Here is a 57,671-nt window from a genome sequence, read left to right as displayed (position 1 = left end):
CCAATATGCCAAGCGCGACAATAAACGCCGCCGCGTTCCAAAAAAAATCGCTCATTTTGTCACCTTAGTAATCTGCTCATTGGCAGCCATGCGAGCTATTCTATCCAGCTCAAATAAGCAATCCAAGCTTGTTGGCGTGGGAAGCGATGATTGGGTCAATACCTGCTCATTGATGCGAGCAATATCCATAAAGCTGATCTGTCCGGCAAGAAACGCGGCGACAGCTTGCTCATTGGCGGCATTGAGCGTTGTGGTTGCTGCTTGCCCCTGCTCACAGGCTGCGATCGCGAGCGAAAGACAAGGATAACGACACGCATCCGGTGCCATAAAAGTAAATTCGCCAATTTGAGTGAAATCAAGAGGCGCTACCGACGCTTGAACGCGATCAGGATATCCCATTGCATGAGCAATCGGCGTACACATATCGGGCGTACCCAATTGCGCAAGCACCGAGCCATCACACATCTGTACCATGGAGTGGATCACTGACTGCGGGTGGATCACCACTTCCAGTTGATGAGGCTGGGCGTTGAATAACCATCGCGCCTCAATGTATTCCAAACCTTTATTCATCATGGTTGCTGAATCGACCGAGATTTTTGGCCCCATCGACCAATTAGGATGTGCGATGGCCTCTTCAACACTGACGGTCGCTAAGCTTTGTGGGTCACGATAGCGAAATGGTCCCCCCGAGCCTGTTAGCAAAATTTTATTGACGCCGGCCGATTGCAAATCACAGCGTCCAGGCTGTTGCTGCACGGATTGCGGCAAGCATTGAAAGATCGCATTGTGTTCACTGTCGATGGGCAGCAGCTCAGCGCCGTATTGATAAACAGCATCAATAAAAAACTGCCCAGACATTACCAAGGCTTCTTTATTGGCAAGCAGCACCCGTTTGCCCGCTTTAACCGCCGCCATTGTTGAAGACAGCCCGGCCGCGCCAACAACTGCCGCCATCACCATATCCACTTCAGGTAATGCCGCAAGGTGACATAAACTGTCCTCGCCAGCGAGTACTTCGGTGCCGATCCCTCTTTCACGCAACGCATGACGCAACTGTTGCGCTGACGCGCGATTAGCCATCGCGGCGTAAGCAGGTTGCCAATCGACACATAACGCAATCATTTTCTCGACATTGGTATGTGCAGCCAATGCCGTGACTTCAAACTTTTCAGGGTTGGCTGCAACCACTTTTAAGGTACTGGAGCCAATAGAACCTGTGGCGCCTAATACGGTGATTCTTTGCATGTCGAAGACTCGTTTCACTTAATTCGCAAATGCGAAGTACAACACGGTAAACACTGGGAACGCTGCCGTTAAGCTATCAATGCGATCAAGAATGCCCCCATGACCTGGAAGCAAATTACCACTGTCTTTCACCCCAGCGACTCGTTTAAACATACTCTCCGCTAAGTCACCCAACACGGACGCCAAGGCGGTCACCACAGTGACAGCCAAGAACACGCCAACATTGGCGAAATGGATGTTTAACAGATGCGTCCCTAACCAGGTCACTGCCACTGCCGCAGTGAGCCCACCCAATAATCCTTCGAGGGTTTTATTCGGGCTGACCGCAGGGGCCATTTTATGTTTACCGAACTTTTTCCCGGCRAAATAGGCACCACTATCTGCGCACCATACGAGGACAAAAACCAGCAGCACTAACTTGGCGCCATAAAAAGGGGAGAACTGGTAGTCTGTTGCACGCAACAGCAAGACACTCCACATAAACGGTAACAGGGTAACGAGACCAAAGAGTAAGCGTAGTAACTTGCTGTGGGTCCAATACGCCCCTGAGCGAGGGTATGAGAGCACTAACACGGTTGCGAATAGCCACCAAGCCGCGCCGGTTGCCGCCAGTGCGAAAGGTGGCAGTGTGACATGCCCGAGCGCCATGGCACTAAAAGGAACACTAAAGAGCGAAAGCGCCAGCGCTGCAGCAGGGATAATAAAGGTAAAAAGCCGCGAAGACGCCGAGACAAACTGCGTCCATTCCCAAAGTCCAATTAAAGTGACAGCCGCTATCGCTGCAACAAATGCAGGAAACGGTAAGTAAAAGACTCCAGCGACCACTAACGGGACTAACAAGGCCGCGGTTAAAACACGTTGTTTGAGCAAACTGATTCCTCGTGGTTACTTATCCGTTGTTATCATGGCTTTAATTTGCTCGCCGGTGCAGCCAAAACGTCGTTCACGATTGACATACCAAGCCACGGCATCATACAAACTTTGTTCGTTGAAATCAGGCCAATATTGCTCGGTAAAACATAACTCTGCATAGGCAGCTTGCCATAAAATAAAGTTACTGATGCGGCATTCGCCGCTGGTGCGGATCATTAAATCGACATCCGGTAAATCTGCCAACATTAAATGACGCGCAATATCCTGCTCCCCAATATCATTGGGTTGTAAGTGACCGGCGACAACCTGTTCAGCGACACGACGTGTTGCCTGGGTAATATCCCATTGCCCACCGTAATTCGCCGCAATATTGAGTACCAAACGGTCATTATTTGCCGTTAACGCTTGAGCTTCGGCAATTTTCGTTTGCAAAGAAGGGCTGAATCGAGAGGTGTCACCAATAATGCGTAATTGCACACCATGGCTGTCGAGTCGTTTAGCTTCACGCGATAGCACATTGATAAATAGCTCCATCAATACGCTGACTTCGTCTTCTGGACGACGCCAGTTTTCACTACTAAACGCAAATAAAGTTAGCGCTTTCACACCAAGCTCAGACGCCGCCTTGACGGTCTTACGTACCGCTTTGACGCCCGCTTTATGCCCGAACACACGGGCTTTTCCGCGAGCCTTGGCCCAGCGTCCATTGCCATCCATGATAATGGCGATGTGTTGCGGTAAAGCGGCAGATTCGAGCTGCGCATCAAGAGACTGGGAACTCATGTTTCTCCTTGGCAAATAAAAAGCGCTGTACTGCACGCACAGCGCTTTAGCATTGGCGGTAAAGTCTAATTAGATTTAGACTTCCATCAACTCTTTTTCTTTTGCATCAAGAAGTGCATCAACATTCTTAACCGCTTCATCAGTCAACTTTTGAATGTCATCTTGCGCACGGTGCTCGTCGTCTTCTGAAATTTCTTTGTCTTTTAATAGTGCTTTGAGATCACTATTGGCATCACGACGGATGTTACGTACTGCAACACGCGCATTTTCACCTTCGGAACGAACAACTTTCACCATGTCTTTGCGGCGATCTTCGGTCAGTGGTGGCAAAGGCACACGGATCACGGTACCTGCTGAGGCTGGGTTCAAGCCTAGGTCAGAGGTCATGATCGCCTTTTCAACCGCTTGGGTTACTTGCTTGTCATACACGCTAATCGCCAAGGTACGCGAATCTTCAGCAACAATAGACGCAAGTTGGTTTAAAGGCGTTTGCGCGCCGTAATACTCAACGGTAAGACCTTCTAGTAGGCTTGGATGTGCACGTCCAGTGCGCAATTTACCTAACGTGTGCTTAAGCGCTTCTACACTTTTTTCCATACGCGCTTTGGCGTCGTCTTTTATGTCATTAATCACGGGAATATCCTTGCGATTGAATTAATTTGTAAGATTATGCCACCAATATTGGCTTAGCTGTTAGTGATCAAGGTGCCTTCTGCTTCACCCATCACGACACGGCGTAACGCACCTGGCTTGTTCATGTTAAATACACGAAGAGGCATTTTATGGTCGCGTGCAAGTGTAAATGCGGCCAAATCCATCACTTTCAACTCTTTTTCTAACACATCTTGATATGTCAGCGAGTCATAAAGTGTTGCATCTGGGTTTTTGGTTGGATCATCACTGTATACACCGTCGACTTTGGTCGCTTTAATCACCACATCGGATTCAATTTCAATACCGCGTAAACAGGCAGCCGAGTCGGTAGTAAAGAAAGGGTTGCCGGTCCCAGCAGAGAAAATCACCACCCGACCATTACGAAGTTGGCTGATGGCTTCAGCCCAGTTATAGCTGTCACATACACCGTTTAGAGGAATCGCTGACATCACTCGTGCGTTCACATAGGCACGATGAAGTGCGTCACGCATCGCCAAACCGTTCATCACGGTAGCTAACATACCCATGTGATCGCCCACAACACGGTTCATTCCCGCCTCAGCAAGACCCGCACCACGGAATACATTCCCGCCACCGATGACCAATCCTACCTGAACACCCAGCTCGACCAGTTCTTTTATTTCTTGCGCCATACGATCAAGCACGGTGGGATCGATACCGAATCCATCTTTGCCCTGCAGGGCTTCACCGCTCAGTTTAAGTAAAATTCGTTGATATGCAGGCTTAGGATTTGTAGTCATTTCACTACCTTTCTATTAGGCACTAATTAGGGAAGAAGGTTATGGAAGACCGCGGCGAGCACCGCGGTCTGAGTCAGCAAGAATTAGCTTTGTTGTACAGCAGCAACTTCTGCAGCAAAGTCTACTTCTTCTTTCTCGATGCCTTCACCAACTTCAAAACGGATGAAGTTACTCACTTCGGCACCTTTTTCTTTCAGCATTTGACCCACAGTTTGTGCTGGATCCATCACGAATGCTTGACCTGTCAGAGAAATTTCACCAGTGAATTTCTTCATACGGCCAACAACCATTTTCTCTGCGATATCAGCTGGCTTACCTGATTCCATTGCGATATCAACTTGAATCTTCTTCTCTTTTTCAACAACGTCAGCAGGCACATCTTCAGGATTCTTGCTAAGCCTTCAGCCAGTGCTGTTTCTGCCACTTGGTTAGCAAATGCAGCGAAATTCGCGTCTTTAGCAACAAAGTCAGTTTCACAGTTAATTTCAACGATCGCAGCTTTGCCGTCGTTTTCTTTAACTAGGATGACACCTTCAGCAGCAACACGGCCAGCTTTCTTCGCTGCTTTTGCCGCGCCGCTCTTACGCATGTTTTCGATTGCAACTTCGATGTCAGCGTTTGCTTCAACCAGTGCTTTTTTACATTCCATCATGCCAGCGCCAGTGCGCTCGCGCAGTTCTTTAACCAGGGCAGCGGTAACAGTTGCCATTGTTCAATCCTCGATTCGAAACTATTTTGGGTAAAAAACAGGGGCCCGATATCGGCCCCTGCTAACCATACTTAGCTTACAGCATGAAAGATGACACGCTGATGGCTAAGAACGCTCACAAGGAGCTGTCGTCTTACTCAGCGACTTCAACCAGCTCGTCTTCTGCTTGCGTGACGATGTCTTGGCTACGGCCTTCTTTGTAAGCGTCAGACGCTGCGTTCAGGTACAGTTGGATAGCGCGAATTGCGTCATCGTTACCTGGAATTACGTGATCAACGCCGTCAGGGTTAGAGTTAGTATCTACCACTGCAAAGACTGGGATGCCCAGATTATTCGCTTCTTTGATGGCAATGTGCTCGTGATCCGCATCGATAACGAACATTGCATCAGGTAGGCCGTTCATGTTCTTGATACCACCCAGTGATTTGTCGAGTTTTTCCATTTCACGGGTGTACATCAACGCTTCTTTTTTGGTCAGCTTTTCAAACGTACCGTCACTCGCTTGAGTTTCCAGATCTTTTAGACGTTTGATAGATGTGCGAACGGTTTTCCAGTTGGTCAGCATGCCGCCCAACCAACGGTTACTTACATAAAACTGCTCGCAGTTTTCTGCTGCCGTTTTTACCGCTTCGCTTGCTGCGCGCTTAGTACCAACAAACAGAACTTTACCTTTACGCTCACCGATTTTTGACAGTTCAGCCAGTGACTCGTTGAACATTGGTACGGTTTTTTCAAGGTTGATGATGTGCACTTTGTTACGTGAACCAAAAATGAATGGCTTCATTTTTGGGTTCCAGAAACGAGTTTGGTGACCGAAGTGTACACCCGCCTTGAGCATGTCGCGCATTGAAACAGTAGCCATGATAAATTCCTCTCGGGGTTAGGCCTCCACATATCCCATTTACCGACCCGTTAGTGGGCACCCCGGTCAATGTGTCGATATGTGTGTGATTTAAGATTAAAAATGATAATTGAACCCCATCAAACTGAAACCTAGCTCGGCTAGATTGATCATGATGACGGTTTTCGGCGCGCTTTATATCACAAACACACGGGTAAAATCCAGTTAAATTGCGCGCGCAATCCGTCTAAACCTATACGATGACCGCGCGGAATGCTTCTCTTTCTGTTTCTTCCATGGGCATGGCTTGGTACCATATAGTCACTATTAGACAGTTGCTAATCCTGCACCGCTGAAACAAGCGTAGCAGGGCGTCAGTGGCTGTGCTTAATGATACAAAACGTGACTTGAATCATGCTCTCGTTTTAACGTTATCATTGAGCATCCCGAATAAAGAGAGAAAGCAAAATGACAATCCCGATTAAAACAGAAGAAGAAATTGAAAAAATGCGCGTAGCCGGTCGGCTCGCTGCTGACGTGCTCGTGATGCTTGGCGAGCATGTTAAGCCAGGGGTCACCACCCGTGAGCTAGACGACATCGCTCACCAGTATATGACTGACGTACAAGGCACCATTCCTGCCACATTGGACTATCACGGTTTTCCTAAATCCATGTGCACATCAATTAATCATGTCGTTTGTCATGGTATACCTTGTGATGAAGATGTACTCCAAGAAGGCGACATCGTCAATATTGATGTCACCGTGATCAAAGATGGCTACCATGGCGATACCTCAAAGATGTTTTTAGTCGGGGAAGTGTCTCTCGAAGACAAACGTCTTTGCCGTGTCACGCAAGAAAGCCTTTATCACGCGATCAAAAAGGTAAAACCAGGTGCGACTGTTGGTGATTTAGGAACAGCGATCCAAAAGTTCATCAAGAGCAGCAACACGCGCTACTCCATCGTCAAAGAGTACTGTGGGCATGGTATTGGCGCGAGCTTCCATGAAGATCCACAAGTGGTGCACTACAAAAACAACGACCGTACCATTCTTAAACCTGGCATGTGTTTTACTATTGAGCCTATGATTAACGCAGGGAAGCATGGGACCGTACTGGATGAGGACGATGATTGGACGGTCTATACCATCGATGGTAAAAAGTCGGCGCAATGGGAGCACACGCTGCTGGTGACCGACACAGGGGTTGAGGTGTTAACGTTACGAGAGGAAGAAAGTCTCCCACGTTACATCAACCACTAATCTAGAAATAAGAGCCGGTTTCGTTCCGGCTTTTTTTACGCAAAGGATCGCCATGACAGACACGGTAATTACGCCACAACATTTGGGGGATGATCAACTCGACCCCATCACGCTAAAAGCACAGTTCCAACAGCTACTTGAACAGCAAAAGCAAGATTTCCTTGCCAATGTTCCCGTTGCCGAGTTGGTTTATCAGCGTACCGATTATATGGATGCCCTTCTGGCTAGGTTATGGCATCACTTTGGTTTTAATCAAAGCCCTCTTGCGCTGGTCGCGGTGGGCGGCTATGGCCGGCGTGAATTACACCCTCTGTCTGATATTGACCTACTCCTACTTTGCCAAGCACCGCTAAATGCTTATCAGCAGCAAAGCCTCAGTGATCTACTCACCTTGTTGTGGGACTTAAAATTAGAAGTCGGCCACAGTGTCCGGACTGTCGAAGAGTGTATTGACGTTGGTCTGGATGATCTTACCGTCGCGACTAACTTACAAGAGTCGCGCCTTTTATGTGGCGATTCACAATTGTTCGAGGCGCTCGATGCCCGTGTGCACCATGATAGCTTTTGGCCCAGTGAACGCTTTTATCAAGCGAAAGTCGACGAGCAAAAAGCCCGACATCGCCGCTATCATGATACCGCTTATAAACTCGAGCCAGATTTAAAACTCAGCCCTGGCAGCTTACGCGATATTCATACCCTATCTTGGATTGCTCGCCGTCATTTTGGTGCCACTAGCTTAAGAGAAATGAGCGATTTTGGCTTTTTGACTGATGCTGAGTATCGTGAACTTAACGAATGCCAAAACGTGCTGTGGCGGATCCGTTTTGCCCTTCATCTTGAGCTGCGCCGCTACGACAACCGACTGACCTTCGCTCACCAAACCTCAGTGGCTGAACTCCTCGGCTACCGGGGCGACGGTAATCGTGCGGTCGAGACCATGATGAAAGATTTCTTTCGCACCCTCGGACGCGTGGGGGAGCTCAACAAGATGCTACTGCAAATCTTTGATCAGGTGATCATCGATAATGGTCGGTCTGGAGAAGTCGACGTCTTAAGTGATGATTTCCAACGCTGCGGACGGACTATTGAGGCACGCAAACCTGCTTTATTTCAAGCACGCCCTGAGACTATCTTGGATATGATGCTGCATATCGCCGACGACACCTCGATCGAGGCCATCGCCGCCCCCACTTTACGCCAACTGCGTACCGCTCGACGTCGACTTAATCACTTTTTGTGTCAGCAAGACGATGCAAGAGAAAAATTCATGGCACTAATACGTCACCCAAACGCTCTGCATAAAGCGTTTGGGCTAATGCACCGCCACGGAGTCATGTCTGCGTACCTCCCACAGTGGAGTCAAATCGTCGGACAAATGCAGTTTGATTTGTTTCATGTCTATACGGTTGATGAACACACGATTCGTTTGCTCAAACATATGCGTTTGTTTGACGATGAAGCTAATCGTGAGCGCCACCCCATTTGTTGCGATGTATTTCCGCGTCTAGCACGACGCGAGCTGTTGCTGGTGGCGGCTATTTTTCATGATATAGGCAAAGGCCGTGGAGGCGATCACAGTGAAATTGGCGCGATTGAATCCCATGATTTTTGTCTTGACCACGGTTTATCAAAGCCAGAAGCCAACATTGTCAGTTGGCTGGTACGTAACCACTTACTGATGTCTGTCACCGCCCAGCGTCGCGATATTTACGATCCCGATGTCATCACCGACTTTGCCAAAGAGGTCCGCGACGAGGAGCGGCTCGATTTGCTTCTCTGCCTGACCGTGGCAGACATTAATGCCACTAACCCAGACTTGTGGAATAGTTGGAAGCGTACCTTAATTGCTGAGCTTTATTATTCCACTCAAAAAGCCTTACGACGTGGGCTAGAAAACCCACCGGATGTCCGAGAACGGATCCGGCACAACAAACATCTCGCTGCTGCCATGTTACGCAAGCAGGGACACAGTCCACGAGAAATTGAAGTATTATGGCAACGTTTTAAAGCGGATTATTTTCTTCGCCATACCCACAAGCAAATAGCTTGGCATAGTGAACATCTGCTCCACCACGCCGATGATAAGCCGCTGGTGCTCGTCAGTAAAAAAGCGACCCGTGGCGGCACAGAAATATTCGTTTACTGCCAAGACAGGCCGAGCTTGTTCGCACGCGTCGTTGCCGCCCTAGATAAGAAAAACCTCAGTGTCCATGATGCCCAAGTCATGACCAGCAAAGATGGCCACGCACTCGATACCTTTATGGTGCTCGATCAAAACGACGATGCGATTTCTATCGATCGTCATCCTAGAATTATCGACGGGGTTGGGAAAGCACTCGACGAGACCGGCAAGATCACCATTCCCAAGCGTCGCTCACCGCAAAAGTTACAACATTTTTCGGTGAAAACGCAGGTATTGTTTCTCCCCACCAAAAACGGGCGACGTACACTCATGGAATTAGTCGCGCTCGATACACCTGGGCTATTGGCACGCGTCGGTGCGGTTTTTGCTCGGCAACATGTGAGTGTTCACGCGGCTAAAATCACCACCATCGGTGAGCGCGCAGAGGACTTTTTTATCGTCACGGATCTCGACAATCAAGCGCTCACTTCTGAACACCAAGCACAATTGAAAGCGGCGCTCGAGAAAGCCCTCTCGCAAGCCAAATAATACCAGAGAATCGCGCGGGTAAGACGCGCAACCATAACGATGTCTAACCATGAGGTGGCTATGTATCAACAGTTAAAGAATATCGGTGTTGAACACCCTGAAAAAATAGAGCGCTACTCGCTCCGTCAAGAAGCAAGCTACGATACGCTCAAAATCTATTTTAGTAAGCCAAAAGGCGATCTGTTTGCGCGGAGTATGAAATTCAAATATCCGCGGCAGCGTAAAAATGTGGTCGTCGACAGCGGTACAGGTCGCTCAAAAGAAGTAACAGAGATAAACCGGAGCCTCTCTTTGGTCATTGATGAGCTCGACCAGATCGTACAACACGAGCATACCGAGCAAGACGTGAAGCAAAAAGTGCTTACCGACCTACGTCACCTAGAAAAAGTGGTCGCCAGTAAGATTGCAGAAATCGAAGCCGAACTCGAAAAGCTGTAAGGGCGGCATGCGAGTACACCGCCCATAGCAAGGTCTAGTTATCGTATGATGACGCCGGCGCTTCCCAGCCCAACTGTTTAATAACATGCTGCCAGACTGTATCCAAAGGCGCATGAATAAAAACAGTCTTGCCACTGGCAGGGTGCGTTAGCGTCATCTCACTGGCGTGCAATAGCAGCTGATGACAATTAAATTGTTCTCTAAACACACGATTGTGGCGACCGTCTCCATGAGTGGTGTCACCAATGATCGGATGGCTTAAGTGGTGCATATGCCGACGCAATTGATGCTTACGTCCAGTATGAGGTTGCATCGCTACCAAGCTATAACGACTGGTCGCATAGCGTCCGGTTGCGATCGGCAGCTCAACTGTCGCCAATGGCTGATAGTCAGTCACCGCCGCTTTTGCTGTCGCCGGTTGGCTGGCGTATTTATCCGCTATTTTGTCTTGTTCTTCCACCAGCGGGTAATCCAGCTGGCCAGCATGGGAAACCCAGCCTCGAACAATGCCATGGTAAGCTTTTTTGACCTGCCCTTCAGCAAACTGCGGCATCATCTTAGAGGCCACTTCACTGGATAACGCAAACACCAAAACGCCCGACGTCGGCTTGTCCAGTCGGTGCAATGGATAGACATGCTGGCCAATTTGATCTCTCAAGGTTTGCATCACAAATCGGGTTTCCCCTTTGTCTAACCAAGAGCGGTGGACCAGCATCCCTGACGGTTTATTCACCACCACTAAATGCTCGTCACGGTATAAAATGTTCAGCAAAGTATCGGTCATTGATCAGAAAACAAGTTATCAATTCGAACAACGACAGCAACCACGTCACTATGGCCTGCCTGCTCTTTCATTGCTTCTTCCACGTACGGTGAGATTTCAAAGTTACGTGGCAAAGCTTGCTCTGTCTTGATAAGCGATCGCATCTTAGGCACAAAAACCCATTGCAACCATTCGTGGCACGCCAGTGTATCGACAGCAAACGGTTCTGTGCTGGCTAGCCGCTCAGTTGACGGTGGCGTCGCCTGCCATAGCGCATGATTGTTTAGCACTTGCTCTAATTCATCAAGGAGTTGTTCACATTGTTGGCGAAGAGTCATTGACAACCTCATCATTACTCGACCGATAAAGCGCGAAGCATAGCACGAACCGATTCAAGACGATATTAACAAGGCGAGCATTGCAGGGATAAAAACTGATATACTCGCGGCTAATTAAGCGATAACGAAGAGCGGATATCATGCAAACGGTTCACGCCCTCAGCGCCCTATTTGATCAAGCAGGTTGCCAATTCAGTGTCTATGATTTAGGCCGTCGAGTGTGCCGCCTGGAAGAGGCATCTTTTCGTGCCGTCGAGGCCAACCAACAACCTTACCCTCACCCATTACGTCAGCAAGCGCATATGGCCGTGGCTTTTTGGCCACAAGGTGGCACGCCTTGGGTATGGTTTTTAAAAATGCCTTTAGATGAGCGAGGGTTATTAAATCACACCGCAATGGGGGATTTCCTTCAGTATGTCAGCGCGGCGATGGGCGAGAGCCTGACCGCGACGCCAAACAAGGCACAGCGCGAGAAACTGGCCAACAATCCTTATACCTTTACCCCAACTGACGACAAGATGGCGATGTTTCACGCCTCACTGACCTATCAACTGGGTCATCCTGCCAGCCAGTACTATGACCATGCCCAGCATTACCTCAATGGCGAGCTTGGCTGGGATAATTGGCAAGGTGTTGGACTTCAGGGGCTAGCGGATACCTGCGTGCGTATGCAGGAGCAAAATAATGCAACTCGAGTTCGTAAAGCACTGAATAACATACCTAGCACACCACTATATGCGCTGTTAGGTTGTTTGGAGCATTGTGAAATTAACGCGAAATTAGCGGAAAGTTTACGCGAGATGTTTACTCAAATGTGCCAAAACCAAGATGTCGACTTGTTTTTGGTCAGTGCATTACTTCGTGCTCATGCTGGGGCGCCTTCAGACACCGAGCACCAACTGATAGAAGCGGTGCTTGCAAGGCCAGAGCTCCACCACCGAGAAATTTTTGTCGCTATTGCCGGTCGCTGCTGGCGTAGCTTAGCCAATGAATCCGTGCTTGACTGCTTTTTGATTGCCTTGGCAGACCACCAGGATGCAGCATTATTTCAGCAAATCTATACGGATTTGGTCATGTTACCACCGTTACGCGGTGCACTACTGACGCGGCTCCACGGTCATACATCACCCGCCCTGGCGCAGGCCATGGCTCGGATGCAACAGGCCGTGACATAAACATCGCATGATCACTGATCTATTGACCATCTTGCTGGTTGTCGTCATTGCCTTGCTATTTTGGCAACAGCGGCGGCAATCTGAGCAAGCTCACCAGCATATTCGTCAATACTGTCAACGAATGGAGTTACAATTACTCTCGATCGCGCGCGGTCGCCACACCATGGTCAAAACGAAGACTGGTTGGCGATGGGTAACGTACTATTGGTTTGAGTTTTCAGCGACGGGTAATGATCACTACACCGGTCAAGCACAGCTTTATGGACTGAGGCTGAAAGCGATTGATACGCCTGTTCATGCGATGCCGGGTCAATCCGATTGATCGATGAAAAGATCGTCAATGCAAAGGCCCTCCCTAGTATAAAGACCTTAGGGCAAAGACCTGAGTACAGAGACATTGGTGCACAAACATAGTCGCGCATCGTGATAATCTGTACTAGATTATAAATATGATGTGCACGCTGAGGGTGTTTTTGCTAATGCGTGACAGGGAGTCACCGAGTGTTGGCCAAAGCACTCAAAAAGTAAAGGGCGCAGCTTGCGCCGCGCCCTAAAGTTTTACTTGCAGCTATCCTGCTACGAAAAGGTGCTCCCTGCATCATTCCTTGATCAGTCGCCGATTCCTTCAGCGTCGTTCCATGTCTCTCCGTCTTGGAGGTGTCCTTTCGTCATCCTGACAAACCGAAAATCCGATTTTCGATAAGCTCTCCATCCTGGAGGTATCCATGACTTCATCCTGAAGTGATCCTTAAGCCCCCCATCCTGGGTTGTCCTAAGTCTTCCTGACCTACAAGCTTCCCGCTTGCAGCGAACGGCTCCGTCCGTTGTCCTTTTTGCAATCCTTGCCAGCGCTTCTTCCTGAAGTACTGCCTCATCCTGAGGTACCAAGTCCTTGGTGATTCCTGTTCCCTGTGTCAGTTCCCTTCCGACACCCTTAAGGTTACGCGAATAGACGCTTGGTACAAGTCACTGTCACGTGCTTAATCTCTCATTTTTTATTCCGAACTAATTACAACCCAATAAGTCACTGTTTTAAATGAAAATAAAATATTGTCAGGTCGTTTGTCTTGATACGATTCTGCTTTTATCCCACGCGCGTGTAAGAGATATCGCACACAGGAAAGGGATAATTGTCTCGACAAGGTAGGATTGAGTCATCAACGGTGGGGATAGGTCTACGCTTTTTATTCTTGCTATAGTCAATATAGACCCAACTGACAGGACAGGACAGGAGAGACAATGGAAACGTTCCAGCATGATTTGCAACATCTGTTTGAGCAACTCGGGTTAGACAGCGATTACACAGCAATTGAGCACTTCTTATCCAGCCACTGTCTGGTGAACGGACAAACGCTGGTAGAGGCGCCTTTTTGGAACGCGGCGCAGCGGGCATTGATTGAGCAAGCCGTAAAAGAGGATGCCGACTGGGCCGAGCAAGTTGATATGCTTGATGCATTACTGAGAAAGCCCTAATCTTGCCGCTGACTTTAAACCAAGGAGATGAAATGAGCTATCAAGCAGCATTAGAGCGAGCGTTGAAAGCGCTCGCCGCAAAAGGGCAAAGCGCGACAGTGGCAAAGATAAAAGCTCAACTTGATACACAAGTCCCATTGCCGCTGATCATTCAGGCCGTCAAAAGTGCCAAAAAAAATCAGCCCCTGCCTGCCATGTCAGCCCCCGAGATCCCCCTGTCTGATGCTGAGCGGATCGATCAACTTGAGCAACACATTACACAGCTAAGTGAGCGTTTGGCCCGGTTAGAAGCAACGTTGGACAATCAGTAATACAACAATCAAGCAATTACGTTAGTTTAAAGTCCCAAGACAGGTTTGAGACCAAACGGCAAGCCTCACACTTAAATAAGAAAATATCGTGCAGTGGCGTATCTAATCGCCACGCTTCGCCGCATTTCGGACAAGGGCGTGTTAACTCACTGTCCTTGTCTTTGCCACCGACGCGATATTGATAGTAATAAGTCGGGATCCCCGTTAGGTATTCAATCCGACCGCGCAAATCCCACCCCCGTTGAAATAGCCGAGTATGGGGGCTTTGTATCTCGTTAAGCCCAGCAAATTCGGCATCACTGGCGCCCGCCATTTGTAATTCATCACAGGCCTGCCATTCCGTTTGCCATTTGACGACCGACTTATGATCACCATTAAAGGTGGCTGGTAAACGGTATAAAGGGATAGGTAGCAACGTATCCCCGCAGCGCAGCGGTGAGCACGTGTGCACAAAGGTTGTGTACAACACTTGCCAACTTGGTGACGCATTAGGCGCCGCTTGCTCCGAATTGAGATCGCGCCCCAAAAGGCGTACTTTTGGCTGGGTCAAACACGCATCAGCCAATTGTTGCAACGCGCGTTTGACTTGAGGACTATGATACTTAGGTTGTAACGCATCTTCATCCGGACACACCACACGGAGCTGAAATTGCCCGTCTTGCATGAGAATAGGAAATTCGCGTCCAAGCACCTGACCGTTATATCGCAGCGCGTCCATTAAACCATTAAGCTTACGATCGACGGCATCTACTGTGGTGTTATCGAAACACTCAAACGTCAGCTCTGTCAGGATCATATAGCATCAACCTCCAACGCCGTCACAAACGCTTCGGCATCTTTGGCTATCACGTCGCGAGTGCCAGTATTCAATCCTTCTTTCACCACTTCGCCGCTCATATTATCAATTGAAATGATCGTCATTTCGTCATCCGTGGTCGCAATGAAAACAGTCGGAGTCAATTTACGCTGACGTTGCATCATTAAATGCCCCAAAATATTTTCTTGTAAGCGTGCGAGATCGTCATCGCTCCAAACTTGTACCAAACAGATCGACTCCCCCGCAAACCTAACCGGTAAATCGGCGCAATAGAAGCCATTATAAAAATCTTTTATATCGCTGTGTAAACGTAGCGATATTCCCTTCTCAACATTGGTAAAGTCCGCGGCGGTTTCACGCTTAACTGGCTGCCACTGTACTTGATGCGCATTGTCACTGACCATACAAGGCGATGAGAGCCCTATATACTCATCCGAGCACGGTAAACTCTGATATTGATGCTGCCATGCGGTAACATAATTCTGTGCTAGCGCCCAAAGGGCGCGATGTAATGTGTTCTCCATTCGCAACCTATAGCAAGATTCAGTAAACTTTACCCATTCTACTTGAATCAATAGCAGATCCGTATGAGCAATTATCAAGATGCCGATGCCCTAGCCAAACTATCGCTAGGTCAACACACTGATTACCCAACTGAATATGATCCGTCACAGCTGCGTGCGGTCCCGCGCGAATTAAACCGCCAAGCTATCGGCCTCGATCAGGGGTCGCTTCCTTTCACTGGCTATGATACCTGGACGCTCTATGAGCTATCCTGGTTAAACAAGAACGGTTTACCTCAAGTCGCGATCGGCGAGGTGCGATTACCCGCATCCAGCCCAAATCTAGTGGAATCGAAATCGTTCAAGTTATACCTCAATAGTTTTAACCAAACCCGATTCGATAGCTGGCAGCAAGTGGCGAATGCACTGCAAACCGACCTTTCCGCTTGTGCCGGCGAAGCTGTGGATGTCACCTTATCGCCCCTCAGTGAACTAGAAGGGGAAGTGATTGCGGGACTATCAGGCGAGTGCTTGGATCATCAAGATATCAGTATTGATGACTATCGTTTCCAACCTGAATGGCTAGAAGACGCCGCGCAAGGTGCCATTGTGTCCGAAACCCTTCATAGTCATTTGCTCAAATCGAATTGCTTAATCACTCACCAGCCCGATTGGGGCTCAGTGAGAATTGCTTATAAGGGCAAGAAAATAAACCGTGAGAAATTGCTTCGTTACCTGGTTTCATTCCGCGAGCATAACGAATTTCACGAGCAGTGCGTTGAGCGCATTTTTATGGATATTATGCGCTTTTGTCAGCCTGAAAAATTGACCGTCTATGCCCGCTATACTCGTCGTGGCGGTTTAGATATAAACCCCTATCGTACCAATATGGGCAAAACCCCGAGTGAAAATAACCGGTTAGCACGACAATAACAAAACGGGGCTGCTTATCGGCAGCCTTTCTTTCATTTTTATACATAATAGAGGATGGCGCATGCGCATCAGCCCACTACTTGTAGGCCTGCTTTTTTGGTTGACGTCGATGGCGGCGTTCGCTTCTATCCACTCCTCGCCCGTTTTGACCGATGCCGAAAAATTATTGGATACATCCCCCATCCAATCCTTAGAAATCAGTAACCGATTCCTGGCCCAACGACGATTAACGACAGGGGCTAATCGTTCACACGTCAACAATGACACCGATCGATCGATTCGGACGCCGTTGCACACGGTTTATGCGTATTTAATTAGCGCCCGTGCTTATGCTCATTTGGAGCAGCCACTTGAGTCCAAAGCCGCGCTCCAAAAAGCGTATCAGGTCGTTGAAGAGTACGATTTAAAATATACTCACGTGCAAGTCGTTCTGACTGAAGCGACGCTCATTTGGCACTTAGACCATGATGAACAAGGCGCACTGGCAAAGTTAGATGCAGTACAAACGGCGATGAGTGCCTTGCCGGAAAATAGTCTCAATAGGCCAGATCTTCGCTTTCGTAGTGCCTTACTACGCGCCAACATACTGGCTGAAACTTCAGATAACGAATCGGCATTAGTGGCGTATGAAAATGCACGCAGCCAGCTGAGTGATGATCCACAAGATCTTCGCGACAAAGTCGAGTTTCAACTCTCATTTGGACGTTTTTTGCTGGCACAAGAACAGCATGAAAGTGCCTTAACTGAACTGCTAAGCGCTTTTTGGATCGCCAGTGAAAATGAATATACCGCATTGATCGCAAACGCCAATATGGAACTTGCTCGACTTTATTTTCAACAAGGTGTACTCGAGCAAGCACTCGAGCATGCGAATCAAGCCGCGGCATTTTTCGAACACTTCTCACTCAGCCGACGACTCTCAGCGTCTCAGCGCTTATTAGCTAGCTTATACGAGCAGCAATCTCGGTATAATTTTGCACTCGTGCATTATTTTAATGCGCTCGAAGTTGAGCAGTCTCTTGGCCGAACTCAACCGCTCGCCGATATATACTTAGCCATCGCCCGCACCTACTTTGAGCTAAAACACTTTCCTCTCAGTGATCGCTATATTCAGGATGCATTGCGACTCGTGGGGAGTTTGCCAAACTCGCCACTGACAACTCAGGCCATGCTGTTACAAGGCCGAATACATTTAGCGCTTGAGCAACCCAAACAAGCAGAAAAGGAAATCAAGACCGCGCTTGAACGCGCCGAGGCTGAAAACGATATCACCACCATGACTCACGCCTATCGGGCATTATCAAACGCTTTCGAGGCGCAGGAACGATATCAAGTTGCGCTCGCGATGCAGCGAGAATATGAGCAATTACGAGCAACACAGGCTCAATCAAAGCAACAGCAACAAGCAGATACCTTTAAGCAACAGCAGCGTGTGGTTGAACGCCAGCTACAAATGGATGAATTACAGCGTCAGCTCGATACGGCGCATCAAGAGCAGTTGCACCTACAAAAAGTCAATTACTTTCTATTGGGCAGCCTGGGTGTCCTAATTGCCATTGTCTACCTACGCCACCGCGCCGCAGTGTTAAGCCAAACCGAGCTCGAGCAGTTACGTGATAACTTCTACACTCACCCTCGCACTGGGCTGAGAAACTTACGTATGCTTAATGCCAAATTGCCGCGTTCGCTTGAAAAAAGTAATGCCGATTTTGAGCAAAGGTACCTCAACGACATGATTCACCAACCGCTCAGTGATCGGCTACGCTTCGCCATGTTCGACGTGGTTTTTCTCAAAGAATTGTTTTTGTTGCATGGTTACCAACGTGCTCAAGACATAGAACGCAAGTTCGGTGAGTATCTGTCTGAACGTGTGACACAATCTGGGCGTCTGTACCATTTTGCTGACACCCTGTTTATCTATATAGAGACAAACTGGGACGAAAACACCAAACCTGAAGCACTCGCACAATTTGTACAAACATTGATAGAGGATTTTGTCACCCAATACCAAAATACCGTCCACGAAGCGCCTGCTAAGGACGCTACTGTCGACACATCAGACCAATTACTTGATGACCACACATCCATTGATGATGCTCCTCAACATCTAGCGCGTTTAACGCCACACGTCGCCATTGGCTTAGCAGAGTATCCCTTTTTGCCACGCGCATATACCTCGATCAACGATCAGGAGCTGATAGAGATCTTGCTCACCGCCACACATCAAGCAAGCGCACTGGTTCAACAAAGTGAAGAAAGTCATTGGGTCCACTTTAGTGCGATTAATACGGCGCCGGCGGCGAGTTTCGTCAATACCAACCTTCGCCAAGCCTGTTTAAAAGGGATTGAGTCTGGGCTAGTAAAGGTTAAAACATCATCAAATGGCCTCATGGACTGGCAGAAGGATCACGAATCTGATAAAAAGCGAACATCTTTTATTGATGACGATAGCAATAAGTCGGTATAGCTAACGTCCATGGGTGGTGCATTCTCACTACCTGTGATGCTGAATCGCGAATGTAATTAGGTGTTTTTTCGACCAAATGACTAAGTCAACTCCATCACCGTTGTCGGCACAGACCGCTCAGGCGGATCATCATCATGCGCCTTCAGCGTATCGAGAGCTGGCTTTGAAGTCGCGTCGAGAGGTCCATACGCTCAAACGCTTAGCCTCGCGATTGATTGCGACATGCACAGGCAAAAACACCGCGGTAGATCAAAAACTAACCGACTTCCGTGACATATTATACTCAGCGCAGGATGTTAGCGCGTTGCTTCCGCGTTTAGCTGTTATTGAACGCATGGTGAGTCATCAAGACATGACACAAAAAAAAGCACAGTCCCATCTCGAAGAGCAGTTTCATACCAGTGGTGAAACGCTACAACGTATTATCGGTCTGCCTGCTCAACTCAAGCGAGATTTACGCGAGTTGCTAGCAAAATCGGCGAACAGTGATACTGAACGAACGCAGCATTTGATCCGACTACTTCAGCTCTACGAGCGGGCTGTGACCTTGCAAGTCACACGCCCTCGCGCTCAACACGCGCAAATAGAGCTCGATAAAGACCAAATTCGTCGCGTCGCAGATGAGCTACAAAACCTGATTACCGAGCTCGATATTGATGGTCAAGCTGGCAGTCAGTTGCTTGATATTCGTCGCCAATTATTGACCGATGTCGCGCCAGCGACTGTCGTCTCTCTCACTCTGTCCGCCCTTCGGCTGATTTTAGATGCCACGCAAGCCGAGCGTCAGGCATCACAACAATTTCTCGCCCAAGTGAATGATGATCTGGTTGCAATCAGTCAGCAAAATACGCGCGCTTTTGATCACGCCACGCAATTGCGGGTGGCACATCAAAGCGTTGATCAGCGCCTAGCTCACACCATTACTGACATTGAAAAAGAACTTGGCCTAAAAGGCACGCCAGAGTCCAATCCTGAGGCCGCACTAACACGTGCACTCGGCGCGCTGAACGCCATAGCAAAAGAGAACGAGGCCCTCAAAACGCGAGAGTGCGCACTCGAAGAGCAACTGAGCCATAATCAAACCCAGTTGAGTACACTGGCTGAACACACGATGGATCAACGCCGTCATGTTGGCGACCAAGAACGCAAGCGTTTACTGGATCCACTGACCCGTGTTTACAATCGCGCCGCGCTCAATGATCGCCTCGAACATGAATTCCGTTTGTGGAAGAAGTACCAACGACCGTTTTGCCTCGCGGTGATTGACATTGATCACTTCAAGCAAGTTAACCAACAGTTTGGGTATGAAGTCGGTGATAAAGCCTTGAAAATCGTCGCGCGTACGATTTATCAATGTTTGCGTGATACCGATTTTATTGCTCGGTTTGGTGGTGAAGAGTTTGTGATCTTATTGCCCGATGCCAACGATGATACTCGCACAGAAATCCTAGCCACTATCAGCCATACCATCCGCAAGCTGCCGTTAAAATTCAAGAACGAACGCGTCGCGATCACCGTATCGATTGGTGCTACCCTCTTTAGCGATCAAGATACGCCAACCCCCGTTCTAGAACGAGCAGACCAAGCGTTGTATCAAGCCAAAAACAGTGGCCGCAACCAAATTATTTGGTGTTAATTATTACTGGTCAATTGTGGCTGGCGTGTGTATTTTTAATTAACACACTGATTTTTATAGCACCGTGCTATCTTCCCTACTTGGCTTTTCAAGAGGGGCGGTCCGTAAGAGGTTGTCGTTATGATCACACACATTAGCCCCATAGGAACGATGGATCTGCTTTCTCAAATTGAGGTTGATCGTTTAAAAACCAGCGCCAGCAGTGATTTATACCGTTTATACCGAAACTGCTCATTGGCTGTTTTAAATTCTGGTAGTCATACAGATAGCTCCAAAGCGCTGCTAGAAAAGCATCAAAACTTCGAAATCCGAGTGCTTCGTCGAGAGCGTGGGATCAAACTCGAATTGGTTAACCCACCTGAGCATGCCTTCGTCGATGGTAAAATCATTCGTGGCATTCAAGAGCACATGTTTTCTGTGCTAAGAGATATCATTCATGTCAATGTGCAGCTCGAGCACAGCCCGGCGCTAAACCTAGACAGCTCGCCACATATTACCAATTTAATATTCGGTATCTTACGCAACGCCAAAGCACTGCGTCCCCATGTCGATCCTAACCTGGTTGTATGCTGGGGCGGTCACTCCATCAATGATATCGAATACCAATACACCCGCGAAGTAGGCCATGAGTTAGGGCTGAGAGAGCTGGATATTTGCACCGGTTGCGGGCCAGGTGCGATGGAAGGGCCTATGAAAGGCGCGGCCATCGGTCATGCGAAACAACGTACTTATGACAGCCGTTTTATCGGTCTGACTGAGCCATCTATTATTGCCGCCGAGCCACCCAATCCAATGGTGAACGAATTAGTGATCATGCCCGATATCGAGAAGCGTTTAGAAGCGTTTGTTCGTATCGCTCACGGTATCATTATTTTTCCTGGTGGCGCCGGTACCGCCGAGGAGTTACTTTATATTCTCGGGATCATGATGCACCCCGATAATCGCGCGCAGCCACTGCCGATCGTACTCACTGGGCCCAAAGAGAGCGAGGCCTATTTTCGTGATATTGATAATTTTATTCGTGATGTACTCGGTGAAGAAGCCACACAATACTACGAAATTGTGATTGATGATCCGGCCAAAGCCGCGCGTTTGATGAAAAATGCCATGCCCGCCGTCAAAGAGCACCGCAAAGCAACGGGTGACGCCTACTCGTATAACTGGTCATTAAAAATTGAGCCCGGCTTTCAGCATCCCTTCGCGCCCACGCATGAAAATATGGCAAACCTCAACTTACACATGAATCAACGCCCAGAGCTTCTCGCGTCTTCGCTGCGCCAGGCTTTTTCAGGCATCGTTGCAGGTAACGTCAAAGATGAGGGGATGCGTAATATTGAACGCCATGGCCCATTTAAAATTGATGGCGACAAGTATTTGATGGCCAAAATGGATAAACTTTTGCAAAGTTTCGTTGAACAACAACGCATGAAGCTACCTGGCACTGCGTATGTGCCTTGCTATGAAATTGTTTCCGAGGCTTAGGCACGACTTTTAACGCCCTGCGTCCTAAACAAAAACCGGGTATAATGCGGCATTTATAAAACGCACACCCGGTTTTTATTATGTCTAGGCTCCATGTTGTTATTATTGATGCGATGAATCTTATCCGCCGAGTCCACGCTGCCCAGCCGGATCAAGAATCGATCGATGCGACGGCTCAATCCTGCATCAAAACCTTGGATAAAATCATCAATCATAGCCAGCCTAGCCATATTGTTGCCGTGTTTGATCATATTGGCCCTGATCGAGGTTGGCGGGCCGAGATACTTCCCACCTATAAACAAAACCGTAAGCCCATGCCTGTGGCACTAGAACAAGGCTTAGACACGATCCAAGAAGCATTTTGGCAAAGAGGGGTCGATGCGTTACTGTCACAAGGCGATGAAGCCGACGACATGATTGCTACCTTGGCATTAAAAGTGGCAGCGCGTCATGAGCACGTCACGATTGTTTCTACCGATAAAGGCTACTGCCAGCTATTACAACCCACGTTAAGCATTCGTGATTACTTCCAACACCGGTGGCTCGATTTAGCGTTTGTTGACGCTCAGTTCGGTGTGCGTCCTGAGCAGCTGTGCGATTTCTGGGGGCTGGCTGGGATCAGCAGTAGCGAAGTGAGCGGCGTCCCCGGTATTGGTGCAAAAACGGCGGCAACGCTGCTTGAGCGGTACCAGACGCTTGAGGCTATTTTCGCCGCGAGCGATGTCGAACAAAAATGGCAAAAAAAGCTCGCTGGGCACCAGGATTTAGCCCAACGTTGTAAAAAAGTAGCCCAATTAAAAACGGATATCCCACTCGGTTTTAACCTGCAAGATATCCGCTTTGAACGTTAGCCGCCACGTTGCTGGCGTTTCACACGGCGCAAGTGCACGGTGATTTCTTCACGATCGTGATAAAGGTGTTTCGCGCGCATTTCATACGGCACATTGTAGTCAGCCAAAAATGCACCTAGGGTTTGCAAGTTTTCTGACACCTGCTCATAACGTCGGCTCATCGGCAGTTTCAAGTTAAAAATAGCCTCTTGGGCCCAACCTTCAATTAACCACTCTCCCATCAACCGCGCCACTCGCGATGGTTTTTCAATCATGTCGCACACTAACCAGGTCACATTCTTGCGCGTCGGCTCAAATTTAAACCCATCTTCGGCATGATGAAACACTTGTCCTGTCTCCATCAGGCTTTCAGCCATCGCCCCATTATCCACCGCATGGACAAACATCGAGCGTTTTATCAATTGATAGGTCCAGCCCCCGGGGCATGCACCTAAATCGACCGCCCACATGCCAGGCGCTAAACGCGTATCCCACTCATCCTTGGGTATARAATGATGAAAGGCCTCTTCCAGTTTTAATGTCGAACGGCTTGGCGCATCAGACGGAAATTTCATCCGTGGTAGGCCCATATAATGAGGTGAGTTATTGGTCGTCAGCGAGTAGCCCACCAAGCAAGTACCCGGTGCGGTAAAGCATAAGTGAATCACCGGTTTTTTGGGGTTATCTTTGGCTAACATGACGCCTTGTTTGCGCAAGGCTTGGCGTAGTGGCACGGTAAACTTACGGCAAAACTTCAATAAGGCTTTAGCCTCATCGTTATCCGGTGTCTCCACCCGTAGATCGCCACCTTTAGGCAGATCGCTCGCTACCGCCAGAATCGGGGAGATACGATCATCAGGGTCAAGATCCGACAAGGCGGCAGTCACAGCAATCATTTGGCGCGCAAAGATCAGCGAGTCCAACGATAAATCACGCACAACGCGCTCAGCGTCATCTTCTTGGTAGCACTCAAACACAACATACGCGCTGTTATTTATCACGCGCGGAAACCCATACACGCCCATTTCGGTGGTTTTTTGTTGGATTTCTGCGGCGCAGTCTTTTTCAAATCCTGCACGGCAGTAAAGCAAAACCTGGTTCATAACACCCTCTGGTTCGACGATAGGATCACGCTATGTGATGATAAAAATAAGCTGCGCATTATATCTGTCATCGCGACAAGAAAGAAATGCAGATAGCCGCTTTTAACGCGATGGATGAGAGAGAGAAACGTTTGTACGCCATGTGCCCACAGCGAGCCCTCCCCAGCCGATTAAAAAGCTCACGCCGCCAACTGGTGTTACCGGTCCTAGCCAATGCATATCCGTGAGAGCAAGCAGGTATAAGCTACCGCTAAAGCCGATCATACCAACTAACCAAGCCCAAGCGACCCAGCTGAATAACCGCGTGGAGATCCGTGAAGAAAGTGCACACAGTCCAAGCAAGGCTAAACTATGCCACATCTGATAGTTAACGCCGGTTTTAAAAATAGCTAATTGATAATCGGACAAAACCATTTTCAAACCATGTGCGGCAAAGGCACCCAGCCCGACAGCCAGTCCTGCCCCTAAAGCAGCTAGGCTGATCCAGTGGTTTAATTTCATGCTTTCGCTCCTTGGCGCTCAATAAAACACAGTAGACAGTCGACCGCAAACTGCCGATTGTCCGACTCAGTGTAACCTGACGCTTTGCGCGGCTTGAAGCTATGATCGCCATCAGGAACGAACTCAAGATCAATACTTGATGAGTATGAATACCCCATCACTTCTTCTTTCCGACCAAAGGTATCACGCTCCCCTTGCACAATGAGCAACGGTTTGGTCACGGTCGCTAAATGCTCGCCTTTATATTTTTCAGGCTTGCCTGGAGGGTGAAAAGGAAAGCCAAAGCACACCACCCCGCTGACTGATGAATGGCCGGTAAGGTGGCTGGCCATACGTCCTCCCATCGATTTACCGGCAAGCCATAAACGACTTTCTTTTGGGCGTAAACTATCGATAGCATCAATCACAGCTTCAAAGTGTGCAAGTAGCTTAGGTGCACGGTCTGGCGGACGCTTTTTGCCATCTTCCTGACGCTTTTCCATATAGGGAAAATTAAACCGCACCACACGGCAACCGACCCCGATGCGTGTCGCGATATCTGTCATAAACTCATGCTCTTTGCCGGCACCTGCACCATGAGCAATAATCACCCAATCGGTGGCACTGTCAGGCCCATCAAATTCAAGATTTATCATAAATTCATACTCGCTTGCTCTTTTGCTGCAGTGGCTAGCATCCATTCTCTAAACGCAGTAATGCGCCCGATGTCAGCGTCTCTTTGTTGACTCACCAGATAAAAACCATTGTCACTTTTTAACACCTGCTCAAAAGGTTGCACCAAACGTCCAGAGGCCAGTTCAGGTTGGGAAAGCACATTATTCCCTAATGCAACGCCCTGTCCGTGAGCCGCTGCCTGAAGCACCATCGACGAATGACTAAAAATAGGACCGTGCTCAACGTTCACCTCACTCAATTGATGGGCTTTTGCGAACGCCTTCCATTCTTTGCGTGAGCGATCATGCAACAAAACATGATGGACGAGATCGTCTGGCGCTTGGAGCGGATAGCCGGACTCTAGCAACATGGGAGAACAAACAGGCAACAAGCACTCTTGGTACAATAGGTCACAGCGTAAACCCGTCCAATGGCCTCGGCCATAATAAATGGCTACGTCGACATCATCGGTTAATGACCCATCCTCCAAATCAACCGCTTTTATCCGAACATCGATATCTGGATGCGCTTTATTAAAATCAGCGAGCCTCGGCACCAACCATTGAATCGCGAAACTGGGTGGCAAACTAATGGTCAGCGCCCCTTTGGCACTTCGCTCTAACACTTTATCAGTGGCATAAGAAAGTTCAGAGAATATATCTTTAATATCAAGAAAGTAGCTTTGACCTTCTTCCGTTAACAACAGCGAGCGGTTACGACGACGAAATAGCTTTAAACCTAAAAATTCTTCTAACGCTTTGATTTGATGACTCACCGCCGCCTGAGTCACAAAGAGCTCTTCAGCTGCGCGGGTAAAACTCAAATGTCGTGCGGCTGCTTCAAAAACGCGCAGCGCGTTAAGTGGAGGAAGACGCCTAGCCATAAACGGACACCCTATTCATTAATTTTTCTAATCGTTGACATTATAAATTGTCGATTGCTGATATACCAGTAACACCCTATAGTGCATCCCGCATCCACTTGTGACGTCTTTCTATCTAGACTGTTTCCGTGGTTGCGATGTTGTGTTTGCATTTGTCTAACACTGGTTAGACAGGTAGTCGTATCTACCACTTTTAACTTCCTGTATTTTGACATTGTCTGTCATTACATATTTGTTGGCACTGAGCTTGGCTCAGTGCTTTTTTTTGTCCGTTTTTTATCTTAAACACGTATCACGCTTGAGTTACACCAGTGAGATGGCGATCATAGGCAAGATTTTACTTTGGACGATGACTATGACAGACGGTTTTGCTCCCTACGCATTGCGTGCCCAGTTTCCCGCTTTTAATGCCTCAGACTGGGTGTATTTGGACAGTGCGGCTACGGCACAAAAACCACAGTGTGTGATTGATGCCATTTGCCAAAGCTATATGGCGCCGGTTGCGAATGTTCATCGCGGCCAACACCAAGCCTCGTTATCCACCACTGCGCAGTTTGAACAAGCGCGACGTGAGGTTGCGGCGTTTATTGATGCAAACCCTAGTGAGATAATTTGGACGCGAGGGGCAACGGAAGCTATCAACTTACTTGCCTATAGCCTCAGCCACACATTGACCTCCAACGACCGTATCCTCGTCAGCGAAATGGAGCATCATGCTAATTTGCTCCCCTGGCAACTGGTCGCGCAGCGTACAGGCGCACAGCTGGTAAAGATCCCCTGTTGTGTCAACACGGGTCAGTTAGATATGGCGGCTTATCAACAAGCACTCACGACCCGCCCCCGCATCGTGGCGATAAGTCATGTCAGTAACGTGACCGGAACACGCCACCCGATAGAAGCAATGACCGCACTCGCGCATCGCCATGGTGCAACGGTGATCATTGATGGTGCACAAGGGATCGTTCACGAGCCCCTCAGTATGCAAACCTTGAATGCTGACTTCTACGTATTTTCCGGACATAAGTTGTATGGACCAACCGGTATTGGCGTGCTCTATGGAAAACCAGAAGCATTGGCCACTCTCGCGCCATTTCACGGCGGCGGCAAAATGATTACTGACGTCACATTTGATAACCACACACTAGCACCGATTCCCGCTCGTTTTGAAGCAGGCACGCCCAATACCGCGGGTGCGATTGGCCTTGCTGCCGCCATTCAATGGCTAAAACAATATGACGCTCAAGCCATCGATACACATATTAGTGACTGTTACCAAGCGCTACTCGACGGCTTGAAACAACGCCCAGCCATCAAGCTAATCTGCCCCCAACCACACAGCACCATAGTGTCATTCGTGGTAGAAGGAGAACACCACGCAGATATTGCTGAGCTGCTCAGCCAACAAAACGTGGCAGTACGGTCTGGGCACCACTGCGCGCACCCGCTGATCAAAGCGCTGGGCGTGGAGGGAACCGTACGTGTATCACTCGGTGCCTATAATCATCAGGAAGACATTCAACACTTCCTCACAGCGTTAGATAAAACATTATATTTACTCGGTGTTTAATCGTTTCATGACAGGATCTACCATGGATTTACCTACTCACCCCTTTGGCAGTGAACTTGACCAAAAAATGGTTACTGAGATGCTCGCACAACACGCCTGTTGGGAGGACAAATATCGCCAATTAATTCTATGGGGTAAGCGTTTACCAACGTTTACCGATGAGCAAAAACACACGGCTCGCTTAGTCAATGGATGCGAAAGTGATGTGTGGTTTTTACATCATTCAGATGGTTGCAGACATTACTTCGCCGCGGACTCGAATGCGAGAATTGTCAAAGGCTTGCTCGCTATTGTACTGGCGTGTGTTCATGGTCAGCATCCAGACACTATTCATGCACTCGATTTAAACCACGTATTCCAACAAGCCGGGTTATCGCACCATTTAAGTGAGTCACGCACCAATGGCTTGCATGCAATTGCCCAATATGTGCAGCACCAAACAGCCTAGTTGCTTTAGAAGGACGTAAGCGGTTGCTAACTACTACGTCCTCTATCGTTTTACCAACAACCACCCCCCTATCACTGCCCACATATAACGACACTTCATTATCCGTCAGAACGCTATATAGCAACTCACAAGGACCACTTTTAACACACTCAACCGACTTCATTTTCAACATATTCAAATACAAACAACAACACTTTGATAACAATAAATTGCAATATTACCTGATAGTTATGACCAAGATCGCGAATACGTAAGTCAATACTTTTATACTTTGCATATTCGACTAGATTCGTTAGCCTAAAAGCTGGTAGTCATAAAGGGGTTACACTAATAAGTTAGACTGCCTAATAATGTCGGCAGCATAATTGTTAACTATTGGCATAACTCTTGCTGCTGTTATAAGACAAGAAAGGATGACTGTAATTCTGGTTTAAAGTGGTTCCAGATGCGGCTTCAGGCATCTCATTATATTTGCTTGCTGTAGTGAATGGAGTCATAGATGAAAAAACTGGCATTAGTAACTGGCGCAAAAGGCGGTATTGGATCAACGATCACCGAGAAATTGGTCGAGGATAATTATCGCGTTATCGCAACACACTCAACAGGTGGTAAAGCATCTGCACTAGATTGGTTTGAAGAAAAAGGATTTAAACAAGATCAAGTGCGCCTATTCGAACTTGATGTTACCGATACAGAACAATGCGCTACACGTCTTGCTAAACTGCTTGAAGAAGAAGGCACAATCGATGTCTTGGTAAATAACGCCGGGATCACGCGTGACAGTGTATTCAAAAAGATGGATGCCGATAAATGGCACGACGTCATTAACACTAATCTCAATAGCCTCTTTAACGTCACTCAACCTTTGTTCGCTACCATGTGCGAAAAAGGAGGTGGACGCATCATTAATATCTCGTCCGTAAATGGTCAAAAAGGCCAATTTGGCCAAGCAAATTATGCCGCAGCGAAAGCAGGAATGATGGGCTTTAGCAAATCGTTAGCTGCTGAAGGTGCCCGCGCAGGCGTCACCGTGAATGTCGTTGCGCCAGGGTATACCGCGACGCCCATGGTAACGGCCATGCGCGAAGACGTACTTGAGTCGATTACCAATCAAATCCCGATGAAACGCTTGGCAAAGCCAGAAGAAATTGCGGCTTCCGTCGCTTACCTCGCGAGCGAGGCAGGCGCATACATTACGGGTGAAACGCTATCGGTCAACGGCGGCCTGTACATGCAATAAATCAAGGATAGATTGATGGAACGCATTTTTATTGTGGCGGCAAAACGTACCGCCATCGGTGCTTTTTCAGGCACGCTTAAAGACATCCCAGCTGGTCAGTTGGCCGCTCATGCTATTAAAGGCGCATTACAGGCAGGCTCGCTCAGCGGCGACACTATCGATGAAGTCATCGTTGGTAATGTGGTGGGTGCCGGGCAAGGGATGGGGATAGGTCGTCAAGCAGCTATCTATGCCGATATCCCTACTCATGTCCCCGCTTACTCTGTCAATATGGTGTGCGGCAGTGGGATGAAAAGCATTATGGATGCGGTTACTCATATTCGCGCTGGTGATGCACAACTTGTTGTCGCTGCTGGCGTTGAAAACATGTCACAGATCCCTTTTGCGGCCGCAGGAAACTTACGCACCGGACAAAAGATGGGCAACTTTGCGATGAAAGACTTGCTCATCAATGACGGTCTCACCGATGTGTATAACCAATATCATATGGGCGTCACCGCAGAAAACGTTGCTAAAAAAATGGATATCACTCGCGAGCAACAAGATCAGTTTGCCCTACACAGCCAGCAAAAAGCGGTTGCAGCGATAGAAGCCGGTCGCTTTAAAAGCGAGATCACTCCCATTGAGATTAAGCAGCGTAAGCAGACCATTACCTTTGACACCGATGAGTATCCTACAGAAGACGTAACCCTTGAGGGGCTGGGAAAATTACGTCCCGCCTTTGATAAAGAAGGCTCGGTGACCGCGGGGAATGCATCAGGCATCAACGATGGTGCGAGTGCGGTGATCTTAGCCTCCGAATCGGCAGTCAATAAACATGGGCTCACCCCATTAGCAGAAGTAAGTGCCTATTCACAGCACGGGGTTGATCCTAGCGTCATGGGGTTAGGCCCAGTAGGTGCGGTGAACACCGCACTCGACAAAGCCAATCTCACTCTCGATAACATTGATTTGTTTGAACTCAACGAGGCATTTGCTGCGCAAGCACTCGGGGTGGTTCACCAACTAGCAGAGCACCACAAGACGACGCCCGATGCCATCTTGGCACGTGCTAACGTCAATGGCGGAGCAATTGCACTTGGCCACCCGCTTGGTGCATCCGGCAACCGAATTGTTGTGACCTTGCTACACGAGCTTGCGCGAAGAGGCGAAACCTATGGCGTTGCTTCTTTGTGTATTGGCGGCGGTATGGGTACGGCTTTAGTAATTAAGCGTACACAAGCATAAACGGACACTTGCGACCTTGGGGTAAATCCCCAGAACAACACTATCAGGAGATACACCATGTACACAGATATGTTTAAAGCGTTTTCTGAGCAATCTGAAAAAGCCCTGGCTCCCTACGTTAATTTTAACAAGCTGGTAGCCAAAAACGTCGAAACACTCACCGAACTGCAAATGAATGCGATGCGCACATACAGCTCGCTCGGTCTTGAGCAGATGAAAGCAGCCAGCGAAGTCAAAGATGTCACCAGCATGACATCATTTAGCAGCCAGCAACTGGCAGCATTGACCAAACTATCTCAGCAAATGATGGATGACAGCACCAAACTGCAAAACATCGCTAAAGAGTTCAAAGAAGATATCGACAAAATCACGGCTGAAAACATGAAAGCCGGCACCCCAGCATAAAGGCAGGGTTACTGCACTATCGCCTGCTACTCACCGTAGCAGGCATTTATAGTGCTTTTCCGATCAAGAGGGCAACATTATGTTTCATCACTTCTTTTCGGACTACCTTGCCAGGCTGCAAGAACAAAACCAGCAATGGTGGCAGGATCTTGAGCAGGGCAAGGCAGCCGTAGACACACCGTTTAATCAAGCCATGCAGGAAGTCAGCCTGCAAGACACTGCTCAATTGCTGGAAGGCGCGGCTCAACAACCCGCTGCACTTCTACAAGTACAGATGCAGTGGTGGGAACAACAAATGCAAATCTGGCAGAACGCCATGCTCGCCCGTGATAACACGGACGAAGTGATCAGCGAAGGTAGCGACGATAAACGTTTCAAGGACAAGGCGTGGCAAGAAGATGTCCTCTATAACTTTATCAAGCAATCGTATCTGTTATTTGGACGTACCTACATGGAAACCATTGAGGCCATCGAAGGACTTGATGATAAAACCCGTGAGCGCCTTTCTTTTTTCTCTCGCCAAGCCATTAATGCCATGGCCCCCAGCAACTACATCGCGACCAACCCAGAGTTGTTAAAAATGACGCTGGAATCAAAAGGTGAGAACTTGCTGCGTGGCATGGAGCAGTTAAAGCAAGACATGGAGTCAAGCGCCGACATCCTAAAAGTACGCATGACCAATAATAACGCTTTCCGCGTTGGCGATGACGTTGCTAACACCCCAGGAGACGTGGTGTATAAAAATGACCTGTTTGAGCTTATTCAATACCGCCCGGTCACCGAAAACGTCCATGCCACACCTGTGTTAGTGGTGCCGCCTTTTATCAATAAATATTACATTCTCGATTTGCGCGAGAAAAACTCACTGGTTCGTTGGTTAGTAGAACAGGGACACACCGTCTTCTTGATGTCATGGCGCAACCCATCTGCTGAGCAAGCTGATATTGGCTTTGAAGACTATGTCACCCAAGGGACAGTAAAAGCTGTCAGTGCGATTGAAGACATCACCGGCCAATCACAGATTAATGGTGTCGGCTATTGTATTGGCGGAACCGTATTAGCGTGCACCATTGCCTACTACTCTGCCAAACGCATGAAAGCGCGTATTAAGTCGGCAAGTTTCTTTACTACCTTACTCGATTTCTCACAGCCTGGTGAAATTGGCGCTTACATCAATGATAGCCTCATCCGAGCCATAGAAGCGCAGAATACTGCTCGCGGTTATATGGATGGGCGATCGCTGAGTGTGACCTTTAGCTTGTTGCGGGAAAATAGTCTTTATTGGAACTACTACATCGAGAACTATCTGAAAGGGAATAGCCCAGTCGATTTTGATTTGCTGTATTGGAACAGTGACAGTACCAACGTGGCCGCTAAAACCCATAATTTTATCCTGCGCGATTTATACCTCGAAAATAAGCTGGTGCAAGATAAGGGCGTTAAAGTCGGTGGTGTATGGATTGATCTCAATAAAATCAAAGTTCCCAGTTATTTTATTTCCACTAAAGAAGACCATATTGCTCTGTGGCAAGGCACGTACCGTGGTGCGCTTAATGTCGGTGGCAATAAAACCTTCGTATTAGGTGAGTCCGGCCATATTGCAGGGATTGTTAATCACCCAGTGAAGAAAAAATACGGCTTTTGGACCAATGATCACCTCGCAGATACGGCAGAGGAGTGGCTGGAAGGCGCGTCTCACCAGACTGGATCATGGTGGACACATTGGGAAAAATGGTTACGAAGTTATAGTCCCGACGAACAAGTTGAGCCCTACCCTACGGGATCAGACAGCTACCCTGTACTTTATGCCGCACCAGGTGAATATGTACGCCAGGTACTGCCGGTTAAATCGAACGTTGAGCCTAAATCAGCCGAATCTGAACCGGTAAAAGAAGAGGCTTAATCAACCGTCCCACAAAAATGGCGCCCCGACAGATCAGGCTGGGGCGTCACTTTTTAATCTTCGCGACGCTGATCAGCGGCGATTAGCTTTTGTAAAACACGTGAGACCGCGACAAACCCAAAGCTTGCTGTCACCATAGTTGCGGCGCCAAACCCACTGGCACAATCCATCCGTTTCGGGCCTTCTGCCGATGATTTACCCTCACACACACTACCATCCGGCTGCGGATATTTGAGCTGCTCGGTGGAGTAAACACAGTCAATCCCAAACTTTCGACCTTGAGTTTTAGTGAAACCATAAAAGCGACGCAAATTATTGCGTAGCTTGGCCGCCAAGGGGTCTTGAATGGTTTTAGTGAGATCCGCCACCTGGATTTGCGTCGGGTCAATCTGCCCACCCGCGCCCCCAACGGTAATAACTTTGATTTTGTGCCGCTTGCAGTGAGCCAATAATGCGGTTTTGGGCTTAATGCTATCGATCGCATCAAGCACATAATCAAAGCGCTTATCGATATACTCAGCAATATTATCCGGTGAGATAAAATCATCAATCACAGTGACTCGGCATTCCGGGTTAATCGCTGCCACGCGTTCAGCCATTACCTCACTTTTGCTTTGGCCGATAGTCGCTTTCAGCGCGTGAATTTGTCGGTTGGTGTTGGTGACACACACATCATCCATATCAATCAGTGTGATCGCCCCAATCCCTGTGCGAGCTAGCGATTCCACTGCCCACGATCCCACGCCACCAATACCGATGACACAAATATGGCTTTGGTGAAACACCTCTAGCGCACGGCGTCCATACAAACGAGCCGTACCGCCAAAACGTTGCAGATAGGATTCTGATAAGGGATGTGTCATAACTATTGTCTTCGTTGATCGCGCTGACAGGCGTTATACCGACTTGCTGATAGGATGTCTAGCCACATCCGCCTTAAGGGCGTCACACAGCCAGTTGATCACGTGCATGACAGCGGGTGAACGCTGCTTGTACCGAGCGCTATAAAGGTAGTAGCCATAGCCGCTGTCTATACTTAACCCCAAGGGATTTACAATCTGATCGTTTGACAGGGCGGCTGAGGCCATAAAGGTGGGGATCAACGCCATGCCCATACCCTGTTTCACGCCTTCAAGCGCCATAAAAAAGTGCTCAAAGCCTGCGCCATATTGCGGATTACTGTCAGCCAGCCCAAATTGTTGCCAAAACTGCTCCCACAGTGAAGGGCGCGTCAAATGAGATAAAACCGGCACCTCCGATAACAACGCGGTCCGATCCAAAGGCTCTGGTAGCAAAGTCACTGATGCGACAAGCGATAAGTGTTCGTAAATTAAACAGGCTCCTTGCGCGCCTGCCTGCTGATGAGGCTGACAGCGGATTAAAATATCCAGTTCACTTTCTTTCCCTTGGGGCACATAGTCACTGGCACTGACCACCACAGAAATATCAGGATGCTGCGATTTAAACGCTGGCAGCTGAGGAATTAACCAAAGGCTAGCAAACGAGGGCGGCACCAATAAGCTGACGGACTCATGCCTTGCACTTTGCTGACGCGCTTGCGCCGTGGCATTGGCGATATCATTGACGCTGGCCGATATCATAGTTAAATAAGGCTCTCCGACTCGGTTGAGTCTTACTCCCCCAGCATGTCGCTCAAAGAGTGGTTGACCAATTCCTTCTTCGAGCTGCTGTATTTGCTTGCTCACCGTACTTTGGCTGACATGCAATACCTTCGCGGCTTCTGAAAAACTTCCTGTTTGAGCCACCGCAATCAATGTTTGAAGCGAACGCATCGACGGCAAACGCACATTCATCATCTCATTCCTTTTTTGCATACCTGGTGAAAACATATCCTTTGCGGTTTAAAACACAAGTTCACCATACTGAGTTATCACGCTTGCATTGAGGCCCTCGTATGAGTCATGTCTTTCACCGTCACTGTCATCATCTTCCCCCTACCATTGCCAGTGGTAATGGGATGTACTTAATCGACACTCAAGGTAACGAGTATCTCGATGCATGCGGAGGCGCAGCCGTCTCTTGCCTTGGGCACAACCACCCTGCCGTATTAGACGCTATCCACCGTCAGCTTGATGCGATTCCCTATGCGCAWACCGGCTTTTTTACCTCAGAAAGCAGTGAAGCGCTCGCCAAGATGTTGGCCGACCTTGCGCCTCTCTCGATAAATCACGCTTATTTAGTCAGTGGTGGATCGGAAGCGATGGAAACCGCGCTAAAACTCGCTCGCCAGTACTGGGTGGAAGTCGGTGAACCCCAACGACAACATTTTATCGCACGCCGCCAAAGCTACCATGGTAATACACTCGGGGCGCTGTCCGTGGGTGGCAACGCATGGCGACGCGCTCCCTTTGCCCCGTTGTTGATGGATACCAGTTTGATTGCCCCTTGTTACGCCTATCGCGATCAACGTCCCGATGAGACCGCTTACGAGTATGGTCAGCGGGTGGCCAACGAGCTGGAAGCCATGCTGTTAGAAAAAGGGCCGGAAACCGTCATTGGGTTTATCGCAGAACCTGTGGTGGGGGCGACAGCCGGTGCATTGACCGCGGAAGCGGGATATTTTTCTCGTATTCGCGCAATTTGCGATCAGTACAATATTTTGCTGATCCTCGATGAAGTCATGTGCGGCACGGGGCGCACCGGTCGCTTTTTCGCTTTTGAACATGAAGGCATCGTGCCGGATATTGTCGCCATCGCTAAAGGACTGGCTGCTGGTTATCAGCCCATTGGCGCCACCTTGGTCTCGGATCGTCTCTATCAAGCAATTGCATCTGGGTCAGGCTTTTTCCAACATGGCCACACCTTCATGGCTCACCCAACGGCATGTGCCGCTGCCTTAGCAACACTCACCACCATTCAACAAGAAGGATTAGTTGACGCCACTGAGCAGCAAGGAAAGGCGCTTAAATCGGCGTTACACCATCAGTTTGATTCTCACCCTTTTGTCGGCGACATTCGCGGACGTGGGCTATTTTTAGCGTTAGAGCTGGTGGCAGACAAAACCAGCAAGCGTCCCTTTTCGCCTGAACTTACGCTCCATCAAACGATAAAAAAAACCGCCATGCATAACGGACTCATGTGTTATCCCATGGGCGGTACTATTGATGGTAGGCAGGGGCATCACATCTTACTCGCACCGCCGTATATTATTGAATCAACTCATATCGCAGCCATCACCGACAAGCTAGCACTGACATTAGAGATGTGCTTGCCTCACCAATAACGACAGATTCAAAAGCGAGGGAAAAGAATGCGAGATGCAAGGACGATCATGGTTGCCCCCAATGGTGCGTACTTACAGCCCGTGCACCATCCGCGTGTGCCTATCACCGGCGAACAGCTTATTCACTGCCTGCACGAATGCGCCGAGGCAGGCGCAACCATGGCCCACATCCACGCCCGCGATCAACAGGGAGCCCATAGCCTTGATCCCGCACTAAACCAAGCGCTATATCAGCAAGTAATAGATGCCGTCGGCGATCGCATGGTGATTCAACTCACCACCGAAGCCGTAGGCCGCTATTCCCCCCAGCAACAAATGGCGCTGATTAAAGCCGTCAAACCCGAAGCCGCTTCCTTTGCGCTACGAGAGCTTATCCCTGAGCATCAGCCTCCAAGCAAAGCGGTAACAGATTTTTTTGCTTGGACGGTTGAAGCTCGGATCTATAGTCAGTTTATTCTCTATCACCCCAGAGAGCTGGCACGCTACTACACGCTGCGCGAACAAGGTATTTTACCCTCACGAGGTCATCACTTGCTTTTTGTTGCAGGGCGAGATCGGACTCCACCCCGAGGTATGTCCGAAGATGTCGTCGCCATGTATCATGCGCTTCACGCCGATGGCACTATTCCTTGGTCTGTCTGCGCATTTGGATGTCATGAAAGTCGCTGTTTAACGATAGCCGCGACACTGGGCGGTGACGTTCGAATCGGCTTTGAAAACAACACCCAACACATCGATCAAAGCCAGGCACACGATAACGCATCACAGATCACAAATTTACGCAACACACTGGAAAACCTGGGATATTGTACTAAACCTGTACAAGAACTAAGACAAACCATGACCCAATCGTTTTAACCCAATACTATTGCTTGCAAATATTGTTAAAAAATTGAAAAAATAGCGCGGTGACACTTTTTTGTCATATTTACATCGAGTGTCATACCATCTTCGAGGGTGCGCCCGGATAGCAACCTCTAACTTAAAAAGGAATCTTAAGCATGAAAGCGATGAAACCGACTCTGATTGCGCTCAGCTTTTCCGCTGCACTAGGAACCGCAGCAACGGCGCAAGCCAATCAGTTTGTAACCATTGGTACTGGCGGTGTGACGGGTGTTTATTATCCGACGGGCGGTGCAATTTGTCGCCTGGTTAACAAAAGTAAAGATGACCACGGCATTCGCTGCTCTGTAGAGAGTACAGGCGGTTCTATCTACAACATCAATACCATTCGTGCTGGCGAGCTCGATATGGGGATCGCACAATCCGACTGGCAATATCATGCCTACAAAGGCACCAGCAAGTTTGAAGATCAAGGCGAATTTAAAGATCTGCGCGCGGTTTTCTCTATCCACCCAGAACCTTTTACCGTGGTCGCTCGTGCTGATGCAAACGTAAAAACCTTTGATGACCTCGAAGGCAAACGCGTTAACATTGGTAACCCAGGGTCAGGTCAGCGTGGCACCATCGAAGTATTGATGGATCAAATGGGTTGGGACATGGATAAGTTCGGCCAAATTTCCGAGCTGAAAGCGTCTGAGCAATCAAAAGCCCTCTGTGACAATAAAATTGACGCCATGGTTTATGCCGTAGGCCACCCGAGTGGTGCGATCCAAGAGGCAACGACTGCGTGTGATAGCGTATTGGTTGAAGTCGCTAACGATGCGGCTAAACAGTTGATCAGCGAGCGCGATTATTATCGTCAAGCGATATTGCCAGGTGGTATGTACCGGGGTAACGATAATGATGTGACGACCTTTGGTGTGGGTGCTACGTTTGTATCCTCAAGCCAAGTCTCTGAAGACGTCATTTACAACGTCGTGAAAGCGGTGTTTGAGAACTTCGATGATTTCCGTCGCTTACATCCAGCGTTTGCCAACTTGAAGAAAGAAGAAATGGTAAAAGATGGTCTGTCTGCTCCCCTGCACCCAGGCGCAGCACGCTACTATCGTGAAGCGGGTTTGATTGAGTAATCATACTTCGTTGGCTTAAATGCAAAAGCGAGCGTCAAACGCTCGCTTTTTTATTGCTTCAAGGATGAGTCTTAATCTTAGCCGTTAGGGCTGATTCACCATTTGTGGCGCTAACGGTTCCAGTTTCCAAACCCGACCAAAGTGTTTGTAATGACCGGCTTGCTCGCCTGCTTTATTGCCCATGCCATGGTATAAATCCAGGTGATTTTCTTTCACTGCCCCACCGGTATCCAACGCCATTAAAAGCTTGAGCACATGCTCTCCCGTCCATTTACCCTGGTCATCAAGCTGTGGCACTTCAGCAAGTAATACACTGCCCATAGGTAAGTAACGTCGATCCGCCGCCACAGAGGCGCCCGCTTTTAACGGGATCCCTGCCGTTCCACTGACAGGATCCGCCGCTTTGGGCGTAAAGAACACATACGACGGGTTATGTTCCAGTAAGGTCCGAACTTCTTCTTCATCGTGCGCCGCGACCCAATCTTGAATCGCCCGTAACGACATATCCTGTCTGGCTACCTCACCATTTTCAATTAATACCTTACCAATACTGACGTACGGATGACCGTTTTTACCGCCGTAGGCAAAATACTCGAGCTGATCATTGTCACCAAAGTGGACAAAACCACTGCCCTGCACTTCCATAATAAAGTTATCGATGCGAGATGCGCTGTAACCCAACTCCAAACCTAGCCCTTCTAAAGCACCGTCATAAATCGCTTGACGATCAGGGCAGTCCTCATTACAGGGCGGTTTGGCATAAACTGGATAACGGAATAAGGCATCGGGTTGATGGCGCATTTCAATCACGGGTGAGAAATAGCCGGTAAACATCACGTTACCAAAATCATCGCCACCGCCCATTTGGTTGACACTCAGGCCAAACTCAGCGAGCGCGTCTACATGGCCTCCCGCGTCCAGCCATGCCTGCAAGCGCTGGTATACCGCTTGATGCTTGGCCACTAACGAGGGAGATTTTGCTTCTACTTCTGTAAGCTGCTCCTGAAATAAACTAAAGTCGCGCGGACTTTCCGACACCACCTGAGATACTGGGGTTAAAATACGTTCAAACCGCCCATCTCGATACTGCTGACCACGATCAGTCGGCCGAACACACCCTGCGAGTATCGCCACACACGCCATCACGACTAACGCTTTTTTCACACCATCATCCAATCAGTTAGTTTGTAGCGCTAAGGCTCGCAAAAAGCGATGAATTTGGCAATCACTTATCATTATCAGGCTGTAAATGCCTGCAAAGTAATACAGTTCAATTGTGATGTCATTCAGATTATATTAGTAAGTGCTTGGTCATTCATCAAACTGTCATATAATTGTTATGTACTATGCATGAAATAAAAATGCATAGAAAATGCAACAAAAAAGGAGTAATGATTACCATGGACTTGAAAGTTGGACGTTCGACGTTACTTGATAGCGATGCGGTGGAATATCAATGGATCCGCATGATGGCCAGTGAAGGTTGTACCCATAACGTGATCAATACCAGTATTCAGCGTTGCTTAGGTGGCGACTCGGAAACTGCCGATCTTTTACGCCGAGTAGCCACCAAGCAATGCTCGGTCAATGCGTTGTTGTCGACAATAGAGTCTGTGAAATATTAATCACGATCTGAGCACTCCGCATCCTTGTACCTACTAGGAGGGTTGCTGGACGTCCCTATTTGTGCCGTCGTAACCTAATGACTCAATTGGATGCCAACACCTACTTGTCTTTCGCAAAAAAAGACGTGTAATGCATGGGCGACAATCGCTCTAAGGTACTCTTGTTTTCAACACGATACACATACGTCTGTGTACCAATCGAATAACTTAGCTTATCGCCATCAAACCGATAAATCGTCGTAACTCGGCTGCTATTGGTATAGATACCGTCTTTGCGGACTTCAAAACGATCAGCCGCATAAGGCGCCACATCTTGTTCTATCCATTCGCCGTACAAGTCGGCTTGCGTCACGTCAGGCACAAAAATGGCAGGCTGAGTCGCCACTAAAAACCCCGTTCCACCAAATATTATTAATAGAACTAATAGAACCACCTGTTTCGTTTTTCGCACGCGCTTACCCCTCAGTGCTTTTTAGGCCAGCATAACGGACTCATCATTTTACTTTAGACGCTGAACGCCAGAGTGTGATCTCGCTTCATCGGCCAATATCGAGTGTGGGAGCTAATTCTTATCGCTTTACGTGCGCCCTGGCACCAAACAGGACTTGACACCCAAACCGAAAAAAGAATAAAAAGGCATATAAAGTGAATAAATAAACGGATATGCGCGTGAAGATAAGAAGTACCGCACTGGTTAAAGGGTTTCGCCAATCGGCGCCGTATGTCAATGCTCACCGAGATAAAACCGCGGTGATCATGCTGGGCGGCGAGGCGATGGCGGATGAGAACTTTCAGAATATCGTCAGTGATATCGCACTACTCAATAGCCTTGGCATGAAGCTAGTATTGGTGTTTGGAGCCCGCCCGCAAATCAATCGCGCTCTCAATCAGTACGGACTGGAAACGCCTTATCACAAAGGTATTCGCGTCACCGACAACCATGCGCTTGAAGTGGTCAAACAAGCCGCCGGCCAAGTGCAGCTCGACATCACGGCACGCTTATCCATGGGGCTGAATAACACGCCCATGGCCGGCGCTCAGATCAATGTGATCAGTGGCAATTTTGTCATCGCGCAACCGTTGGGCGTCGATGAAGGAATTGATTATTGTCACAGTGGCAAAATTCGCCGCATCGATATTGACGGTATTCAGCGCCAGCTCGATCAAAACGCAATCGTACTGATGGGGCCGGTAGCCAGCTCAGTCACAGGGGAATGCTTTAATCTCACCTCCGAGGAAGTGGCGACTCAAGTCGCAATTCGGTTACGCGCAGACAAGTTGATTGGCTTTTGCTCCGAACAAGGGGTCTTAAACCAAGACAATGAAGTGATTTCTGAGTTACTGCCCACGCAAGCCCAGCCACTTCTAGAAGCGAGAGAAGCCGCTGGCGATACTGGCTCTGGCACCAGTCGCTTTTTACGGGGCGCGATTGCTGCGTGTCGCGCGGGAGTCACTCGCAGTCATTTGATTAGCTATAAAAAAGACGGCGCCTTGATCCAAGAGCTGTTCTCGATTGAAGGGATCGGCACCCAGATCGTGATGGAGCGTGCCGAAAAAGTGCGCCAAGCTGAGATTGACGATATCGGTGGGATCTTGGATTTAATCCGACCGTTGGAGCAACAAGGGATCCTGGTGCGCCGCTCGCGAGAACAATTGGAGCAAGAAATCCCACGCTTTACCATCATCGAACGGGATGGGTTAGTGATAGGCTGCGCCGCACTCTATCCGTTTAGTGACGCGCGCACCGGCGAGATGGCATGTGTCGCCATTCATCCCGACTACCGTGATGGCGACCGCGGCGTCATGCTCCTCAATCACCTCAAGCAACGCGCCAAAGCCAAAGGGCTTGAAACGATTTTTGTGCTCACCACCCACAGTTTGCATTGGTTTCTGGAACAAGGCTTTTTGCTCTCCGATGTGTCAGCACTTCCCAACACCCGCCAAGAGCTGTACAACTATCAGCGTCGCTCTAAGGTGCTGACCTTAGCGCTTTAGCAGACTTCACTGCACTCAAGGCGCTATCAAGGCATCCGGCAAACCACTATAACGGGCGGTGCGTGCGCCTACACCGTGGCGCAGCACCGGCCAAGACGCGTAAAGATCAAGCTGGCGCTTCGCCCGCGTGATGCCGGTGTAAATCAGCTCGCGGGTGATCACCGGTGAAATGGTGGGCGGACATACCAGGACTGTGTGCACAAACTCCGAGCCCTGTGATTTATGCACCGTCATCGCAAACGCGGTTTGATGGGCGGGCAAACGGCTGGCAAGCAAATAGCGCACTTCGCCATCGTGGGTTTCAAACGCTACCCGAGTGATCCCCGCGTGTTGCACCGCAATCCCAATATCACCGTTATACAGCCCCAGGGCATGATCGTTTTGCAAAATCATGATCGGTCGGCCGTGGTACCAAGTGTCACGCTCTTTGGCGATCAGCCCTGCCGATGCCAAGTGCTGCTCAATGGCTTGATTAAGACCTGCGACGCCAAATGGCCCTTCGGTCAATGCGCATAACAAACGAAATTGGCTAAAGGCTCTTAGCACGTCCGCCATTGATGACGGGTTTTCGAGCGTCGCATTATCGAGTGTCGTTAAATAATCGCGATACCCCGCCACCGCTTGAAGCATCAGGGTCTGATAGCTGTCATCACTCAACACATGGTGGGCAATATCGCCATAGCCGCGTTTTAACACCGCCCCCACCTCGGCCATCTCTCCTCGGTTCACCGCAAAGGCGAGCTGACCGATGCCGGATTGGGCATCAAAGCGATAACTTTTGCGCAATAAACACAAAGCACTGGCAATCGCTGGCGCGTGCGGGTTTTCGGGTACGTCAAAGCCTGTCAGTTGGCTTAAACGCGCTGCTTGCGCCGCTGGATAGCCCGCCTCGGCGTACTGACAAATATCGCCAAGCACCGCCCCTGCTTCCACAGAGGCAAGCTGATCTTTATCCCCCAGCAAAATAATGCGTGTTGAGGGCGCCAAGGCATCGAATAACTGCGCCATCAAGGGCAAGTCCACCATCGAGGCTTCATCGACAATCAACACATCCGCATGCACGGGATTATTTTTATGATGGCGAAACGCGACTCGCTGCGGAATCGCCCCTAATAATCGGTGAATGGTACTGGCTTGGGTCGGCAGCGCCGCTTTCACGTCATGATCAACAGGCAAGGCGGCAATCGCCCGTCCTAGTGATTCAGTCAATCGGTTGGCCGCTTTGCCGGTCGGAGCGACCAGCTTGATGGTGAGCGCAGCAGACGTTGTACACTCGGCGTGGTGCGACGCCACCAGCGCCGCCAACAAACGGGCGACGGTGGTGGTTTTACCCGTGCCCGGGCCCCCTGAAATCACCGCAAAAGGCTGGGTCAACGCGGTGGCTGCCGCCACTTTTTGCCAGTCTATCTCTGCCTGTGAGGCGGCAAATAAATTATCTAGGGTTTGTCTGGCCTCATCCGGTACCGGCAGCGCCGTCAAACGCTGGCGAATATGCCCGGCCACTTGCTGCTCGGCATGCCAGTAACGATGCAAATACAGTCGGTGTCCCGCAAGCACCAAGGGCGTCGCCTGCGTACCATCGGACACCACTGAGGCCTGCGCCAATTGCTCGCTTGGCGCTTGGCTATCAATGTGCGCCAATAAAGGCTGCCAAGCGACATCACTGGGTGGCTGCCACTGGTGCAAATCAAGGCAGACATGGCCTTTGCCCACTTCGCGACTCAGCAGCGCCGCCCATACCGTGATAGCAGCCTTATCTAATTGGGTGTCTTCTTCGCCCATCAAACAAGCAAATTGCACATCAATCGCTCGCAATTCCCCGCGCTGGTAAAGTGCCATTAATGCTTGTTTCATAACGACTCTCCAGCAAACAGGTTGTCCAAGGCGTCAATCAGTGCCTTATCGGGACGGTGCGCGAATACGCCGGTTTCGCCGCTATCACTGGCGCCCCGTAAAAAGAAATAAAACACGCCTCCCACATGGGTGTCGTAATCATAATCTGGGATCCGCTGGCGCAAAAAGCGGTGCAGCGCCAAGGTATAGATCTGATACTGAAAGTCGTATCGGTGCGCGATCATCGCCTCTTTGAGCGCCTCAGGATGGTAATCGGCCACACTGTCCCCTAAATGGTTCGACTTCCAATCCAGCACGTAATACTTGCCATCGGCGCGGAAGGTTAAATCGATAAAACCTTTTAACATCCCGCGCGCCGTCTCAAAGGAGAGCTGGCCAGCACGCGCTGACAGTGCATCATATCGCGCGGCGAGTCGGTTCAGTCGCTGGCAGTCGAGTGCAGCCAAAGGCATCACGAACTCCATCTCCGTTAACCGACTGGCGTTGTCAATTTGGTTCAACATCAGCCCTTTTTCATTGAGTGGGTGTTTCAATACCTGTGTCATCCACTGCTGCAATATCGGGCACCACTGCGGGTCATAGTTTTCCAAGCTAAGGTGATGGGTAATAAGCTCAGCGACCTCTTCACGCATCAAATCAGCGGTAAAGTCCACCTCTTCAAACAAGGTATGTAAAAAGGTACCGGCTCGCGCGCCTTTGGGAAACGCAAAAACTGACCAAGGATCCACCGCCACATCCGGCGTCTCCTCGCCGGCGAGGTCATCGTCCGCGTCCAAGTCGTAACTGGCTAATGTGGGCAAGGCGCTGACATGATGGCTTTGTTTTAACAGCCCTGAGTAACTGGTTAGCCGCCACTGACGGTCAATCTTGCCGTCAAACTGACGCGCGCTTAGCGCCTCGTGCGCCCCCGTTTGAGGGGTATAACGGCTATCATCCGGCTCCGGTGGCGCAACCACAGTCACCGCATCGCTCGCGCTCGCCAACCCAGCTAAACTCTCGGCCAGCAGGCTAGCATCACCGACTTCTCCATGCTGGAGCAAATAACCGAGGGCCGTTAAGTGCAAGGCCGAGTCTTTTTGCCGACTGTTACCTTGTTTAAGAGGCGCACAGCCGATAAAACACCCATACACGGCGCGCGTTACCGCCACATACAGCAAGCGGATATCTTCAGCTAGTCGCTCTTTTTCAGCGCGCTCTTTGCCTTCATCGACATTATCCAGCGCCAGCACCGGCTGATACTGTTCATCATGATAAAACGGTTGGCTGCTTTCGCGATACTGACAAGCGAACGGCAAGTAAACCAAATCGTATTCCAAGCCTTTCGATTTATGGATGGTGACGATTTGCACCAAATCCCGCTCCGACTCCAACCGCACCTGCTGCTCTTCCGATTGTTGAGCCGGCTCGGCCATCCGCTCTTGTAGCCAGCGGATCAGCGCGTGTGGGTTGTCCAGTTGCTGGCTGACACTTTGCAGCAACTCCGCGATATGTAAAAAATCGGTCACACAGCGCTCGCCTTGCGGCATCGCCAACCAGTTTTCTGCCACTTGGCGGGCACTGGCGACTTGGCGAAGCATCGGCATCACCCCACGGCGCTGCCAGGTGTCACGGTAATGGCTAAAGGCCACCACCTCTTGCTCCCATAAGGCTTCGTCTTGATTGAGTAACGCCAGCTGCTCGGCGGTCAGGCCAAATAAGGGGCTGGCTAGTGCTGCCCGCAACTTACGCTCGTTTTCAGGCTGCATCACCGCCACTAAGATGCGCTCAATATCGCTGGCGACAGGGCTGGCGAACACATTATCACGGTTAGAAAGATACACAGACGCCACGCCTTTTTCAGCCAGCGCTTGCTTAACCAGCTGTGCCTCGCGTCCGGTGCGCACCAACACGGCGATATTGTGCGGCTGAATCGCGCCTTGGCCGGAAGGCGTTTGTAGATAACTATTGCCCACCACCGATTGGTTGAGTACTTGAGTGATATGCTGTGCGGTACTCACCGCCAACGTCTGTTCAAAATCTTGCTTGCTACACAATTCATCCGGGCTGTGATGCCAAAAGGTGAGCGCGGGCTGCTCGTTTCCCTCCACCACCAGCGCTTTTTGTTTGGCGCTAGGCGAAGAGGCTACCGCTAAAAAGGGAATACTGTCTTGATAAACAAACGGCGCCTTCGCACGTGAGAACAAGGCATTGACCCCGCGCACCATGCCATCTGTCGAGCGCCAGTTGGTGGCAAGGTTATAGTGATCACTCACCTGTGCACGGGCATGAATATAGGTGAAGATATCGGCGCCACGAAAGGCATAAATCGCCTGTTTAGGATCGCCAATCATCATTAAACCGGTGCGCTCCCCCTCTTCCTCTGTATCTGTCTCTTCCCCTGTGTCTGCGAATACAGGGGCATCGTCCGCCACTGGCGGCTGATAGACAGTGCTAAAAATCTGATATTGCAGCGGGTCGGTATCTTGGAATTCATCAATCATTGCCACCGGATATAAGCTGCGAATACGTGCCGCCAACTGACCTTGGCTATCTTGGTCAAGTGCGCTGGCAAGTTGAGAAAGGAGATCGTCAAACGAGAGCCACCCTTGGCGGCGTTTTTCTTGGCGGAGCAGCTGCCGCACTTCTTTAATCGCCAATGCAGTTAATCCCGGTTTTAACGTCGGCGGCTGATCAACCAATGCCTGAATTTGATCAAATAGCGCAAGACTCGGTGGCTCAGCTTTACTCTTGGCCGCTAATGTCTGTTGGGCGAATTTTTCCAATTTGTCGGGCAATTGGTAATCAAGCGTCTCGGCATTGGCCCATTGTTCCATCGCATTAAGCCAGTTCGCCAGATGGTCTTTGCGATAACTGCGGCCATCGAGCTTGGCGGCGCTGAGCTGGTCGGTGATCTGCTCCCCCGCCTCGCGCCATGCGCGCTTCACCGCATCAATCTTGGCAATCGCCGCTTGGTGTGCCGCCATGAGATCTTCGCCGAGATCAGGCGCCTTAACCGTGACAGCCGGTCCAGATAAATAGGGCGCAATCTCTTTTAATAAGGCCTCCGGCGCGGGCCAGTAGCTGCTCACCACACCGGCTAACGATTTTGGCAGCGGATAAAAACGACGACGCCAAAAATCGGCCGCCGCGCGCGCTTTAATTTGTCGCTCGTCGGTGACAAATTCATGACTGAACAGGCTGCCCGACTCAAACGCATTTTGGGTCAGCATCCGCTGACAAAAACCGTGAATGGTATAGATAGCCGCTTCGTCCATCTGCCGCTCGGCCTCTAACAGACGCTGCGCCGCGGTTTTATGATCGCTAATCTCTGCCAGCAAAGGCTCAATGATGGGATCGTCACTCTCACCGCGCATAAAGGCAAAACGCGCCTCATGAATACGACGCCGAATACGGTCTTTTAACTCTTGGGTTGCCGCTTCGGTAAACGTCACCACCAGTATTTGCTCGACCCGACACGGCGCTGCGCGGCCATGCCCAAGCAGCAATCGCAGGTACAAGCCAGCAATCGTAAATGTCTTGCCGGTGCCAGCGGAGGCTTCGATTAATCGGACGCCATCAAGTGGCAAGGTGAGCGGATTGAGGATCTGCGGTTCCATATCATTATTTCATCGCCTAGTCTGCCCGCTATTGTAGCAACCCCTTGGGGTAAAACATATTCTAACCAAGGCCATCAATCTGCGCCGGTTAACATCACGATCAAAAAAGGCCAGCATCGCTGGCCTTGGTTCGTTTATTGAGACTCGACATTTACGACTGAAGCCAAACTGGGTTGGTCCATGCCGTGCTGCCGTCTTTGTCTTCCACTTCTAGATTGATCCAACCCTCTGCATCCGCAGGGATTGGCAGTGACAGCTCAAGACGCTGCGTGCTCTCTTCGGGGTTAATGGTGATGCTATTTAGCACCTCACCACCTTGACCGATTAAGCGCACTTCTTTGAGACCATCAGCGGCGACGACGTTAATATCCCATTGATCACCTGCCTTGGCGGTTTCACCAAACATGATGTTTTGTGGGTACAGGATTGGCCCCTGCGTGGCATAGCCGTGACCGGCTTTTAACGCTTTGGCAAAGGCGAGCGGCGTTAGCTCACCATCAACATTGGCCATCATACGAATACGCCCAGTGAGCTGGTTCCACGCATCATGGGTATCGGTACCGGCTGTGAGGTACATGGCTTCGCCTTGATCCCAAAGCTTGTGCGCTTTTTCAAGCGTCGGCTCGTTATCGACACGTGCGTTAAGCTCCATCAGGTCGAAACGGTCGGTCTTACCGCCCGGCACCGCATCCTTAGCGATATTGGTGAAGTAGCCATAATCGTTATATGGATGGTTCATCGGCACCACTTCTGCACCCATCTCATGTGCAGCATCAATCAGAGTATGCACGTCATCAGTACCCGGATCGACCGTCAGCGCCGCGCCATTGTCGATGGGGAACGGGTTCATGTGACCCCATGATGGCGAGATCTCAATGGATGGAATGAAAGGCACACCACGTTTCGCTGATAAATCAGCAAACACTTTGTGATTAATGGTGGAGTCGTGATCACTGATAAAGGTCAGATCCAAGTCGGTTGCCAACTGAGCACGCACCACGATTTCTGGTGGGGTTACCCCTTCCAGCACATTGCCGTGGTGGTGCAAGTCTGCCCCGTACCATTGGTGGCGATTAGGGAAGGTTACCTGTGGGATCTTAACCAACTGCTTGTTGGTTTTACCCGATTCGAGCGTTACATCCAAGGTTTGTGATTCTGCAGTAAAGCCTGCACCGGCATTAATGCCCAACTTGTATTCACCCGGTGCCAGATTTAGCTCCGCATGGCCAGCTGGTAGTAAATCAGTGAAGAAGGTGCGTTTACCCAAGAACTCAACCGGTGGCGCTTGGCCTTCAATGATAGTCACTCGTGCGTCTTTAGCCACGCCAGACACCGCTTCTTCTACGTTAAGCGCAAGGGTCGCAGGGCTTTTTAGCGAGGTGAAATTCAGTGTTTGCTCGCCATCAGCGCTCACATTAATGGATTGCGACTGACTGTTGGCATGGCCGGTTGCCGTACCATAAACCTGATACTCGCCGGCTGGTAGCTCCATGCTGTACTGGCCATCTTTGGCAAGCGTCCACGCGTAAGGGTGACCGTCTTTTTCAATCATTACCAAGGCATCGTTTGGCACTTGCCCATTATCAGCGCGCAATTTACCTTCAATGGTACCTGTCGCTTCACCATGACGTTCGGCTTCGGCTTTTACAATCGGCGCCATGTCACCGTTCGGGACAACCTGTAGCTGAGACTCAAACGTACGGCTTTCACCGGCTTTGAGCGTGTGACCCAGATACATATCGCGACCGTTGTATTTAATGCGGTCAAAGTAAGGCGCGTGCAGTGCGAACGCCCAGTCACGGTCATACGCGACCATGCGATCGGCGAGGGCATTATCCGCCATCGCTTCTTCATTGCCTTCAAGCCCTGGTACCGCGAACTGATAACCCGTATCCGGCCAGATCGTGTGGCCAGATTCTAGTTCGAGATCATCCTCACCCTGGTTATTCATCACGGTTTTAAGAGCAATCGCGTCAGAGCCTGCAGCCAAGGTATACCAAGTAGTAATGTCGACTTTGTCGAAGTTACGGCTCACTTTGATCACTGCTTTTTCATCGCTGTCTTCAACAATCTCAATCGACTTGCGATCGTTCGGCCAGGCTGACCAACTGTTGGGGATGAAATCTGCAAAAGCGACTCGGTCTAGATCAATTTTGCCATTTTTCACCGCCGCGAGGTCCACCAAGGTACCACGTGGCACGCCCCATGGTGGCGCGGACTCAACCGCCAATGCGAACGCGACATGCTCGTTTTTTACCGTGATGTCTTGGGCGTGCGTTGCCTCACCATCTGGGATTGCAGTCTTACCCTGAGTAATGCTGACGTCGGCATGCGCTGAGGCACCCAGCAAAAGGCCAGAGACCAAGGTCGCCACCGCGCTTTTTGAGAATTTATGCATGAAGGCACATCCTTYTTTTCATAGTTTGTTATATGAATTTTCGATGACATTGTGCGTTAAGTTAATTACACGTTCAAATAAAAAACAGAACAAAGGCCTCTATAAACAACACAAAAACGATGCCCTCTAATCATTAAATTAAAGATAAGATAATGATTTTAATTACAATTAAAATGTGACTCCGCATTAAAATGATCGCTTAAAAAATATTTAGACCCCAAATAGATTGACCCCTAACGAGCAACGTAATGTGCAATCTTTAACCAACACAATGGTAACAAACATGACAAAAAAGATGGTTGTATCGACGAGCCACCCATTTTCTCTATCCTAGTAGTTAATTTCTCAAAATGAATATAAAGTCAAAAATTAAGAGTAAGTAACCACAAAAGAGCCATGCATAGACTTGGCTAACAGGGAGAAGAGTGGGAAAGAGAGTGGATAGAGGGGGAAACGGCGCCGCACTATTCCTATGAGGCGCCTTTGGTGATTAGCGTTTTTGTCGCTGCGCAAGCATCGGCAGTACGTGTTGATCGCCTGTTGCTAATAGCGCTTGACCGAGACTCTCGTGCCATTGCGGCCATACGCGATACACATAAGGGTCTTGGACTTCACCAGGATTAAAGCCCCCGATAAAGGCATCACGCATCGCTTTCAGCGCTTTGTCTTGGCCGGTGTCACTGTTATCAAAGCCTTTTTTGCCATCTCGGGCTTTTATCCCGGCCCCGACCGTACTTGGCAGATAAGTAAGCGGCTGATTCAGACCATTTTGATAGTCTTCAACCAAGGCTTGTAGATGTACAAGCGCGTCACCTTTGCTGAGTGGGGCAAACTCGATGGTTTCTTTCACCCCCACCAACGTGCTCGGCACCGCTTCGCCCATCGCGCATTGGCATAAGTGGTCAATCCATACCGCAAGCTGATGACGCACGGTCAGATCGCCGCAATGAAAGCGCACCAAGCTATCTTGGTATCGTCGATTGAGCCAACCTTGCATCTGCACCTCACCTAGCGCGGTGGTGAGCGTCAAATTTAGTTCAAGATCGGGGCGCGGCGCGGCGAGCAAAGGCGTTAAGCGTTGGTACATGTCACGGATCACCGTGACTTGTGTATCCAAGGTCAGTTCGCCAAAGTACGCCAAAGGCAACTTGCCCTGGCCACGCTGTCGGGCCATAAAATCCTGCACACTTTGGGGACTGTCATCGGTTTCAATAAAGTGCGCTAACAGCTGATCACGCAGCTGAAAGCGGTGCAAGGTATCTAAACTAAAGGGTTCGAATTCTTCTAGCGGCGCTTCTAACTGCTCAAAGAAGACTTTCAAGCGGCGTTGGAAAAAATAGCGCACGGGCAACCGCCAAAAGCGCTGTAACTCAGCCAACTCAATCACAGGATCCTGGTGGCTGTCCGGATCAGGGCTTAACGCATCGCCAATAAATGCTGGCAGTTGCGTCCCTTGCCCTTTGGCGGCCGGCAGCCACTCTTGCGCGTAGCTACCACCATGAACAAACGCCTGTGGGCTAAAGGGAGTCAGTGGATGAGCCTGGATAAGCTTTTCTTCCAACCTCTGGCGTGACTGCGCTTCGGGTAAATCGCCGTCACCGGCCAAACAGTAGCCCTGAGTGCAATACTCAAGCAACTCGGTGACCAGTACCGATGGGACTTTTAAGCTGTTGTCTTGCACTGAGCGACCGACATAACTGATATACAAACGCTGCTGTGCCGACTGCAGCGCTTCTAAAAACAGATAACGGTCATCGTCGCGGCGCGAGCGATCCCCCGCCCGCGTGCGACCGACCATCAAATCAAAGCCAACACTGGGCACAGTGCGCGGGTACACGCCATCGTTCATACCCAGCAGGCACACCACATCGAAGGGAATGGAGCGCATTGGCATCAAGGTACAAAAGTTAACCTGCCCGGCCAAAAAGCGCTGGCTGACTCGCTCGTTATTGAGGCGACCATTAAAGTAATCGCGCACCACCGGCAAGGTTAGCGTATGGGTAAAGGCGGCATCGCTGAGCTGTGTTAGCCAACTGTCTAACTGAGTACGGATCAATTTGACCGCTAACTCTTCATCGCCTTCAATGGCGAAGCAATCATCCAGCATTTGGGTCAACCGCGCCACCCAGGCCTTGCCATCGCATTCAATCGCCAGTTGCTGCTGGTAGTGAATCAATGTGTCGATAAACAGCCCTAAACGCCCCGCCAGCTCCGCATTAAGCCCTTGGACTTCATCATAAGGCACGGTGTCTGCAAACAAGCCGGCCTCACTCGGCATCGCGTAGCCGAGTAACATACGTTTCAGGCCAAATAGCCACGTATTCTGATACTGCTCGGGCAAGGCAAATTGGCTTGCGGTATGGGTATCAAGCCCCCAGCGAATGCCGGTTTCTTCCACCCACTGCTTAATCTGATCAAACTGTTGGCTATCGATGGCAAAACGGCGCGATACCGCCGGCACCTCAAGAATTTCCAACAGCTCCGCCGCACTGCATCGACTATCAGGCAGAGTGAGTAAGCGTAAAAATGCCGCCAACACTGGGCTTTCTTGATCAGCGCTGCGATCTGAAATGGAAAAAGGAATAAAACGCTCGCGAGGCGCATTACCAAACACCGCTTGAATAGCCGGACTGTAGGCATTGATATCCGCCACCATCACAATCACATCACGGGGGCTAAGTGATGGGTTGGCCTCAAACATCGCGAGCAGCTGATCGTGCAGCACTTCGACTTCGCGCATCGGGCTGTGACAGGCGTGGATTGCGATGGAAGCGTCATCTGGCTTGATTTCTGTTTTCGCCGCACTGATCTCGGTTTGCTTGGGATCGCCCGGCTCGTTCAAATCCAAAATATCGGCTTGAATGTGATGCAGCAGATTATCGCGGTTGATCTCAACAAAGCCGCTATCAATCTCATTACAGGCCATTTCCGAGAGCAGCAGTAAGTTATCGCGCCCCAGTTTTCCCATCGACGCCAGCAAACTGTTCCCTACTTCACCATGCTCGGGCTCATCAAGCCCCAGTGCCAATTGGCTCTCGGCGGGGATGTCTTCAATTCGGCTGATTTTATCGCGGTCCAATGCGGCACGTTTAGCCAGATAGCGCTTGTCGCGAATATCGCCCCAATAATAACGGCATGGATTGGTGAACATAAAATGCACCTCCACATGCTCGCCCAGTGCTTGCAACGCATCCAGATAGCGTGGTGGGAGCGCGGAGATGCCAAACACAAAGACCCGCTCAATATCAGCCAGTCCCTCAGGTTTGTGCTGATGACTGGTTAAGGTATCGATAAACTCTTGATACAAGTTGGCGCGATGATAAGGCGATTGACCCAGCGCCAAGGTGTGATCGTATAAGCGGCGCCACAGTTTTTGCTGCCAAGGCTGCACATCGTCAAGCTCGGGTACCGGTTGTTCTTGCTCCCATGCCAGCACCCACTCGGGGCGATAGACCAAATACTGGTCGAAAATATCGGCCACTTTTTCGGCCAGCTGATAAGCACGCTGCTGATCCTGACTATCTTCCAAATACGCGGCTAAATCAGTGAACTCAGGCGCATCCAGGCAGCTGGGTAAAATATCCATTAGCTTCCATGTCATCGCCTCTTTATTGAAATCACTGCGCTCAGGCACGCCATCCAACACTCGCACAAACAACTGCCAGATAAAGGTAGCGGGAAGCGGGAATTCGACGTTAGCGACAATCTGCTGCTCGTTGGCGAGTGCCATTTTTAACCACTGCGCCATGCCGGGGCTTTGCACCAGAATAAGTTCTTTTTGAAAGGGATCGGACAGCGGTCGCTGTTGGATCAGGGAGACCAACAGCGATTTTAACAGATCGAGCCGATTAGAGTGATAAACAGTAAACACAAGGCGCTCACATGGGAAAGATAACTGGCGTCGATTGTGGCCGATTGCCGTGATAAGCGCAAATCGCCACCGACACGCCGCGACCTTGCACACGACTTGCTAACTGTGTGATAGCACAGCAAATCGCTGAGCGATTAAACGCGATTATCACCCACACTGAATGCGATCAGCTGGCTGATATGGTTCAGTGAACGGCCCGACTCTTGCTGCCACTGATTAAATGCCTGTTGCGCGGCTTGCATCGCCCGCTTGGTCTCTCGGCCGCTATCAACGATTTTAGTCGCGCGCAGATAGTGCTCAATATCGCGGGTGAACAAGAAGGTGTCCTTGCCCATTCGGCGCAAGGTATAAGCACCCGTATTACCGCCTAATCGCTTACCGTGCTTTTTTAAATACTGCCATAAACCAACAATATCTTCGCTGGGCCAATCGGCGACAAACTGGCTAAAACTGCCATGCGATTGCTGCACGCGGTGGATCATTTCCGCATTGTGTGGAATGGTCATCACCTTGGTTAAGTGGCGAATGATCGCGGGGTTCGTCGCTTTCTCTTCCCACATTTCTGGCGGCATCAACAACATTTTGTCGATATCAAATCCCCAAAAAACCTCTTCGAACCCCGGCCACTTTTTGCGTACCACCTGCCAGCTAATTCCAGATTGAAAAACCTTCTGGCTAAACGCTGCTAACCAGCGATCATCCGGGATCTCACACAGAGCCTGATGTTCAAGCGGTGCCACCAGCATGCGCTCTAATTCTCGTTGACCACCTTTGCGATCGGCGGCACGTTGATAAATGGTGCTAAATTTTTCTCTCATGTCACAATCACGGCAGGGTCGGTAGACAATGGCCCTTATCCTACTGTATAAAAAGACAGTAAATCAACGAAGAGAGGGTAATTATGGCCGTTATCGTCAAGTACGTGGTCGAACGCGAGGGAGAAGAAAAGATGACATTTACCTCCAAAGCAGAAGCCGATGCCTACGATAAAATGTTGGATATGGCAGATGCGATGTTCGACTTGATTGGAGAAAGCGAACTAGTAGACGACGAAGAAAAGCGTGAAGCTTTGTCGCTATACCTTGCTCAACACAAAGACTCGGTCCTCGAGGCGCTGGGCGCCAAACGTAAAGCCGTCAAGAAAAAACCGGCGAAAGCGAGTGACAATAAAACGGATGAAAATAGCGACAACAACAAAGATGCTGACGCTGCCTAGCACTCCCATTGCTAATCCTGTTGGCATCCGCGAAAGAGCAAGCCCACTTGGCTTGCTTTTTTTATGCCTGTCTTCTGAGGCCTATGCATCAATGTGAATCGGTGCGCTGACCTGCAAGCATTTTTTCTTTCACCCGCCGTTAAGCGCTTCCAACCACCGCCGCTTGTCTTTAAGATGAAGTGTTTGATGTTTTAAGCCCAACGACACAAGGAGATCTCCCCCAATGGCAAGCTTTGCTCTGGCACTTGGTACCGCCACTCAAAACCAGGACGGAAAAATCATTGAAGCCTATTTCCCGGCCCCCCTGCTCAACCCGAGCGATGATCTGGTGAGTGCCCTAAGCGCGCTAACCGATTATAGCGCCGGTAATCAAGTACTAGCGATTGCACCAGAAACCTGCGCTGCAATCAGTGAAGCCTTCGCCGCCGCTGGCGCGCAAGAGGCAGCTAACTTTGCCAGCAAGGCTCAACAAACCACCCAACCGCTGGTGCTGGTGATCCTCGAAAATGACAGCAAGCCTGCATCGGTTGCAGAAGGCTTTTTGAAGCTACAACTGATCTCGCACCGCTTCGTGAAACCACATGGTGTGGTGCTAGAAGGGCTCTTTGGCCTACTACACAACATTGCTTGGACCAACCAAGGCCCGATCGACTTGCCAGAGTTGCCTGAGCGTCAGATGGAAGCGCGCTTGAAAGGCGAAACGCTGACCGTTGAGTGCGTGGATAAATTCCCGAAAATGACTGATTACGTGGTACCTGCCGGTGTGCGTATTGCCGATACCGCCCGCGTTCGCTTGGGCGCCCATGTGGGTGAAGGCACCACAGTGATGCACGAAGGCTTTATCAACTTTAATGCCGGCACCGAAGGCAAGAGCATGATTGAAGGTCGAATCTCTGCAGGTGTGATGGTCGGTCAAGGCAGCGATATTGGTGGTGGCGCGTCGATTATGGGTACCCTCAGTGGCGGCGGCCAAATTGTCGTATCGATTGGCGAGAATTCACTATTAGGTGCCAACGCGGGTCTTGGTTTCCCATTGGGCGATCGTTGTACCATCGAATCGGGTCTGTATGTCACCGCTGGCACCAAAGTGACCATGCTCGACGCCGACGGCAACGCCGTAGAAAGCATCAAAGCGCGTGATTTGGCGGGCAAAGCGGATCTACTGTTCCGTCGTAATTCAAAAACAGGTGCGGTTGAGTGTTTGACCAACAAGAGTGCGGTTGAGCTCAACCACGAGCTACACGCCAATAACTAATCAAGCGCTCTTTGAGTTCTTGTCAAAGGCGGCCCACTTGGTCGCCTTTTCTATGCCCAGTTTGCTTGAGCCACTCTCGTTTCCCCGCAGTGCACCAAAAAACCCAAGCAGATTTGTGGCACATTTTTAACCACAGGTAAAAGGTAGGGAAATACATAGGCGCGACGCGCCCCTGACTGGCGGGTAAATCAGCATTCGTGACCTTTCCCAAGGTAGCATTTTTATCTTTAAGTTCAAGGGATTTCATGCTTAACAAATGTCAGGATCCGTGAAGGCTCACAGTTCAACTTTTCGTTTTTTCTCCCACCTTTAAACATGAGCCAAGTCACGTTATCAATGGCGTAAAGCGGTAATCTGAAGATGAACCTAATACAGGGGAACAAAGAGGAAAGAGTATGAGAGTGGAAATTGCAGGCAAAAACATCGAAATCACTCCCGCTATCCGTGAGCGCATCGAAAGCCGCTTTGACAAGTTGGCCAAGTGGCAGGTGGCACTCATCAATCCTCACGCTGTGATCAGTAAAGAGCCAAACCACCAGTTTAAAGTCGAAGCCAAAGCTGGGTTGCCGGGCTCAACGCTGGTTGCCTCAGCAGAAAGCGATGACATGTACAAAGCAATTAATGATGTGGGCCAAAAACTGGAAAAACAACTTAATAAAGTCCAACACAAAGGCGAAGCACGTCGCAATGATAAATCTGCTGCGACGGTTGCGATGGAAGAAAATCCAACTGATGAGGAAATCTAACCCTCAGCGCAACACCTAAATCGCTAAACATGTTAGCCCCGTCTTCGCGGGGCTTTTTGCTCCTTGACACGCCTGCCTGCGCCCCATATGGTTAATCCATACGCAAACATAACAACACAACGCCCAATGCTGATTCACGCTCGTTTTTTCGCTTCTTTTTTATCTCGCTAACGCGGGAGGAAGCGTGCTAAGCCCAATCAGCCTGGCGCACTAACCTCCCAACCGGGAGGTTTTTTTGTATTAGAACAAGGATAATTTATGTCAGACACACCACGCCCACTGGATGAGATACGCACGCGAATAAGCCAGCTTGATCAAGAGCTGCTGACACTATTGGCCGAGCGCCGTCGCTTAAGCCTAGATGTCGCCAAAAACAAAGTCGCGGTGCAAAAACCGATTCGCGATCAAGCCCGTGAGCAAGCCTTATTAGAAAAGCTGGTGACCAAAGCGCAAGATCACCAGTTAGATGCTCACTATGTGCTGAGCCTGTTTCACACCATTATCGAAGACTCGGTGCTGATTCAGCAACGCTATTTACAAAACCTCGCTAATCCCGACAATCAGCGTCCGGTGGCACGAGTTTCTTTCCTGGGCAACCAAGGCTCATACTCCTACCTCGCCGCGCGCCAGTACTTTAGCCGCAAGCAAACCGAACTGGTGGAGATGGCCTGTGACAGCTTTAAAAAGGTGGTAGAAACGGTAGAAACTGGCCATGCCGACTACGGTATCTTACCGGTAGAAAACACTAGCTCTGGCTCAATCAACGAAGTGTACGATCAGCTGCAGCACACACGTTTATCGATTGTCGGTGAGCTTACGCTGCCTATCGACCACTGCCTGCTGACTGTCGGCGACCAAGACCCAAGCCAAATTGATACCTTGTATGCCCACCCGCAACCACACCAGCAATGCAGCGAATACATTGATACTTTGGGTAAAGTGAAGAAGATTTATTGCTCCAGCACCGCTGAAGCCATGCAACAAGTAGCGGATTTAAA

51 protein-coding genes and 1 pseudogene (2 of these 52 cut by a window edge) are annotated in these 57,671 nt (G+C 49.7%); 27 read left to right on the top strand and 25 right to left on the bottom strand.

What is annotated here, in order from left to right; all coding sequences use genetic code 11:
- The 8 genes and pseudogenes from rseP to rpsB all read right to left on the bottom strand — a co-directional run.
- On the bottom strand, positions 1 to 55 hold the 5' portion of the coding sequence (gene rseP / locus BZG77_RS02955) for a sigma E protease regulator RseP (RefSeq protein WP_077646127.1). It extends 1,301 nt beyond the left edge of the window; the window shows 55 of its 1,356 coding nt (coding positions 1-55); it begins with the start codon at positions 53 to 55; the stop codon falls past the left edge of the window.
- Positions 52 to 1,248 carry a 1-deoxy-D-xylulose-5-phosphate reductoisomerase gene (gene ispC, locus BZG77_RS02950; RefSeq protein ID WP_077646126.1) on the bottom strand — a complete coding sequence of 399 codons (1,197 nt, stop codon included), beginning with the start codon at positions 1,246 to 1,248 and terminating at the stop codon, positions 52 to 54. Before ispC ends, rseP begins: the two co-directional genes overlap by 4 nt.
- 18 nt (positions 1,249 to 1,266) lie before the next feature.
- Entirely contained in the window at positions 1,267 to 2,118 is an 852-nt protein-coding gene (locus BZG77_RS02945; protein WP_077646125.1) for a phosphatidate cytidylyltransferase, read from the bottom strand.
- 15 nt (positions 2,119 to 2,133) lie between these two features.
- Positions 2,134 to 2,904: an isoprenyl transferase gene (locus tag BZG77_RS02940; protein WP_021022000.1), complete on the bottom strand. Its 771-nt coding sequence runs from the start codon at positions 2,902 to 2,904 to the stop codon at positions 2,134 to 2,136.
- A gap of 75 nt (positions 2,905 to 2,979) precedes the next feature.
- Positions 2,980 to 3,537 (bottom strand): ribosome recycling factor, encoded by a 558-nt coding sequence (gene frr / locus BZG77_RS02935; RefSeq protein WP_021022001.1) that lies wholly within the window; start codon positions 3,535 to 3,537, stop codon positions 2,980 to 2,982.
- A 53-nt stretch (positions 3,538 to 3,590) separates the two neighbouring features.
- A complete protein-coding gene (pyrH, locus tag BZG77_RS02930; protein WP_077646124.1) occupies positions 3,591 to 4,319 on the bottom strand; it encodes a UMP kinase in 729 nt (242 codons plus the stop codon).
- A gap of 83 nt (positions 4,320 to 4,402) precedes the next feature.
- Positions 4,403 to 5,028 (bottom strand): annotated as a pseudogene (tsf, locus tag BZG77_RS02925) (translation elongation factor Ts).
- Between the two features lie 133 nt (positions 5,029 to 5,161).
- Positions 5,162 to 5,890, bottom strand: a complete 729-nt coding sequence (gene rpsB, locus BZG77_RS02920; RefSeq protein ID WP_021022004.1) for a 30S ribosomal protein S2 — start codon at positions 5,888 to 5,890, stop codon at positions 5,162 to 5,164.
- Positions 5,891 to 6,337: 447 nt separating this feature from the next.
- On the opposite strand from rpsB, the gene map reads away from it, so the two are divergent.
- The 3 genes from map to BZG77_RS02905 are packed head-to-tail and all read left to right on the top strand — an operon-like array spanning position 6,338 to position 10,241.
- Entirely contained in the window at positions 6,338 to 7,132 is a 795-nt protein-coding gene (gene map / locus BZG77_RS02915) for a type I methionyl aminopeptidase (RefSeq protein ID WP_077646123.1), read from the top strand.
- A 52-nt stretch (positions 7,133 to 7,184) separates the two neighbouring features.
- On the top strand, positions 7,185 to 9,803 hold the full coding sequence (gene glnD / locus BZG77_RS02910; RefSeq protein ID WP_077646122.1) for a bifunctional uridylyltransferase/uridylyl-removing protein GlnD: 2,619 nt from the start codon (positions 7,185 to 7,187) through the stop codon (positions 9,801 to 9,803).
- Between the two features lie 60 nt (positions 9,804 to 9,863).
- Positions 9,864 to 10,241, top strand: coding sequence for a DUF3461 family protein (locus BZG77_RS02905; RefSeq protein WP_021022007.1), 378 nt, complete (start codon positions 9,864 to 9,866; stop codon positions 10,239 to 10,241).
- Between the two features lie 34 nt (positions 10,242 to 10,275).
- Here the strand turns inward: BZG77_RS02905 and truC are convergent, their stop codons facing one another.
- Positions 10,276 to 11,013 carry a tRNA pseudouridine(65) synthase TruC gene (gene truC, locus BZG77_RS02900; protein ID WP_198532377.1) on the bottom strand — a complete coding sequence of 246 codons (738 nt, stop codon included), beginning with the start codon at positions 11,011 to 11,013 and terminating at the stop codon, positions 10,276 to 10,278.
- An 8-nt stretch (positions 11,014 to 11,021) separates the two neighbouring features.
- The gene (locus BZG77_RS02895) at positions 11,022 to 11,342 is read right to left on the bottom strand and encodes a YqcC family protein (protein ID WP_077646120.1); all 321 of its coding nucleotides are present in this window, start codon (positions 11,340 to 11,342) and stop codon (positions 11,022 to 11,024) included.
- A gap of 140 nt (positions 11,343 to 11,482) precedes the next feature.
- Here BZG77_RS02895 and BZG77_RS02890 point away from each other — a divergent pair, with 140 nt between their 5' ends.
- The 4 genes from BZG77_RS02890 (at position 11,483) to BZG77_RS02875 (ending at position 14,301) form a co-directional block, all read left to right on the top strand.
- Complete coding sequence (locus tag BZG77_RS02890) at positions 11,483 to 12,517, top strand: DUF3549 family protein (RefSeq protein ID WP_077646119.1); 1,035 nt, start codon at positions 11,483 to 11,485, stop codon at positions 12,515 to 12,517.
- A gap of 7 nt (positions 12,518 to 12,524) precedes the next feature.
- Complete coding sequence (locus tag BZG77_RS02885) at positions 12,525 to 12,839, top strand: DUF3301 domain-containing protein (protein ID WP_077646118.1); 315 nt, start codon at positions 12,525 to 12,527, stop codon at positions 12,837 to 12,839.
- A gap of 917 nt (positions 12,840 to 13,756) precedes the next feature.
- Entirely contained in the window at positions 13,757 to 13,990 is a 234-nt protein-coding gene (locus tag BZG77_RS02880) for a DUF2789 family protein (protein ID WP_077646117.1), read from the top strand.
- Between the two features lie 32 nt (positions 13,991 to 14,022).
- Positions 14,023 to 14,301 carry a hypothetical protein gene (locus tag BZG77_RS02875; RefSeq protein ID WP_077646116.1) on the top strand — a complete coding sequence of 93 codons (279 nt, stop codon included), beginning with the start codon at positions 14,023 to 14,025 and terminating at the stop codon, positions 14,299 to 14,301.
- 16 nt (positions 14,302 to 14,317) lie between these two features.
- Here the strand turns inward: BZG77_RS02875 and BZG77_RS02870 are convergent, their stop codons facing one another.
- On the bottom strand, positions 14,318 to 15,097 hold the full coding sequence (locus tag BZG77_RS02870; RefSeq protein ID WP_077646115.1) for a Zn-ribbon-containing protein: 780 nt from the start codon (positions 15,095 to 15,097) through the stop codon (positions 14,318 to 14,320).
- The gene (gene syd / locus BZG77_RS02865) at positions 15,094 to 15,642 is read right to left on the bottom strand and encodes a SecY-interacting protein (RefSeq protein ID WP_021022016.1); all 549 of its coding nucleotides are present in this window, start codon (positions 15,640 to 15,642) and stop codon (positions 15,094 to 15,096) included. The genes BZG77_RS02870 and syd overlap by 4 nt, the downstream gene beginning before the upstream one ends.
- Positions 15,643 to 15,705: 63 nt before the next feature.
- Here syd and queF point away from each other — a divergent pair, with 63 nt between their 5' ends.
- The 5 genes from queF (at position 15,706) to xni (ending at position 22,990) form a co-directional block, all read left to right on the top strand.
- Positions 15,706 to 16,554: an NADPH-dependent 7-cyano-7-deazaguanine reductase QueF gene (queF, locus tag BZG77_RS02860; RefSeq protein ID WP_077646114.1), complete on the top strand. Its 849-nt coding sequence runs from the start codon at positions 15,706 to 15,708 to the stop codon at positions 16,552 to 16,554.
- Positions 16,555 to 16,615: 61 nt separating this feature from the next.
- Complete coding sequence (locus BZG77_RS02855) at positions 16,616 to 19,021, top strand: tetratricopeptide repeat protein (protein WP_077646113.1); 2,406 nt, start codon at positions 16,616 to 16,618, stop codon at positions 19,019 to 19,021.
- Between the two features lie 76 nt (positions 19,022 to 19,097).
- On the top strand, positions 19,098 to 20,657 hold the full coding sequence (locus tag BZG77_RS02850) for a GGDEF domain-containing protein (protein ID WP_077646112.1): 1,560 nt from the start codon (positions 19,098 to 19,100) through the stop codon (positions 20,655 to 20,657).
- A 120-nt stretch (positions 20,658 to 20,777) separates the two neighbouring features.
- Complete coding sequence (gene ppnN / locus BZG77_RS02845; RefSeq protein WP_077646111.1) at positions 20,778 to 22,139, top strand: nucleotide 5'-monophosphate nucleosidase PpnN; 1,362 nt, start codon at positions 20,778 to 20,780, stop codon at positions 22,137 to 22,139.
- Positions 22,140 to 22,219: 80 nt separating this feature from the next.
- Positions 22,220 to 22,990: a flap endonuclease Xni gene (gene xni / locus BZG77_RS02840; RefSeq protein WP_077646110.1), complete on the top strand. Its 771-nt coding sequence runs from the start codon at positions 22,220 to 22,222 to the stop codon at positions 22,988 to 22,990.
- Here the strand turns inward: xni and rlmM are convergent.
- From rlmM to BZG77_RS02820, 4 genes are all read right to left on the bottom strand, one after another.
- Positions 22,987 to 24,072: a 23S rRNA (cytidine(2498)-2'-O)-methyltransferase RlmM gene (rlmM, locus tag BZG77_RS02835; RefSeq protein ID WP_077646109.1), complete on the bottom strand. Its 1,086-nt coding sequence runs from the start codon at positions 24,070 to 24,072 to the stop codon at positions 22,987 to 22,989. The genes xni and rlmM overlap by 4 nt on opposite strands.
- Before the next feature lie 102 nt (positions 24,073 to 24,174).
- The gene (locus BZG77_RS02830; RefSeq protein ID WP_077646108.1) at positions 24,175 to 24,573 is read right to left on the bottom strand and encodes a DUF423 domain-containing protein; all 399 of its coding nucleotides are present in this window, start codon (positions 24,571 to 24,573) and stop codon (positions 24,175 to 24,177) included.
- Positions 24,570 to 25,208, bottom strand: coding sequence for an alpha/beta family hydrolase (locus tag BZG77_RS02825; protein WP_077646107.1), 639 nt, complete (start codon positions 25,206 to 25,208; stop codon positions 24,570 to 24,572). Before BZG77_RS02825 ends, BZG77_RS02830 begins: the two co-directional genes overlap by 4 nt.
- Positions 25,205 to 26,110 (bottom strand): transcriptional regulator GcvA, encoded by a 906-nt coding sequence (locus BZG77_RS02820; protein WP_077646106.1) that lies wholly within the window; start codon positions 26,108 to 26,110, stop codon positions 25,205 to 25,207. The genes BZG77_RS02825 and BZG77_RS02820 overlap by 4 nt, the downstream gene beginning before the upstream one ends.
- A gap of 355 nt (positions 26,111 to 26,465) precedes the next feature.
- Here BZG77_RS02820 and BZG77_RS02815 point away from each other — a divergent pair, with 355 nt between their 5' ends.
- The 6 genes from BZG77_RS02815 (at position 26,466) to phaC (ending at position 32,900) form a co-directional block, all read left to right on the top strand.
- A complete protein-coding gene (locus BZG77_RS02815; RefSeq protein ID WP_077646138.1) occupies positions 26,466 to 27,677 on the top strand; it encodes an aminotransferase class V-fold PLP-dependent enzyme in 1,212 nt (403 codons plus the stop codon).
- A gap of 22 nt (positions 27,678 to 27,699) precedes the next feature.
- Positions 27,700 to 28,125 (top strand): SufE family protein, encoded by a 426-nt coding sequence (locus BZG77_RS02810; RefSeq protein WP_158011409.1) that lies wholly within the window; start codon positions 27,700 to 27,702, stop codon positions 28,123 to 28,125.
- Between the two features lie 499 nt (positions 28,126 to 28,624).
- Positions 28,625 to 29,365, top strand: a complete 741-nt coding sequence (locus BZG77_RS02805) for an SDR family oxidoreductase (RefSeq protein ID WP_077646104.1) — start codon at positions 28,625 to 28,627, stop codon at positions 29,363 to 29,365.
- Between the two features lie 15 nt (positions 29,366 to 29,380).
- Positions 29,381 to 30,592 (top strand): acetyl-CoA C-acetyltransferase, encoded by a 1,212-nt coding sequence (locus tag BZG77_RS02800; RefSeq protein WP_077646103.1) that lies wholly within the window; start codon positions 29,381 to 29,383, stop codon positions 30,590 to 30,592.
- Between the two features lie 57 nt (positions 30,593 to 30,649).
- Positions 30,650 to 30,997: a phasin family protein gene (locus BZG77_RS02795; protein WP_021022030.1), complete on the top strand. Its 348-nt coding sequence runs from the start codon at positions 30,650 to 30,652 to the stop codon at positions 30,995 to 30,997.
- Positions 30,998 to 31,076: 79 nt separating this feature from the next.
- Positions 31,077 to 32,900: a class I poly(R)-hydroxyalkanoic acid synthase gene (phaC, locus tag BZG77_RS02790; protein ID WP_077646102.1), complete on the top strand. Its 1,824-nt coding sequence runs from the start codon at positions 31,077 to 31,079 to the stop codon at positions 32,898 to 32,900.
- 53 nt (positions 32,901 to 32,953) lie between these two features.
- Here phaC and tcdA read toward each other — a convergent pair whose 3' ends face one another.
- A complete protein-coding gene (gene tcdA / locus BZG77_RS02785) occupies positions 32,954 to 33,763 on the bottom strand; it encodes a tRNA cyclic N6-threonylcarbamoyladenosine(37) synthase TcdA (protein ID WP_077646101.1) in 810 nt (269 codons plus the stop codon).
- 33 nt (positions 33,764 to 33,796) lie between these two features.
- The gene (locus tag BZG77_RS02780; protein ID WP_198532376.1) at positions 33,797 to 34,717 is read right to left on the bottom strand and encodes a LysR family transcriptional regulator; all 921 of its coding nucleotides are present in this window, start codon (positions 34,715 to 34,717) and stop codon (positions 33,797 to 33,799) included.
- A 98-nt stretch (positions 34,718 to 34,815) separates the two neighbouring features.
- Here BZG77_RS02780 and BZG77_RS02775 point away from each other — a divergent pair, with 98 nt between their 5' ends.
- The 3 genes from BZG77_RS02775 to BZG77_RS02765 all read left to right on the top strand — a co-directional run bounded on the left by BZG77_RS02775 (position 34,816) and on the right by BZG77_RS02765 (position 38,117).
- A complete protein-coding gene (locus BZG77_RS02775; RefSeq protein WP_077646099.1) occupies positions 34,816 to 36,144 on the top strand; it encodes an aspartate aminotransferase family protein in 1,329 nt (442 codons plus the stop codon).
- 48 nt (positions 36,145 to 36,192) lie between these two features.
- Positions 36,193 to 37,002, top strand: a complete 810-nt coding sequence (locus BZG77_RS02770) for a 3-keto-5-aminohexanoate cleavage protein (RefSeq protein WP_158011408.1) — start codon at positions 36,193 to 36,195, stop codon at positions 37,000 to 37,002.
- Between the two features lie 143 nt (positions 37,003 to 37,145).
- On the top strand, positions 37,146 to 38,117 hold the full coding sequence (locus BZG77_RS02765) for a TAXI family TRAP transporter solute-binding subunit (RefSeq protein ID WP_021022036.1): 972 nt from the start codon (positions 37,146 to 37,148) through the stop codon (positions 38,115 to 38,117).
- 84 nt (positions 38,118 to 38,201) lie between these two features.
- On the opposite strand, the gene mltA is transcribed toward BZG77_RS02765, so the two are convergent.
- Entirely contained in the window at positions 38,202 to 39,281 is a 1,080-nt protein-coding gene (mltA, locus tag BZG77_RS02760) for a murein transglycosylase A (RefSeq protein ID WP_077646097.1), read from the bottom strand.
- Between the two features lie 236 nt (positions 39,282 to 39,517).
- Here mltA and BZG77_RS02755 point away from each other — a divergent pair, with 236 nt between their 5' ends.
- Complete coding sequence (locus tag BZG77_RS02755) at positions 39,518 to 39,742, top strand: hypothetical protein (protein ID WP_077646137.1); 225 nt, start codon at positions 39,518 to 39,520, stop codon at positions 39,740 to 39,742.
- Positions 39,743 to 39,842: 100 nt separating this feature from the next.
- Here the strand turns inward: BZG77_RS02755 and BZG77_RS02750 are convergent, their stop codons facing one another.
- On the bottom strand, positions 39,843 to 40,193 hold the full coding sequence (locus BZG77_RS02750; protein ID WP_077646096.1) for a DUF2850 domain-containing protein: 351 nt from the start codon (positions 40,191 to 40,193) through the stop codon (positions 39,843 to 39,845).
- A 212-nt stretch (positions 40,194 to 40,405) separates the two neighbouring features.
- Between BZG77_RS02750 and argA the strand changes: the two genes are divergently transcribed.
- Complete coding sequence (gene argA / locus BZG77_RS02745) at positions 40,406 to 41,737, top strand: amino-acid N-acetyltransferase (RefSeq protein WP_077646095.1); 1,332 nt, start codon at positions 40,406 to 40,408, stop codon at positions 41,735 to 41,737.
- A 15-nt stretch (positions 41,738 to 41,752) separates the two neighbouring features.
- On the opposite strand, the gene recD is transcribed toward argA, so the two are convergent.
- The 5 genes from recD to BZG77_RS02720 form a co-directional block, all read right to left on the bottom strand.
- Entirely contained in the window at positions 41,753 to 43,591 is a 1,839-nt protein-coding gene (gene recD, locus BZG77_RS02740) for an exodeoxyribonuclease V subunit alpha (RefSeq protein ID WP_077646094.1), read from the bottom strand.
- Positions 43,588 to 47,187, bottom strand: a complete 3,600-nt coding sequence (recB, locus tag BZG77_RS02735; RefSeq protein ID WP_077646093.1) for an exodeoxyribonuclease V subunit beta — start codon at positions 47,185 to 47,187, stop codon at positions 43,588 to 43,590. The genes recD and recB overlap by 4 nt, the downstream gene beginning before the upstream one ends.
- A 151-nt stretch (positions 47,188 to 47,338) precedes the next feature.
- Positions 47,339 to 49,585: a CehA/McbA family metallohydrolase gene (locus tag BZG77_RS02730; RefSeq protein ID WP_077646092.1), complete on the bottom strand. Its 2,247-nt coding sequence runs from the start codon at positions 49,583 to 49,585 to the stop codon at positions 47,339 to 47,341.
- A 490-nt stretch (positions 49,586 to 50,075) separates the two neighbouring features.
- Positions 50,076 to 53,456: an exodeoxyribonuclease V subunit gamma gene (gene recC, locus BZG77_RS02725; RefSeq protein WP_077646091.1), complete on the bottom strand. Its 3,381-nt coding sequence runs from the start codon at positions 53,454 to 53,456 to the stop codon at positions 50,076 to 50,078.
- Positions 53,457 to 53,590: 134 nt separating this feature from the next.
- The gene (locus BZG77_RS02720; RefSeq protein WP_077459758.1) at positions 53,591 to 54,274 is read right to left on the bottom strand and encodes a DNA-3-methyladenine glycosylase I; all 684 of its coding nucleotides are present in this window, start codon (positions 54,272 to 54,274) and stop codon (positions 53,591 to 53,593) included.
- Between the two features lie 83 nt (positions 54,275 to 54,357).
- On the opposite strand from BZG77_RS02720, the gene BZG77_RS02715 reads away from it, so the two are divergent.
- The 4 genes from BZG77_RS02715 to pheA form a co-directional block, all read left to right on the top strand.
- Positions 54,358 to 54,672 (top strand): YebG family protein, encoded by a 315-nt coding sequence (locus tag BZG77_RS02715; protein ID WP_077576456.1) that lies wholly within the window; start codon positions 54,358 to 54,360, stop codon positions 54,670 to 54,672.
- A 223-nt stretch (positions 54,673 to 54,895) separates the two neighbouring features.
- On the top strand, positions 54,896 to 55,927 hold the full coding sequence (gene dapD, locus BZG77_RS02710; RefSeq protein ID WP_077646090.1) for a 2,3,4,5-tetrahydropyridine-2,6-dicarboxylate N-succinyltransferase: 1,032 nt from the start codon (positions 54,896 to 54,898) through the stop codon (positions 55,925 to 55,927).
- A gap of 395 nt (positions 55,928 to 56,322) precedes the next feature.
- The gene (hpf, locus tag BZG77_RS02700) at positions 56,323 to 56,673 is read left to right on the top strand and encodes a ribosome hibernation-promoting factor, HPF/YfiA family (protein WP_021022049.1); all 351 of its coding nucleotides are present in this window, start codon (positions 56,323 to 56,325) and stop codon (positions 56,671 to 56,673) included.
- A 258-nt stretch (positions 56,674 to 56,931) separates the two neighbouring features.
- A protein-coding gene (pheA, locus tag BZG77_RS02695; protein WP_077646088.1) for a prephenate dehydratase crosses the window boundary here: on the top strand, positions 56,932 to 57,671 show its 5' portion. The gene runs 445 nt beyond the window's last position; the window shows 740 of its 1,185 coding nt (coding positions 1-740); its start codon is at positions 56,932 to 56,934; its stop codon lies beyond the right edge, outside the window.

Source organism: Salinivibrio sp. IB643, from assembly GCF_001996105.1.
GTDB classification, from domain to species: Bacteria; Pseudomonadota; Gammaproteobacteria; order Enterobacterales; family Vibrionaceae; genus Salinivibrio; species Salinivibrio costicola.
The sequence above is the reverse complement of the archived record's forward strand: the minus strand, read 5'-3'. Positions and strand labels throughout refer to the sequence as shown.

Excerpts from the sequence above, each read along its gene's own strand:
- ispC (WP_077646126.1), bottom strand. The coding sequence starts at position 1,248 with ATGCAAAGAATCACCGTATTAGGCGCCACAGGTTCTATTGGCTCCAGT.
- BZG77_RS02940 (WP_021022000.1), bottom strand. The coding sequence starts at position 2,904 with ATGAGTTCCCAGTCTCTTGATGCGCAGCTCGAATCTGCCGCTTTACCG.
- pyrH (WP_077646124.1), bottom strand. The coding sequence starts at position 4,319 with ATGACTACAAATCCTAAGCCTGCATATCAACGAATTTTACTTAAACTG.
- rpsB (WP_021022004.1), bottom strand. The coding sequence starts at position 5,890 with ATGGCTACTGTTTCAATGCGCGACATGCTCAAGGCGGGTGTACACTTC.
- map (WP_077646123.1), top strand. The coding sequence starts at position 6,338 with ATGACAATCCCGATTAAAACAGAAGAAGAAATTGAAAAAATGCGCGTA.
- glnD (WP_077646122.1), top strand. The coding sequence starts at position 7,185 with ATGACAGACACGGTAATTACGCCACAACATTTGGGGGATGATCAACTC.
- BZG77_RS02905 (WP_021022007.1), top strand. The coding sequence starts at position 9,864 with ATGTATCAACAGTTAAAGAATATCGGTGTTGAACACCCTGAAAAAATA.
- BZG77_RS02895 (WP_077646120.1), bottom strand. The coding sequence starts at position 11,342 with ATGACTCTTCGCCAACAATGTGAACAACTCCTTGATGAATTAGAGCAA.
- BZG77_RS02890 (WP_077646119.1), top strand. The coding sequence starts at position 11,483 with ATGCAAACGGTTCACGCCCTCAGCGCCCTATTTGATCAAGCAGGTTGC.
- BZG77_RS02885 (WP_077646118.1), top strand. The coding sequence starts at position 12,525 with ATGATCACTGATCTATTGACCATCTTGCTGGTTGTCGTCATTGCCTTG.
- BZG77_RS02880 (WP_077646117.1), top strand. The coding sequence starts at position 13,757 with ATGGAAACGTTCCAGCATGATTTGCAACATCTGTTTGAGCAACTCGGG.
- BZG77_RS02875 (WP_077646116.1), top strand. The coding sequence starts at position 14,023 with ATGAGCTATCAAGCAGCATTAGAGCGAGCGTTGAAAGCGCTCGCCGCA.
- BZG77_RS02870 (WP_077646115.1), bottom strand. The coding sequence starts at position 15,097 with ATGATCCTGACAGAGCTGACGTTTGAGTGTTTCGATAACACCACAGTA.
- syd (WP_021022016.1), bottom strand. The coding sequence starts at position 15,642 with ATGGAGAACACATTACATCGCGCCCTTTGGGCGCTAGCACAGAATTAT.
- queF (WP_077646114.1), top strand. The coding sequence starts at position 15,706 with ATGAGCAATTATCAAGATGCCGATGCCCTAGCCAAACTATCGCTAGGT.
- BZG77_RS02855 (WP_077646113.1), top strand. The coding sequence starts at position 16,616 with ATGCGCATCAGCCCACTACTTGTAGGCCTGCTTTTTTGGTTGACGTCG.
- BZG77_RS02850 (WP_077646112.1), top strand. The coding sequence starts at position 19,098 with ATGACTAAGTCAACTCCATCACCGTTGTCGGCACAGACCGCTCAGGCG.
- ppnN (WP_077646111.1), top strand. The coding sequence starts at position 20,778 with ATGATCACACACATTAGCCCCATAGGAACGATGGATCTGCTTTCTCAA.
- xni (WP_077646110.1), top strand. The coding sequence starts at position 22,220 with ATGTCTAGGCTCCATGTTGTTATTATTGATGCGATGAATCTTATCCGC.
- BZG77_RS02830 (WP_077646108.1), bottom strand. The coding sequence starts at position 24,573 with ATGAAATTAAACCACTGGATCAGCCTAGCTGCTTTAGGGGCAGGACTG.
- BZG77_RS02825 (WP_077646107.1), bottom strand. The coding sequence starts at position 25,208 with ATGATAAATCTTGAATTTGATGGGCCTGACAGTGCCACCGATTGGGTG.
- BZG77_RS02820 (WP_077646106.1), bottom strand. The coding sequence starts at position 26,110 with ATGGCTAGGCGTCTTCCTCCACTTAACGCGCTGCGCGTTTTTGAAGCA.
- BZG77_RS02815 (WP_077646138.1), top strand. The coding sequence starts at position 26,466 with ATGACAGACGGTTTTGCTCCCTACGCATTGCGTGCCCAGTTTCCCGCT.
- BZG77_RS02810 (WP_158011409.1), top strand. The coding sequence starts at position 27,700 with ATGGATTTACCTACTCACCCCTTTGGCAGTGAACTTGACCAAAAAATG.
- BZG77_RS02805 (WP_077646104.1), top strand. The coding sequence starts at position 28,625 with ATGAAAAAACTGGCATTAGTAACTGGCGCAAAAGGCGGTATTGGATCA.
- BZG77_RS02800 (WP_077646103.1), top strand. The coding sequence starts at position 29,381 with ATGGAACGCATTTTTATTGTGGCGGCAAAACGTACCGCCATCGGTGCT.
- BZG77_RS02795 (WP_021022030.1), top strand. The coding sequence starts at position 30,650 with ATGTACACAGATATGTTTAAAGCGTTTTCTGAGCAATCTGAAAAAGCC.
- phaC (WP_077646102.1), top strand. The coding sequence starts at position 31,077 with ATGTTTCATCACTTCTTTTCGGACTACCTTGCCAGGCTGCAAGAACAA.
- tcdA (WP_077646101.1), bottom strand. The coding sequence starts at position 33,763 with ATGACACATCCCTTATCAGAATCCTATCTGCAACGTTTTGGCGGTACG.
- BZG77_RS02780 (WP_198532376.1), bottom strand. The coding sequence starts at position 34,717 with ATGATGAATGTGCGTTTGCCGTCGATGCGTTCGCTTCAAACATTGATT.
- BZG77_RS02770 (WP_158011408.1), top strand. The coding sequence starts at position 36,193 with ATGGTTGCCCCCAATGGTGCGTACTTACAGCCCGTGCACCATCCGCGT.
- BZG77_RS02765 (WP_021022036.1), top strand. The coding sequence starts at position 37,146 with ATGAAAGCGATGAAACCGACTCTGATTGCGCTCAGCTTTTCCGCTGCA.
- BZG77_RS02755 (WP_077646137.1), top strand. The coding sequence starts at position 39,518 with ATGGACTTGAAAGTTGGACGTTCGACGTTACTTGATAGCGATGCGGTG.
- argA (WP_077646095.1), top strand. The coding sequence starts at position 40,406 with ATGCGCGTGAAGATAAGAAGTACCGCACTGGTTAAAGGGTTTCGCCAA.
- recD (WP_077646094.1), bottom strand. The coding sequence starts at position 43,591 with ATGAAACAAGCATTAATGGCACTTTACCAGCGCGGGGAATTGCGAGCG.
- recB (WP_077646093.1), bottom strand. The coding sequence starts at position 47,187 with ATGGAACCGCAGATCCTCAATCCGCTCACCTTGCCACTTGATGGCGTC.
- BZG77_RS02730 (WP_077646092.1), bottom strand. The coding sequence starts at position 49,585 with ATGCATAAATTCTCAAAAAGCGCGGTGGCGACCTTGGTCTCTGGCCTT.
- BZG77_RS02720 (WP_077459758.1), bottom strand. The coding sequence starts at position 54,274 with ATGAGAGAAAAATTTAGCACCATTTATCAACGTGCCGCCGATCGCAAA.
- BZG77_RS02715 (WP_077576456.1), top strand. The coding sequence starts at position 54,358 with ATGGCCGTTATCGTCAAGTACGTGGTCGAACGCGAGGGAGAAGAAAAG.
- dapD (WP_077646090.1), top strand. The coding sequence starts at position 54,896 with ATGGCAAGCTTTGCTCTGGCACTTGGTACCGCCACTCAAAACCAGGAC.
- hpf (WP_021022049.1), top strand. The coding sequence starts at position 56,323 with ATGAGAGTGGAAATTGCAGGCAAAAACATCGAAATCACTCCCGCTATC.